We start from the raw sequence: 57,309 nt of genomic DNA, 5'->3' as shown, positions 1-57,309 counted from the left end.
GCCAGCGGGTTCTCGTAGTCATGGGCAATGTGCTTGTAGAACTCCTGGTATTCCTCGTCCTTCACTTCAGTACGAGGACGGGTCCACAGGGCGCTGGCGCGGTTAACGGTTTCCCATTCCAGCGCCGGGGCCTCTTCGCCTTCAGCCACGGTCTGCTCTTTAGGCAGCTCGATCGGCAAGGCGATATGGTCGGAGTACTTCTTGATGATATTGCGCAGGCGCCAGCCGTCAGCGAATTCGGATTCGCCTGACTTGAGATGCAAAACGATCTTGGTGCCGCGATCGGCTTTCTCGACGGTGGCAACCTCAAACTCGCCCTCGCCCTTGGAAGACCAGTGCACGCCTTCGCTTGCCGGAGTGCCGGCGCGGCGGCTATACACGTCGACCTTGTCGGCCACGATAAAGGCCGAGTAGAAGCCCACACCGAACTGACCGATCAAGTGCGAGTCTTTTTTCTGGTCGCCGGTGAGGTTTTTCATAAAGTCGGCAGTGCCGGACTTGGCGATCGTACCCAGGTGGGTGATCACGTCATCACGGTTCATGCCGATGCCGTTGTCTTCGAGGGTGACAGTATTGGCGTCCTTGTCGAAGCTCACACGGATTTTAAGCTCGGCACCGCCCTCCAGCAGATCTGGCTTGGACAGCGCTTCAAAACGTAATTTGTCGACAGCATCAGAGGCGTTCGAGATCAGTTCGCGAAGGAAAATTTCCTTGTTGGAGTACAGCGAATGGATCATGAGGTGCAGCAGTTGCTTGACCTCGGTCTGGAAGCCCAGGGTTTCTTTTTGAGTTTCCACGCTCATTGTTATCAAACTCCGATTGGATGGCAGTGGCCACGCCCGTGAGGGTTGGCGGCGGGATGTGTTGAAAGTTGGGGCCAGTGGTGCAAATTTCAAGGCCTGATGGAGAAGCTCAACTTTTTACCAATAGTTTCGGCTTGTGCTGCTTTACTTATATATGTGTTCGAGCATGGAACTTAAGCGATCAGCCAATGCTCAAACGCCCCGTAGATCTACTCATAAGGAGAAACACCCAATGCGTAATACTTTTGCTGTTGCCTTGATGCTGGCTGCTTCGCTTGGCCTGGCTGCCTGCGATAAAAAATCCGAAGAAAAAGCTCAGGACGCTGCTCAGCATAGCGAGCAAGCTCAAGAGAAAATGAGCGAAGCCCAGGACAAAGTAAACGAAGCTGCAAAAGAGAACGCTGAGGCCGCTAAAGCCCAGGCCGAGTCGAACGTTGAAGCCGCTAAAGAAGCAGCTCCTGCGGCTACTCCAGAAAGCAAGTAATACGGCGTTCTGTGATGTAAAACAAAGCCCGCCAAGTGCGGGCTTTGTTATGTCCGGGGGTTAGCGGTTGTTGATTTAATGACAAACTGGCGCCCATTAAAAAGCCCTGCATCCATTAAGATGCAGGGCTTTTCAATTCACTCAGTAACGCTTTTGGCGAACCGGGTAATTACGCCATTGCCTCAACACGCTTGCCCAGCAGACGGTCGCAGATAACTGCGCCAACCAGGGTCACAAGGCATGGCACCAGCCAGGCCAACCCTTGGTTGCTAAATGGCATATTGGCCAGCTGAGCCGGAATCCAGCCACCCAGCCCCGCACCCTTGATCGCATCGATCGAACCAAAGAAGAACGATACCAGCATCACCGGACCGACGATCCGCGCCTGCGCATGCCACAGGCCTTTGCAGAAGCTCAAGGCCACCAGCACGATGCACGGCGGGTAGATTGCCGTCAGCAGCGGGATGGAGAACGCGATCAACTGGGTCAAACCAAGGTTCGACACGGCCAACGAGAACAGCGCCAGGATCACAACCAGGGTCTTGTAAGACAGTGGCAGTACCGTGCTGAAATATTCAGCGCAGGCGCAGGTCAGGCCAACGGCCGTTACCAGGCAAGCCAGTGCGATCAGTACCGCAAGGAAACCGCTGCCCAGTGAACCGAAGGTGTGCTGAACATAGGCGTGCAGTACTGCTGCGCCATTGGTTGCGCCTGCGGCCACTTCATGGCTGCCAGCACCCAGACGGAACAGGCTGATATACACCAGCGCCAGGCCGACACCGGCGATCAGGCCGGCGATGATGGCGTAGCGGGTGATCAACTTGGGCGATTCAACACCACGGGAACGAATGGCGTTCACGATCACGATGCCAAAAACCAGTGCGCCCAGGGTATCCATGGTCAGGTAGCCATTGATAAAGCCCTGGGAGAACGGTGCAGCGACGTATTCAGGGGTCGCAACGCCGATATCACCTGCAGGCAGGGCGACGGCAGCAATACCGAGGATGGCCAGCGCAATGATTTTCAGCGGAGCGAGGAAGCGCCCTACCGTGTCCAGCAAACGGCCGGGATACAGCGAAACGAAGAACACGATGAGGAAGTACACCGAGCTGTACAGAAACAGCGCCAGCGGGCTTTCACCGGTCAAGGGTGCCAGGCCGACCTCAAAGGATACGGTCGCGGTGCGCGGGGTTGCGAACAGCGGGCCAACCGCCAGATAGGCCACGGCTGCGAGCAGGCCACCCGCAATTTTACCGATCGGGCTGCTCAGGGCATCCATACCGCCACCGACCTTGGCCAGGGCAATAACAGTGACTACCGGCAAACCTACTGCGGTGATCAGGAAGCCCAATGCGGCCATCCAGACGTTAGGTCCGGCTTGCAGGCCAACGATTGGCGGGAAAATGATGTTGCCAGCCCCAACGAACAAGGCAAAGGTCATAAACCCAAGTGCCAGGATGTCCTGGCCTTTCAATACTTTCATTACGGAAATACCACACTACTGAATCGGAATTTAGAGGGGAATTTCCCGTGCGGATGTGGGAAATGCTGTCGATCCGTATAAGACCAACCCGTCTAGCGCGCGGCTTCCTTTTGGGATGCACACGCAGAACTGCGGAATGGCGGCAAGATTACCGATTTTTTTCCAACAGCGCACTGTTAGAGGGCGGACTGTCCGATGAACGAACGCAGTTGTCGCCTGGATGACATCGAAAAAAGGTTTGGTGTGGTTTTAACTACCCCATTGCAATCTGGATGTGGGATCCCACGGCAGATTTGTTGTACGCCAGAATGCACAAAGGCCACCCGAAGGTGGCCTTTGCCTGGTGTAACAATCAGTTAAGCGCGAGGCTTACTTCATTGCCCAGCCAGTCAGCTCGGACAGAGCCTTGCCGATGTCTGCCAGCGAACGCACGGTTTTAACGCCTGCGTCTTCCAAGGCAGCAAACTTCTCGTCTGCAGTACCCTTGCCGCCAGAGATGATTGCGCCAGCATGGCCCATGCGCTTGCCTGCAGGGGCAGTCACACCAGCGATGTAGGAAACAACTGGCTTGGTCACGTGTGCCTTGATGTAGGCAGCCGCTTCTTCTTCAGCCGAACCGCCGATCTCACCGATCATGACGATCGCTTCGGTCTTCGGGTCTTCCTGGAACAACTTCAGGATATCGATGAAGTTGGAACCAGGGATCGGGTCACCACCGATGCCTACGCAAGTCGACTGACCGAAACCGGCGTCAGTAGTCTGCTTCACAGCTTCGTAAGTCAGGGTGCCGGAACGCGACACGATGCCTACTTTGCCTGGCAAGTGAATGTGACCTGGCATGATGCCGATCTTGCATTCGCCTGGAGTGATAACGCCTGGGCAGTTAGGGCCGATCAGGGTAACACCCAGTTCGTCGCACTTAACTTTAGCGTCCAGCATGTCCAGGGTAGGAATGCCTTCAGTGATGCAAACGATCAGCTTGATGCCGCCGAACGCTGCTTCAAGGATGGAGTCCTTGCAGAAAGGAGCCGGTACGTAGATAACGCTGGCGGTTGCGCCAGTGGCAGCTACGGCTTCTTTCACGGTGTTGAAAACAGGCAGGTCCAGGTGAGTGGTGCCGCCTTTGCCCGGAGTAACGCCACCCACCATCTGGGTGCCGTATTCGATGGCTTGCTGGGTGTGGAAGCTGCCCTGCGAACCGGTGATGCCCTGGCAGATAACTTTGGTGTCTTTATTGATCAGGACGCTCATTACTTGCCCTCCGCAGCTTTAACAACTTGTTGAGCAGCGTCGGTCAAGCTGGTAGCAGCGATGATGTTCAAACCGCTTTCTGCCAGTACTTTAGCGCCCAAATCAGCGTTGTTGCCTTCAAGGCGCACAACTACCGGGATTTTCACGCCGACTTCTTTCACTGCACCGATGATGCCTTCGGCAATCATGTCGCAACGAACGATGCCGCCGAAGATGTTAACCAGCACTGCTGCGACATTGCTGTCGGACAGGATGATTTTGAACGCTTCGGTAACGCGTTCTTTGGTAGCACCGCCGCCAACGTCGAGGAAGTTGGCTGGCTTGCCGCCATGCAGGTTAACGATGTCCATGGTGCCCATGGCCAGACCAGCGCCGTTAACCATGCAGCCGATGTTGCCTTCCAGCGCTACGTAGTTCAGTTCGAACTTGGCAGCGTGCGCTTCGCGCGGATCGTCTTGCGACGGATCGTGGAAAGTTTTCAGCTTAGGCTGACGGTACATGGCGTTAGCGTCGATGTTGATTTTAGCATCGAGGCAGTGCAGGTCGCCGTCAGTCTTGATAACCAGCGGGTTCACTTCCAGCAGGGCCAGATCGTGATCCTTGAACAGCTTGGCCAGACCTACGAAGATCTTGGCGAACTGAGCAACTTGCTTGCCTTCCAGACCCAGCTGGAAAGCCAACTCGCGACCCTGGAATGGCTGTGCGCCAACCAGTGGATCGATCGTTGCTTTGAGAATTTTTTCTGGAGTGTCGTGAGCGATTTTCTCGATGTCCACGCCACCTTCGGTGGAAGCCATGAACACGATACGGCGGCTCGAACGGTCAACGACAGCGCCCAGGTACAGCTCTTTAGCGATATCAGTGCACGACTCAACCAGGATCTTGGTGACCGGCTGACCATTGGCATCAGTCTGGTAAGTCACCAGACGCTTGCCCAACCACTGTTGTGCGAATGCTTTAGCGTCTTCTTTGCTGCGAACCAGCTTAACGCCGCCCGCTTTACCGCGACCACCTGCGTGAACCTGGGCTTTTACAACCCATTCGGTCCCGCCGATTTTGTCGCAAGCTTCTGCGGCTGCTTCCGGGGTGTCTACTGCATAACCCTTGGATACTGGCAGGCCGTATTCAGCGAACAGCTGTTTACCCTGATACTCGTGAAGATTCATGCTTTTTACCGTCTTCGTTAGGTACTGCGCATTCGGCGCTGCACTATTATTAGTGCCGCACCACCTGTGACTGCTGCTTGTGCTGTTTCAACAAACCCGACACCCGCGTGAGCGGAGCCGGGCCCGGTTAAAACAAGACAAGACTGCGTCCGGCGGAAGTTCCGCGGTGAGGCTTGCTAGCAAGGCTCACGACGGGCAAACCGCCGTGGTTTCTTATTGTCTGGTCTTAACGTTTCTTACGGTTGGCAATGTGGATGGCGCCGCCATTCACTGCCAGCGCTGCTTCGTGCAACGCTTCGGACAGGGTTGGATGGGAGAAAACCATCATGCCCAGATCCTCGGCACTGGTGCCGAATTCCATACCGATCGCGCCCTGCTGTACCAGCTCTGCAGCGCTCGGGCCAATCACGTGGACGCCCAGTACGCGGTCAGTTTTGGCATCAGCAATGACTTTGACAAAGCCACCGGTGTCGTTTGCTGCCATGGCACGGCCACTGGCTGCGAACGGGAAGGTGCCGACGTTAACCTCAACGCCTTCAGCTTTCAAGGCCTGCTCGGTTTTACCGACCCACGCGATCTCCGGGTGAGTGTAAATAACCGATGGAATCAGGTCGTAGTTCATCTCGGTCTTGTGACCTTTGATGCGCTCGACAACCATGATGCCTTCTTCCGAAGCCTTGTGTGCCAGCATCATGCCGCGAACCACGTCACCGATGGCGAATACGCCCGGTACGCTGGTTGCGCAATGATCGTCAACAAACACGAAACCGCGCTCGTCGATGGTCACGCCGCTGTCAGCCGCCAGCAGCTCGGTAGTCACCGGACGGCGACCCACGGCTACGATCAGCTTGTCGAAGGTGATGGTCTGTTCGCCGTTGGCGTCGGTGTAGGTCACAACGACTTCTTCGCCGTTAACCTTGGAACCGGTCACGCGAGCGCCCAGCTTGATGTCCAGACCTTGTTTGGTCAGGGTTTTGTAGGCTTCTTTGGAAACGGCAGCGTCAGCAGCCATCAGGAACGTGTCCAGAGCTTCCAGGACAGTCACTTCAGCGCCCAGACGGGACCATACCGAGCCCAGTTCCAGACCGATAACGCCAGCGCCGATAACGCCCAGACGTTTAGGTACGGACTGGAATTCCAGTGCGCCGGTCGAATCAACGATCACGTTGTTATCAACTGGAGCCGGTGGAATGTCGATCGGACGCGAACCCGAAGCCAGAATCACGTTCTCGGCTTCGATGATTTCAACGCTGCCGTCAGGCTTGGTCAGTTCAACACGCTTGCCAGCCAGCAGTTTGCCGTGGCCTTGCAGGGAAGTAACGCCGTTAGCCTTGAACAGGGTAGCAACGCCGGAAGTCAGACCTTTTACGATGTTGGCTTTACGGCCAACCATCGCAGCGACGTCCATCTTCACTTCACCGGTGGTGATGCCGTGGATGGCGAATGCATCCTTGGCTTCGTGATACTTCCAGGAGCTGTCCAGCAGCGCCTTGGATGGAATGCAGCCAACGTTCAGGCAAGTACCGCCCAGCGCCAGTTTGCCTTCCTTGTCGGTGTATTTTTCGATGCAAGCAGTCGAAAGGCCCAGTTGCGCGGCCTTGATGGCTGCAACATAGCCGCCAGGGCCCGCACCAATCACTACAACGTCAAATTTCTGAGACATGAAAATAGATCCTCTATTAGCTACAAGCTGTCAGCAGCAAGCTGCAAGCCAAAGACAAGCTGCTTTTCTCGCAGCTTGTCACCTGAAGCTTGCAGCTGCTTCTATTAGATATCCAGCAGCAGACGAGCCGGGTCTTCCAGCAGGTTTTTGATTGCTACCAGGAAACTTACAGCTTCTTTGCCGTCGATCAAGCGGTGATCGTAAGACAGAGCCAAATACATCATCGGGCGGATAACTACCTGACCGTTGACTGCCATTGGACGCTGAAGGATGTTGTGCATGCCCAGGATCGCGGCTTGCGGCGGGTTAACGATCGGGGTCGACATCATCGAACCGAAAGTACCACCGTTGGTGATCGTGAAGGTACCGCCGGTCATTTCGTCGATCGACAGTTTGCCGTCACGGGCTTTTTTACCGTAAGCAGCGATGCCGCCTTCGATTTCAGCCAGGCTCATCAGCTCGGCGTTACGCAGAACCGGAACCACCAGACCACGGTCGCTGGAAACAGCTACACCGATGTCAGCGAAGCCGTGATAAACGATGTCGGAACCGTCGATCGAGGCGTTAACGGCCGGGAAGCGTTTCAGCGCTTCGGTAGCTGCTTTCACGAAGAACGACATGAAGCCCAGGCGTACGCCGTTGTGGGACTTCTCGAACAGGTCCTTGTACTTCGAACGCAGTGCCATGATTTCAGTCATGTCCACTTCGTTGAAAGTAGTCAGCATCGCCATGTTCGACTGAGCTTCAACCAGACGCTTGGCCACAGTGGCACGAACGCGGGTCATCGGAACGCGTTTTTCTACGCGGTCGCCAGCAGCGAATACCGGCGCAGCAGCGGCAGGAGCAGCGGCCTTGGCAGGCGCAGCAGCTGGAGCAGCCTTTTTGGCAGCAACAGCGGCAACTACGTCTTCCTTGGTCACACGACCGCCTTTGCCAGTACCGGCAACGGAAGCGATGTTGATGCCGTTTTCTTCAGCGATCTTGCGAGCGGCCGGAGCAGCAACTGGATCGTCTTCGCCATCAGCAGCCGGGGCAGCCGCCTGAGCAGCAGGTGCAGCGGCAGCAGGAGCGGCAGCAGGAGCGGCAGCAGCGCCGCCTTCAACGATGGAGCCCAGTACTTCGTCGGACAGAACAGTGTCGCCTTCGTTCTTGACGATAGCGCCCAGCACGCCGTCAGCAGTGGCCAGTACTTCCAGCACTACCTTGTCGGTTTCGATGTCGACAATCAGGTCGTCGCGCTTTACAGCGTCGCCTGGTTGCTTGTGCCAGGTGGCAACGGTGCCATCGGCAACCGATTCCGGAAATGTTGGGGCTTTGATCTCGATAGCCATGTTCTTTGGTTCCTTAAATTCGGTTTCAGTGCGCGAAGGCGTTAAACAGTGAACGCGTCTTGCAACAGTTTTGCCTGTTGCTCAGCGTGCATCGATGCGTAACCACAAGCAGGTGCAGCAGAAGCGTCACGGCCCGCGTACTCAAGTACGAGAGATTTGTCGTGACCGCTGATGATGCGGCGCATGTGGTGCTGGCTGCAGTACCAGGCACCCTGGTTCATCGGCTCTTCCTGACACCAGACAATATGCTTGGCGTTTTTGTACGGAGCCAGGACTTCAATCAAGTCGTCCTCAGGGAACGGGTACAGCTGCTCAAGACGCACGATGGCGATGTCATCACGACCTTCGGCACGGCGTTTTTCCAGCAGGTCGTAGTAGACCTTGCCGCTACACAGCACGATGCGACCGACGTTCGCCGGATCTTGTGCATCGATCTCTGGAATAACGGTCTGGAACGAACCTTCGGCCAGATCTTCCAGGGTCGAGATTGCCAGTTTGTGACGCAGCAACGACTTCGGTGTCAGGACGATCAGCGGCTTGCGCAGCGGACGGATGACCTGACGGCGCAGCAGGTGGTAGATCTGCGCTGGAGTGGTTGGTACGCACACCTGAATGTTGTGCTCGGCACACAATTGCAGGTAACGCTCAAGACGTGCAGAGGAGTGCTCCGGGCCCTGACCTTCATAACCGTGTGGCAACAGCATGGTCAGACCGCACAGACGGCCCCACTTGTGCTCGCCGCTGGTGATGAACTGGTCGATGACAACCTGGGCGCCGTTGGCGAAGTCGCCGAACTGGGCTTCCCAGATCACCAGCGCGTTTGGCGTGGTGGTCGAGTAGCCGTATTCGAACGCCAATACCGCTTCTTCCGACAGCAACGAGTCGTACAGGTCAAAACGTGGCTGACCTTCGTACAGGTGCTTCAGAGGAATGTAGGTGCCAGCATCTTTCTGGTTGTGCAACACGGCGTGACGGTGCGAGAACGTACCGCGGCCAATGTCCTGACCGGTCATGCGGATCGGGTGACCTTCGAACTGCAAGGTTGCGTATGCCATTGTTTCGGCATAACCCCAGTTGATCGGCAGGCCGCCGGCTTGCATTTTTTGACGGTCTTCGTAGATCTTCGCAACCTGACGCTGAACCACGAAGCCTTCCGGAATTTCCAGCAGCTTGGCAGACAGCTCTTGCAGGGTTTTCAGATCGAAACGCGTGTCATGGCGAGCAGTCCAGGCGTGACCCAGGTATGGGCGCCAGTCTACGAACAGCTCTTTGTTCGGCTCTTTGACCAGACTTTTCACAACATGCAGACCGTTGTCCAGCGCGTTGCGGTATTCGTCGATCTTGGCCTGAACGCGTTCTGCGTCTACCACTTTTTCTTGCGTCAGACGCTCGGCATACAGTTCACGGGTAGTGCGCTGTTTGGCGATCTGCTGATACATCAGCGGCTGGGTACCGTTTGGCTCGTCGGCCTCGTTGTGACCGCGACGGCGGTAGCAGAACAGGTCGATCACGACGTCACGCTTGAACTGCATGCGGTAGTCGATGGCCAGCTGGGTCACGAACAATACGGCTTCCGGATCATCACCATTTACATGGAGGATCGGCGCCTGGATCATTTTCGCAACGTCAGTGCAGTACTCGGTAGAACGGGAGTCTTCCGGGTTGCTGATGGTGAAGCCAACCTGGTTGTTGATCACCAGATGAACCGTACCGCCAGTCTTGAAGCCGCGGGTCTGCGACATCTGGAAGGTTTCCATGACCACACCCTGACCTGCGAAGGCAGCATCACCGTGGATGGAAATTGGCAGTACCTTTTCGCCGGTGCTGTCGTTACGACGGTCCTGGCGAGCACGTACCGACCCTTCAACCACAGGAGATACGATCTCCAGGTGGGACGGGTTAAACGCCATTGCCAGGTGAACTTCGCCACCGGCAGTCATGACGTTGGAGGAGAAGCCCTGGTGGTATTTAACGTCACCGGAACCCAACTCGATCTTTTTCTTGCCTTCGAACTCGTCGAACAACTCGCGCGGGTTTTTGCCGAAGGTGTTCACCAATACGTTCAGGCGACCACGGTGGGCCATGCCGATAACGATTTCCTTGGTGCCGTAGTTGCCCGAACGCTGGATCAGCTCATCCAGCAAAGGAATCAGGCTCTCGCCACCTTCCAGGCCGAAACGCTTGGTGCCCGGGTATTTGGTACCCAGGTACTTTTCCAGACCTTCAGCAGCTGTGACGCGCTCAAGCAGATGGCCTTTGACTTCAGCCGAATACGATGGGCGGCCGCGTACGCTTTCGAGGCGCTGTTCAAACCAGTGGCGCTGCTCGGAATCGACGATGTGCGTGAACTCTGCGCCAATGGTGCGGCAATATGTCTGCTGCAACGCTTCGAGAATTTCGCGTAGGCTCGCTTCCTCTTTGCCGATATACAGGTCGCCGGCACGGAAGGTCGTATCAAGATCGGCATTGGTCAAGCCGTAATGATTGATCGACAGGTCTGCAGGTGCAGGACGCTGCCACAGCCCCAGCGGATCTAGCTGGGCTGCCTGGTGGCCGCGCATCCGATAGGCCTGGATCAATCGCAGCACTTCAACCTGCTTCTTCTCGTGCTCACTGCTCACGCTCCCGGCGGAAACCGGTTGGGCGCGGCGCTGGTTCTTTGCCAGCAGCACGAAATGATCGCGGATTGTGGAGTGCGAAACATCGTTGGCAGAGTTGCCCTCAGCAGGCAACGTCTGAAATTTGGTGCGCCATTCTTCTGGCACAGCGTTAGGGTCGTGCAGGTAGAGCTCATAGAGCTCTTCCACATAGGCAGCGTTACCACCTGAAAGATAGCCGCTGTTCCACATGCGCTGCATCACGCTTTCTTGCATGCTTGGTCACCCTCGGTTAGGGGACACCATCGACGAGAACACCAGAGCACGCTTGAGAAAGTCCGAATACAGCGACTAAAACAAGCCACTTAGGATCACGCTGATAGTCCGGGTACCAGCCCGGATGCCCCTGCTGGTCTCATTTCTTCAAAATAAGAGCCGCAGCTTTTTGAGCTGTTGCTCAGGTTAAAACTACGGCGCCGGTTGAAGCCTGCGCCGCAGCATTTACGGTTACTACGGTCTACGGTACAGCTTGGATCAGATGCCGCTTTGCAGCAGCATGCTACGCACGTGACCGATGGCCTTAGTCGGGTTCAGGCCCTTCGGACACACGTTGACGCAGTTCATGATCCCGCGGCAGCGGAATACGCTGAACGGGTCATCCAGTGAAGCCAGACGCTCGGTGGTCCGGGTGTCACGGCTGTCAGCCAGGAAACGATAGGCTTGCAGCAGTGCAGCAGGGCCCAGGAACTTGTCCGGGTTCCACCAGAAGGACGGGCACGAAGTCGAGCAGCAAGCGCACAGGATGCACTCGTACAGACCGTCGAGCTTTTCACGCTCTTCTGGCGATTGCAGACGCTCAATGGCCGGAGCCGGAGTGTCGTTCTGCAGGAACGGCTTAACTTTCTCGTATTGCTTGTAGAAGATGCTCATATCGACGACCAGGTCACGGATAACCGGCAAACCTGGCAGAGGACGAACGATCAGCTTGTTGCCTTTAACGACAGCGGACAGCGGCGTTACGCACGCCAGGCCGTTTTTGCCGTTGATGTTCATGCCGTCGGAGCCGCAAACGCCCTCACGGCAAGAGCGACGATAGGAGAACCCTTCGTCCTGCTCTTTGATCAGGGCCAGTACGTCCAGCACCATCAGGTCTTTACCGTTGGTATTGACCTCGAATTCCTGCATGAACGGAGCGGCGTCCTGATCAGGGTTGTAACGATAAACACTGACTTTCAACATATCGGCCACCCTTAGTAAGTCCGAACCATAGGCTCGAAGGTCGGAACGGTTTTCGGCGAGAAGTTCACCGCACGCTTGGCTACGCGCTTGTCACCCGGGAAGTACAGGGTGTGGCACAGCCAGTTAACGTCGTCACGATCTTCGAAGTCTTCACGGGCGTGAGCACCGCGCGATTCTTTACGCACTTCAGCAGCGATTGCAGTCGCTTCAGCCACTTCGAGCAGGTTTTGCAGCTCAAGGGCTTCGATACGAGCGGTGTTGAACGCCTGGCTCTTATCGTTGATTTTCACGTTGGCGATGCGCTTGCGCAGATCAGCCAGCTGGGCAATACCCTTCTGCATGTATTCGCCGGTACGGAATACACCGAAGTAGTTCTGCATGCAGCTTTGCAGTTCTTTACGCAGGGTTGCCACGTCTTCGCCGTCAGTACGCGAGTTCAGGCCGTCCAGACGTGCCAGGGCAGCGTCGATGTCGGACTGGCGTGGACGAGCGTAATCAACGCCTTCTTTCAGGGTCTGCTCAAGGAACAGGCCGGCAGCACGACCGAATACCACCAGGTCGAGCAGCGAGTTGCCGCCCAGACGGTTGGCACCGTGTACCGATACACATGCCACTTCACCCACTGCGAACAGGCCAGGGATGATCTGGTCAACGCCGTCAGCGTCCTGAGTGATCGCCTGGCCATGAATGTTGGTGGCAACGCCGCCCATCATATAGTGGCAAGTCGGAACCACTGGAACTGGAGCCAGCACCGGGTCAACATGGGCGAAAGTCTTGGACAGTTCGCAGATACCAGGCAGACGGCTATGCAGAACTTCTTCACCCAGGTGATCGAGTTTCAGCATTACGTGGTCGCCATCCGGACCGCAACCGTTGCCCGCGATGATTTCTTTAACCATCGAGCGAGCTACTACGTCACGACCGGCAAGGTCTTTGGCGTTCGGAGCATAACGCTCCATGAAACGCTCGCCGTGCTTGTTGATCAGGTATCCACCTTCACCACGGCAACCTTCAGTAACCAGTACACCGGCGCCGGCGATGCCGGTCGGGTGGAACTGCCACATTTCGATGTCTTGTACCGGAACGCCTGCACGCAGTGCCATGCCAATACCGTCACCGGTGTTGATCAGGGCGTTGGTGGTGGACGAGTAGATACGGCCTGCACCGCCAGTCGCCAATACGGTGGCGTTGGCACGAACGTACGAGGTTTCGCCGGTTTCGATGCAGATAACGATCATGCCGACGAAATCGCCAGCTTCGTTCTTCACCAGGTCGACACCATAGTATTCGTTGAGGAATACAGTGCCGGCCTTGAGGTTGGCCTGGTACAGGGTGTGCAGCAGCGCGTGACCGGTACGGTCGGCTGCAGCGCAAGTACGGGCAGCCTGGCCGCCTTTACCGAAGTCCTTGGACTGACCACCGAAAGGACGCTGGTAGATACGGCCCTGCTCGGTACGGGAGAACGGCATGCCCATGTGTTCAAGTTCGTATACGGCTTCCGGGCCTACGGAACACATGTATTCGATAGCGTCCTGGTCACCGATATAGTCGGAACCCTTGACGGTATCGTACATGTGCCAGCGCCAGTCATCGTTTGGATCTGCAGACGCGATCGCGCAGGTAATGCCACCCTGGGCCGATACGGTGTGCGAACGAGTCGGGAAAACCTTGGTGATTACGGCAGTCTTGTGACCACCTTGTGCCAGCTGCAGAGCAGCGCGCATGCCAGCACCGCCGCCGCCAATGATGATGGCGTCGAACGAAAGTGTATTAACTGTGTTAGCCATGAATCAGATACCCCAAAGAATCTGCACACCCCAGACGAAGTAAGCGAACATTGCAACGCCGCAGACTGCCTGGAAGAGGAAACGTACTGCTGTCGCGGACTTGCCCAGCGCCATTGGCGTCAGGTAGTCGGTCGCGATGGTCCACATGCCTACCCAGGCGTGTGCGCCCAGAGCAACAAGGGCCAGCAGGCTGAAGATACGCATCCAGTTGCTTGCAAACAGTTCATGCCATTGGGCGTAGCCAATGCCAGGATTGGCTACTACGTATCCGATCAGGAAGATGAAATAAGCCGCGAGAACAACCGCAGACACGCGCTGTGCCATCCAGTCATAGAGGCCCGAACGCGACATGTTCGTAACGCTGGTTACCATATCCAAACTCCTGCCAGTACAATCATCACCACGGAAATGGCGATAACGATTTTCGAGCCCAGCTTGCCGCCTTCCAGCGTCTCACCGATGCCCATGTCCATGATCAAGTGGCGCACACCGGCAACCAAGTGATACAGCAAGGCGGACAGGATGCCCCAAATCACTAGCTTGGCTAGTGGACTGGTCAGACACGCCTTCACTTGACCGAAGCCTTCTTCCGAACCCAGCGACTTGTCCAATGCGTAAAGCATGATGGCCAGGCTGACGAAAAGAATGACACCGGAGATTCGGTGAAGAATCGACGTGTATGCAGTGACTGGGAGTTTGATGGTCCTTAGGTCTAGGTTTACAGGTCGTTGGCTATTCACGGCTTTTTTCACACTGAAGAGCCCCTAACAATCAGGGCAAGTTTGTTGGGATGCGCACTGGTCAGGTACCCACCACCCGGGAGTGACGACCCCCATCTAAACAGGCCCAAAAGCCTCTGGCGGTCGGCTGCCGAGTATAGACAGTTAGGTTACTAATGACAACGCAAACACCCACCCCCTAAAAGCGCATTGCGCTCGGGCCATAAAAGGCGTAAACGGCAGGGATATTCGCGAAAAAAGGCTCCTCAAAGCCTTGTACAGCAAGACTTTAGGCAAATTGACATTCAAATTTATCTCACTATAGTGGTGCGGGCCCTGCGTGGGGGGTCTGTCTGATGATTTCAAGCATAAATAGGAGGCCACATGGCTGACAAAAAAGCGCAGTTGATCATCGAGGGCGCAGCCCCCGTCGAGCTGCCCATTTTAACTGGCACCGTGGGTCCCGATGTAATCGATGTGCGAGGCCTGACGGCCACGGGCCGATTCACATTTGACCCGGGCTTCATGTCGACCGCATCTTGCGAGTCGAAGATCACCTATATTGATGGTGACAACGGTATCCTGCTGCACCGCGGCTACCCGATCGAACAACTGGCTGAACACTCTGACTATCTAGAGACCGCTTATCTGCTGCTGAACGGCGAACTGCCGACCGCAGAGCAGAAGGCTCAATTTGTCAGCACCGTGAAGAACCACACCATGGTTCACGAGCAGTTGAAGACCTTCTTCAACGGCTTCCGTCGTGACGCCCACCCGATGGCGGTCATGTGCGGTGTAGTTGGCGCCCTTTCGGCCTTCTACCACGACTCCCTGGACATCAATAACCCGCAGCATCGCGAAATTTCCGCGATCCGTCTGGTTGCCAAGATGCCAACCCTGGCAGCGATGGTTTACAAGTACTCCATGGGTCAACCTATGATGTACCCGCGTAACGACCTGACCTACGCCGAAAACTTCCTGCACATGATGTTCAACACGCCGTGCGAGATCAAACCGATCAGCCCGGTACTGGCCAAGGCAATGGATAAGATCTTTATCCTGCACGCGGACCACGAACAGAATGCTTCGACCTCCACCGTGCGTCTGGCGGGCTCTTCGGGTGCCAACCCGTTCGCCTGTATTGCTGCCGGTATCGCTGCACTGTGGGGCCCTGCCCACGGCGGCGCCAACGAAGCCGTGCTGACCATGCTCGATGAAATTGGCGATGTTTCCAACATCGACAAATTCATCGCCAAGGCCAAGGACAAGAACGATCCGTTCAAACTGATGGGCTTCGGTCACCGGGTTTACAAAAACCGCGACCCACGCGCCACAGTCATGAAGAAGACCTGCGACGAAGTGCTCAAAGAGCTGGGCATTCAGAACGATCCGCAACTCGAACTGGCCATGCGCCTGGAAGAGATCGCCCTGACCGACCCGTACTTCATCGAACGCTCGCTGTACCCGAACGTCGACTTCTACTCGGGGATCATCCTCAAGGCGATCGGCATTCCGACCAGCATGTTCACCGTGATTTTCGCCCTGTCGCGTACAGTGGGCTGGATCTCGCACTGGAAAGAAATGCTCTCCAGCCCGTACAAGATTGGCCGTCCGCGCCAGCTGTACACCGGTTACGAGCAGCGTGACCTGACCAACCTGGAAGACCGCAAGTAAGGCCTGTCCCGCGATAGCGTCTTGCTTCAGAGAATACGGCCTCTGCCTTTTATATAAAGAGCAGAGGCCGTATTTTTTTGTGTGTCGGTTCACTCGACCTCCCATACACCTCATCCACCTGTGAGAGCGGGCTTGCTCGCGATGGCAGCGACGCGGCACATCTGAAAAACCGCAGTGATACCATCGCGAGCAAGCCCGCTCCCACAGAGGATCTGCGGCGCGCACAAAAAATCCCCCTGCCTTGCGGCAGGAGGATTCGGTTAAACATACTGTCTATTGCGGATTAATGATCCACCGCCCCGCTCGCCCCCAAGCCAGTCTGCGAACGCACAAACTGCGGGAAGAACAGCGCACGCTCTTTCTCTGCTGCCTTGGACTTGTCCGTAATGGAGAAGAACCAGATACCCGCAAACGCAATGATCATGGAGAACAGTGCCGGGTACTCATAAGGGAAGATGGCTTTTTCATGATGCAGGATCTGCACCCAGATGGTCGGGCCCAGGATCATCAGGCCAACCGCACTCACCAGGCCCAGCCAGCCGCCAATCATGGCGCCACGGGTAGTCAGGTTTTTCCAGTACATGGAAAGCAGCAGGACCGGGAAGTTGCAGCTCGCTGCGATGGAGAACGCCAGGCCCACCATAAACGCGATGTTCTGGCTTTCAAACAGGATACCCAGGCCAATCGCCAGTACCGCCAGGGCGATGGTGGTGATCTTCGAAACCCGAATCTCATCCTTGTCGTTGGCTTTGCCCTTTTTGATCACGCTGGCATACAGGTCATGGGACACCGCAGAAGCGCCCGCCAGGGTCAGCCCGGCAACCACCGCCAGGATGGTGGCAAATGCTACTGCCGAGATAAAGCCCAGGAACATGCTGCCGCCAACTGCGTCAGCCAGATGCACCGCCGCCATGTTGTTACCACCCAGCAAGGCGCCAGCAGCGTCCTTGAATGCAGGGTTGGTGCTGACCAGAATGATTGCGCCAAAACCGATGATAAAGGTCAGGATATAGAAGTAGCCAATAAAGCCAGTTGCGTAGAACACGCTCTTGCGCGCTTCTTTCGCATCGCTCACGGTGAAGAAGCGCATCAGGATATGTGGCAGGCCAGCAGTACCGAACATCAGGGCCAGGCCCAGGGAGAACGCGGAGATCGGATCTTTCACCAGCCCGCCCGGGCTCATGATCGCTTCACCTTTAGGGTGAATCTTCACCGCTTCTGCAAACAGCGCGTTGAAGTCAAAGTTGACATGTTTCATGACCATCACGGCCATAAACGTCGCGCCTGACAGCAACATGACTGCCTTGATGATCTGTACCCAGGTTGTTGCCAGCATGCCGCCGAACAACACATACATACACATCAGGATGCCTACCAGGATCACCGCAACGTGATAATCCAGGCCAAACAGCAACTGGATCAGCTTGCCTGCGCCGACCATTTGCGCGATCAGGTAGAACGCTACCACCACCAGCGAACCACACGCCGACAACGAACGAATCTGGGTTTGCCCCAGACGGTACGAGGCCACGTCGGCAAAGGTGTATTTGCCCAGGTTACGCAGACGTTCTGCAATCAGGAACAGGATGATGGGCCAACCCACCAGAAAGCCGATCGAATAGATCAGGCCGTCATAGCCAGAGGTGTATACCAGCGCGGAAATACCCAGGAAGGAGGCTGCCGACATATAGTCGCCCGCAATCGCCAGACCATTCTGAAACCCGGTAATCTTGCCGCCAGCTGCATAGTAGTCGGCTGCCGACTTGTTACGCTTGGATGCCCAGTAAGTAATGCACAGGGTCGCGCCAACAAATACGACGAACATGATGATCGCCGAGATATTGAGCGGTTGTTTTTGCACTTCACCCGTCAGAGCCTCCCCCGCCCAGACCGATGGAGCAAGGGCTGCAGCGCCCACTGTTGCCAATAAGCGCCCGATCATTGCCCAGCCTCCTTGAGAATTGCATTGTTCAGCTCGTCAAACTCGCCATTGGCCCGGCGTACATAGATACCGGTCAGGATAAAGGCCGAAACAATCAGCCCCACGCCAATCGGGATCCCCCAGGTAATGGACGAATCGGGACTCAACTTGGTCCCCATGATGTGCGACCCATATGCAATTAACAGGATAAAAGCGGCATATAACCCGAGCATGATTGCCGAAAGAAGCCAGGCAAAACGCTCTCTCTTTTTAACCAGCTCCTTGAAGCGCGGGCTGTTTTGAATCGAGATATAAATGCTGTCGTTCATTATTTTTGTCCTCGCAGCACAGATGAGATGGAACGTTTTCACTATTAGGGCGGCGCAATTTCAATTCCAGACGACTTTAGTAGTAGAGCCTCTGACTCCCTGCAGCCCCCGGTTTCTCTAGGCTGCAAGGAAAATCGCCGCTAGCACGAAACCCCATAAATGCAAAAACCGCTTGGCGGAAACGCCAAACGGTCTTGTGTACTGCGAGCTAGACACTTCGCGATTATTTAGCGATCCACTGGGCAACACGCTCCGGGTGTTTGGCAACCCACTCTTTGGCCGCCGCATCAGGTTTTGCACCCTCTTGAATGGCCAGCATCACTTCACCAATTTCGTCTTTTGAATTCCAGGAAAACTTCTCCAGAAACGCTGCAACTTCCGGAGCTTTGTTGTTCAGCTCCTTGCTGCCGATACTGTTAACCGTTTCGGCTGCACCATAAACGGCCTTTGGATCATCGAGAAAACGCAGTTTCCACTTGGCAAACATCCAGTGCGGCACCCAACCGGTCACGGCAATAGGCTCATTCTTGGCATAGGCACGCCCCAATTCCGAGGTCATCGCAGCGCCGGAACTGGCTTGTAACTTATAGCCCTTGAGGTCGTAGTCCTTGATTGCCTCGTCGGTCTTGAGCATCACGCCCGAGCCGGCATCAATACCGACGATTTTATTCTTGAATTCATCACTGCCTTTCAAATCAGCGATCGACTGTGCCTTTACATACTCAGGCACGATCAGACCAATTTTGGCGTCTTTGAAATTCGGCCCGTAATCGACCACTTTGTCTTTGTTCTTGGCCCAGTACTCGCCATGGGTCACCGGCAACCAGGCAGACAGCATGGCATCGAGCTTACCCGTGGCCACGCCCTGCCACATGATCCCGGTGGCTACCGGCATCAACTTCACGTCATAACCCAGCTTCTGCTTGATCACCTCGGCCGCGACATGGGTGGTTGCCACGCTGTCGGACCAGCCATCAACATAACCAATATTCAGGGTCGGCTTGTTCTGCGCACTTACCAAACCCGCACTCATCGCCAGCACCAAGACTGCTCCTGCGCTCAAAATTCGTCGCATCTTCATCTTTGATTCCCCACCGTGCCGGGCCCGACGAGTGCCGGGCCGCATCAAGATTCCTACAGGGCTTACACACCCCTGTGTCATCTGTATTTGATAATCAACTTCGACAGACTGGCGTCCTGCTCTGACGACGACCCCCATGCAACCAGCAGCGACATTGCCCGACATCCAGGCAGATAGCCGCCTGGATTGTCCAGATGAGCCTTCGAACTTTGCATGTCAAAATTATACGAAGGCGCTGAGCCAACTCAATTGCAGGTAAGATGCGCGGCTTTGCTCCCATACGGCCTGACCATGTCTGCGACTGCCCGCTTCCCCGTGCTGCCTTATCTTCTTGCCTGCCTGTTGGGTGTGTTTGCCATTGCCGGTTTCTGGTACGGCCTTGGCCAACCGGTGATCCTGCCCGATGCAGCAACACCGACGCATAAGCTGCAATGCGCGTCTTACACCCCATTCGACAAGGACCAGTCGCCGTTCGACCAGCCTTTCGTACCCCGGGTTGAGCGCATGGACGCCGATCTGGCGTTGCTGGCCACGCGCTTTCAGTGCATCCGCACCTATTCCCAGACGGGCCTGGAAGCACTGCCGGAGCTGGCACGCAAGCATGGCCTGAAGTTGATGGCTGGTGCCTGGGTCAGCACTGACCCGGTTGCCACGGAACTTGAAGTTGATGCCCTGATTGCCTCGGCCAATGCCAATCCGGATGTGATCAGCGCAGTGATCGTCGGTAATGAGGCCTTGCTGCGCAAGGAAGTCACCGCCCCGCAACTGGTCAAGCTGATCGGCAAGGTTAAAAGCCGGATCAAGCAACCCGTGACCTATGCCGACGTCTGGGAATTCTGGTTGCAGCACCCGGAAATCGCTCCGGCCGTGGACTTTCTGACCATTCACCTGCTGCCGTATTGGGAAGATGACCCTGCAGGCATCGATCAGGCGGTTAACCATGTTGAGCAGATTCGCCAGGTATTCGGCAACAAGTTTGCGCCCAAGGACATCCTGATCGGCGAGACCGGCTGGCCCAGCGAAGGTCGCCAGCGTGAAACCGCCGTACCGAGCCGGGTCAACGAAGCGAAATTTATTCGTGGCTTTGTCACCATGGCCGAACAAAACGGCTGGAAATACAACCTGATCGAAGCCTTCGACCAACCCTGGAAGCGTGGCAGCGAAGGCGCTGTAGGCGGTTACTGGGGGTTGTTTGATGCCGACCGCCAGGACAAGGGCATCCTTGCAGGCCCGGTGTCCAACCTGCCGCACTGGCCGGTGTGGCTGGGTTTTGGCGCAGCGTTGTTTCTGGGTACGCTGCCGATTGGCGGGCGGGTTCGCACAAACCGCGCTGCTCTGCTGCTGCCGGCACTGGGTGCAGTGGCGGGCTGCAGCATCGTCGCCTGGGCGGAACTGGCGTCGGTGACCAGCCGGTTTGCCGGAGAGTGGCTATGGGCTGGCTTGCTGGTTGGCCTGAATCTGATCGTACTGAGCCATGGCGCCTTGGCCCTTGGCCAGAAAGACGGTTGGCGTGAACGCCTGTTCAATCTGCTGGAACGTCGTGCTGGCTGGTGGCTGGCTGCCGCCGGGTTTGCCGGGGCTGTGATGATGCTGGGGCTGGTGTTTGAGCCACGCTATCGCAGCTTCCCGACTGCGGCACTGATATTGCCTGCACTGGTATACCTGTTGCGCCCGGTACGCGGCCCGCGCCGCGAGTTCGGCCTGCTGGCATTGATCATTGGCGCAGGCATACCGGTGCAGCTGTACCGCGAAGGCCTGAGCAATGAACAGGCCTGGGGCTGGGCGCTGGTAAGCGTACTGATGGTCATGGCACTGTGGCGCAGCGTGCGCCAGAAGGCGTAACGCCCTTTGAGGACAACACCCAGTGGGAGCGAGCCTGCTCGCGAAAGGTGCAAACGATGCTCTTGAGACCTTCGCGAGCAGGCTCGCTCCCACAGCCGGGGAACTGATTAGTACAGACACTTACCTGGCAGCCCGCACCAGCCGCAACCCGGCGATTACCACGGCAAAGACCGCGAGGCTGGCGTTATACAACGCCAGCGCCGGCAAGCCGAACAACAAGGCCAGTACCGCCAGCGCAGTGCCGACGCGACCACGTACAAAAAAACCGACACCCGACAGCACCAGTGCCACCCAGCCCAACACCCGAAAATGAATCAACAACCCCAGGCTGGAACGCAACTGGCACTCCCAGCGCGCGGCCTCGGCAACACAGGTCCCCACCCACTGCGAGTCCTCCATCAAGCCGTAGCGCAGACCATAACTGGCGGCCAGCCATACAGGCAGGGCGATAAGCAGCAAGACCAACGACAAACGAGGTCGCATAAAAAACTCCGATAGGCAAAAGCGGCGCCCAGCTTAATCGCCATCTTCGGCTATGCAAGCCTTGCAATCAGATATCTGTTAACTAAAGTCATTCAGCGTGTATCGTTGGACAGCCTTTTGCCTGCCTGAGACTTGTTGGGGATTTATTTGGTGCCGTGAAATGGCACTTCAGTACCAACCCTGTGGTCATAGCCTGCGAATCTTCTCCGCACCTTTCTAGGGATAGTCTTCATGCTACGTCTTCTGCCCTTCGCTGCCTTACTGGGCGGCCTTATCTTGAGTGCGTCCGCACAGGCGGTCGATGTCGACCCCGCAACGTATGGCTACCCGATCACCAACCCATTTGAAGCCACGATTGCCACCACTCCGCCAGAAATGCGCCCGCTGCTGCCGGATGAGGACGACATCAATCAATCGGACTACACCCTCAGCCTGCGCCCCGAGCGCGAGTTCATTCTGCCTGCCAACTTTTGGGCGGTGAAAAAGCTGACCTATCGCATGGCCAAGCAGGATCACCCGGCACCACTGATGTTTCTGATTGCCGGCACTGGCGCGGCTTACGACAGCAGCCTCAACGAATACCTGAAAAAGCTCTTTTACCAAGAGGGCTATCACGTCGTTCAGCTGTCATCGCCAACCAGCTATGACTTTATGAGTGCCGCCTCGCGCCTGGCTACCCCGGGCATCAGCCAGTACGACGCCGAAGACCTGTACCACGTAATGCAGGCTGTACGTGCCCAACAAGCCAAAGTGCCGGTGACCGACTATTACCTGGCGGGCTATAGCCTTGGCGCACTGGATGCTGCTTTTGTCAGCCATCTGGACGAGACCCGCAAAAGCTTCAACTTCAAAAAAGTGTTGATGCTCAACCCTCCAGTCAACCTCTTCACTTCCATCAGCAACCTCGACAAGCTGGTGCAAACAGAGGTCAAGGGCATCAACAACAGCACCACCTTCTACGAACTGGTGCTGGGCAAGCTGACCCGTTACTTCCAGGACAAGGGCCGCGTGGACCTCAACGCTGCCCTGCTCTATGACCTGCAGAACTCCAAGGAACGCCTGACCAACGAGCAAATGGCCATGCTGATCGGCACGGTATTTCGTTTCTCGTCGGCCGATATCGTGTTTACCTCGGACCTGATCAACCGCCGCGGCCTGATCACGCCACCGAACTATCCGATCACCGAAGGCACCAGCCTGACACCGTTCCTCAAGCGCTCGTTGCAGTGTGATTTTGACTGCTACCTGACCGAGCAGGTGATCCCCATGTGGCGCGCCAAGACTGATGGCGGCAGCCTGTTGCAACTGATTGACCAAGTCAGCCTGTATGCGCTCCAGGACTACCTGAAAAACAGCCCGAAGATTGCCGTCATGCATAACGCCGACGACATCATCCTTGGCCCTGGTGACCTGGGCTTTCTGCGCAAAACCTTCGGTAATCGCCTGACGGTTTATCCGTACGGTGGCCATTGCGGCAATATCAATTATCGAGTCAACGCTGACGATATGCTGGAGTTCTTCCGTGGCTAAACAACTATTGCTTCTTGCCGCCCTGCTCGGCGCAGGCTTTGCTCAAGCAGACAACAGCAAGGCTCACACGGAGCTCACGCCAGATGTCGACGGTTTTACCCAACCGCTGAAACTGCTGAAGTTCAACCCGAGCCTGGATCAGCGTGAGTTCGAGCGCGCCACCATGAACGCGCTCAATGTGTATGACCCGCTGGAGCCGATCAACCGCCGGATCTATCACTTCAACTACCGTTTCGACCAGTGGGTCTTCCTGCCGGTGGTCAATGGCTATCGCTACGTTACGCCAAGTTTTCTGCGCACCGGGGTGAGCAACTTCTTCAATAACCTGGGGGATGTGCCCAATCTGTTTAACAGCTTGCTGCAGCTCAAGGGCCACCGCTCGCTGGAAACCACAGGGCGCTTGCTGTTGAACACGACCATCGGCGTCGGTGGCTTGTGGGACCCGGCCACGGCAATGGGGCTGCCCCGTCAAAGCGAAGATTTCGGTCAGACCCTGGGCTTTTACGGCGTGCCTGGCGGCGCTTACCTGATGCTGCCGATCCTTGGGCCGTCAAACTTGCGCGATACCACGGGGCTTGTGGTCGACTTTGGTGTCAACCAGGAAATCAACTTCCTCAACGTGCCGCATGAGAGCACTCGCCATCCGGAAATCTGGGTGCTGGGCGCGGTCGACAAACGCTACAAGACCAGCTTCCGCTATGGCCAGTTTGACTCACCGTTCGAGTACGACAAGCTGCGCTATATCTACACCGAAGCGCGCAAATTGCAGATTGCCGAGTAACACAACTGCAACACCTGAAATACCTGTAGTCGCTGCCGAAGGCTGCGATAAGGGTCTCAGGCCCTTTAAAAACAGATCGAATCAGCTTCTGGAAAACGGGTTGCTGCGCAACCCTTCGCAGCCTTCGGCAGCGACTACGCCCGCAAAAACCGGCCAAGCGCATCGCGCTTGGCCATCGCGTCACGCCGCCCCAGCTCAATCAATTCCCGGCAATACCCCGCCTCAAACAACAAATAACTCAGCACCCCTGCACCACTGGTCTTGGTCGCACCGGGGCCGCGCAAGAAGGTGCGTAACGCCACGGGCAACTCATGCCGATGGCGCGCTGCAATCTCGTCAATCGGCTGGCTTGGCGCAATCACCAGTACCTCCACCGGGGCCAGGCCCAGATTGTCGGTTTGTCGTGGCAGCAAGCGGCTGAAGTGATTCAGACGCTCAAGCAGTTCGATATCGCTCTCCAGGCTGTCGATAAACGTACTGTTGAGCATATGCCCGCCAATCTGCGCCAGGGTCGGCTGCTGAGCGTTGTAATAGCGCTGCTGGCCATCTTGCAGATCCGGCCCTCGCGGGTTGCCGCTCACCCCCACCACCAGCACGCGATTGGCCCCCAGGTGCAACGCCGGGCTGATCGGTGCCGACTGGCGCACCGCACCATCGCCGAAGTACTCTTCGCCAATCTTGACCGGGGCAAACAGCAATGGAATGGCTGAGCTGGCCAGTAAATGCTCGACCGTCAAGTCGGTGGGCATGCCGATACGCCGATGGCGCAACCAGCCCTCGATGGCGCCCGCACCTTGATAAAAGGTGACTGCCTGGCTGGACGAGTAACCAAACGCCGTGACCGCAACCGCCCGCAGGTGCTGCTCGGCAATCGCCTGGCCGATGCCGGAAAAATTGATTTTGTCGTGAAGCAGATCGCGCAAGGGCGAGCTGTCGAGCAGCGCCACCGGCACATGAGAACCCAGCCCGAGCAGGCTGTGGCCCAAAAAACGGGTGGCCTGATGCAGCACACCCGGCCAGTCGCTGCGCAATACGCGCTTGCTTTCAAAGCCTTGCCAGAAAGCGGTCAGGTGCTCGACCGCACGAGTGAAGTCCATCGCCCCGCTGGCCAGGCTGACTGCATTGATCGCCCCCGCCGAGGTGCCGACGATCACCGGGAACGGATTCGAAGCACCCGCAGGCAGCAATTCGGCAATCGCAGCCAGCACGCCGACCTGATAGGCCGCTCGCGCACCACCGCCAGACAGGATCAGGCCTGTAACCGGGGCGATCACCGTCACGGCCGACAGGCCTGGTCAGCGGCGCTTGTCGTACAGTTTGGGCTCGCCCGGCGGACGGGTCTTGAAACGCCTATGTGCCCACAGATATTGCTCGGGGCACTCACGCACCGCCCGCTCGACCCATTGATTGATGCGCAGGCAATCAACCTCATCGCTTTCTCCGGGGAAATCACTCAGGGGAGGATGAATGACCAACTTGTAACCACTGCCGTCGGCCAGTCTTTGTTGAGTAAAGGGTACAACCTGAGCTTTGCCCAGCTTGGCAAACTTGCTGGTGGCGGTAACAGTGGCTGCCTGAATACCGAATAACGGCACAAAGATACTTTGCTTGGCGCCGTAGTCCTGGTCGGGTGCATACCAGATCGCCCGCCCGGAACGCAGCAACTTGAGCATGCCGCGTACGTCATCACGCTCAACCGCCAGCGAATCAACGTTGTGGCGCTCGCGGCCGCGCCGCTGGATAAAGTCGAACAGCGGGTTTTTATGTTCGCGGTACATGCCGTCGATGGTGTGCTGCTGACCGAGCAAGGCAGCGCCAATTTCCAGGGTGGTGAAGTGGAACGCCATCAGGATCACGCCCTTGCCTTCCAGCTGGGCCTGCTTGAGATGCTCCAGCCCTTCGACATGGGCCAGTTTGGCCAGACGCGACTTCGACCACCACCAACTCATGGCCATTTCGAAAAACGCGATACCGGTCGAGGCGAAGTTGGCCTTGAGCAACTGCTTGCGCTCGGCGGCGGTTTTTTCCGGGAAACACAATTCAAGGTTGCGCGTGGCAATCCGTCGACGGTCACCGGCCACCCGGTACATCAGCGCACCCAGGGCCCGGCCGATACACAGCTGTACTTTATAAGGCAGTTGAACAACCAACCACAGCACGCCCAGGCCCAGCCATAGCAGCCAGAAGCGCGGATGAAAAAAAGCAGCACGAAAACGCGGGCGATCCATTAATGATTCCGGACAGACACAAGGGTCGGCCATTCTACATCGTTCGACCCGGCTTGCGGCCCGCGGGCGTTCTCGTTATAAGTCTCAGCACTTTAAGTGACAAGTCGCGTTAAGCAACCATGAGCCAAACCGAATCGCTAGACCAAGCCCCCGTGTTCCAGCTAAAGGGCAGTATGCTCGCCATCACGGTGCTGGAACTTGCGCACAACAACCTTGAAGCCCTGGACCGCCAACTGGCTGCCAAAGTGGCTCAGGCACCGAATTTTTTCAGCAATACCCCACTGGTACTGGCACTGGACAAGCTGCCTGCCAGTGAAGGCGCCATCGATTTGCCCGGCCTGATGCGTGTATGCCGCCAGCATGGCCTGCGTACCCTGGCCATTCGCGCCAACCGCATCGAAGATATCGCCGCCGCCATCGCCATCGACCTGCCCGTGCTGCCACCCTCAGGTGCGCGCGAGCGACCGATTGATCCGGTTGAAGTCGTGGTCGAGCCAAAAAAACCGGAAAAACCGCCCGAGCCGACCATCAAGCCGACCAAAATCATCACCAGCCCGGTACGCGGCGGACAGACGGTCTATGCCGAAGGCTGTGATCTGGTGGTGATTGCCTCCGTCAGCCCCGGTGCGGAACTTATGGCCGATGGCAACATCCATGTTTACGGGCCAATGCGTGGCCGCGCACTGGCAGGTCACAAGGGCAATACCAAGGCACGGATTTTTTGCCAGCAACTGAGCGCCGAGCTAGTGTCAATTGCGGGCAAGTACAAAGTATCTGAAGACCTGCGTCGGGATCCGTTGTGGGGAACAGGTGTTCAGATCAGTCTGTCAAGTGACATATTGAACATCACCCGGCTTTAACGGATACTCTCGCCATTTTCCAAGCATCTCAAAATCGTAGTGAAAACAGACTTTTCCTTGTAGGGACAAGCAATCAGGCAGCATTTACACAGCGTAAACGCGACTTGAACAATGACCCGCCAAGGCTGTTCACCTGCAGTCGTTCGTAGAGATGTTATTCAGGGGCTAAAAAGTCCTTTTTCCTTAGGGGTGAAACACCTTGGCCAAGATTCTAGTGGTTACATCCGGCAAGGGTGGTGTGGGTAAGACCACCACCAGCGCCGCTATCGGTACCGGCCTCGCTCTGCGCGGCCACAAAACAGTGATCGTCGACTTCGACGTTGGCTTGCGTAACCTCGACCTGATCATGGGTTGCGAGCGCCGCGTGGTGTATGACTTCGTCAACGTGGTCAACGGTGAAGCCAACCTGCAGCAGGCACTGATCAAAGACAAGCGCCTGGAAAACCTCTACGTGCTGGCCGCCAGCCAGACCCGTGACAAGGATGCACTGACCAAGGAAGGCGTCGAAAAAGTTCTGATGGAACTTAAAGAAACCTTCGAATTCGTGGTCTGTGACTCCCCGGCAGGTATCGAAACCGGTGCCCACCTGGCCATGTACTTCGCTGATGAAGCGATTGTCGTGACCAACCCGGAAGTGTCTTCGGTACGTGACTCGGACCGCATGCTGGGCCTGCTGGCCAGCAAATCGCGCCGCGCCGAGAAGGGTGAAGACCCGATCAAGGAGCACTTGCTGCTGACCCGCTACAACCCGGACCGCGTCTCCAAGGGCGAAATGCTCGGCGTTGAAGACGTCAAAGAGATTCTGGCAGTGGCCCTGCTGGGCGTGATTCCGGAATCCCAGGCCGTACTGAAGGCTTCCAACCAGGGCGTGCCCGTGATCCTTGATGATCAGAGCGACGCCGGGCAGGCCTACAGCGATGCGGTTGATCGCCTGCTGGGCAAAACCGTGGAGCACCGGTTCCTTGATGTACAGAAGAAGGGATTCTTCGAGCGCCTGTTTGGAGGCAACTAAACAATGAACATTTTTGACTTCTTTCGTACTCGCAAAACGCCAACGACCGCGTCGGTTGCGAAAGAGCGTCTACAGATCATCGTGGCGCACGAACGCGGCCAACGCAGCACCCCGGACTACCTGCCTGCCCTGCAAAAGGAGCTGGTCGAGGTAATCCGCAAATACGTGAATATCGGGGATGATTCTGTACAGATCGCCCTCGAAAACGAGGGTAGCTGCTCGATTCTGGAACTCAACATCACACTGCCTGACCGTTAATCGATCCGGCTGACACCACGGCGACTTGGGCGCCTTCCCTGCGGGGGAGGTTCCCTCGTCGCCGTTGGCGTTTGTTAAGAGGCTGTTTTAATGCCGTTGTCCAATATTCACATCATCCATGAGGACGCTGGCGTTCTGGTGGTCAACAAGCCGACGCTGCTGCTCTCGGTACCAGGCCGGGCCGATGACAACAAGGATTGCCTGATTACCCGCCTGCAAGAAAACGGCTATCCCGAAGCGCGTATTGTCCATCGACTGGACTGGGAAACCTCCGGGATCATTCTGTTGGCACGGGACGCAGACACCCATCGCGAACTGTCGCGTCAGTTTCATGACCGCGAAACCGAAAAGGCCTACACCGCACTGGCCTGGGGGCAACCCGAGCTGGACAGCGGCAGCATCGACCTGCCCCTGCGTTACGATCCGCCGACCAAGCCACGGCATGTGGTTGACCACGAATTTGGCAAAAACGCCCTGACCTTCTGGAAAGTGCTGGAACGTTGCGGTGATTACTGCCGGGTTGAACTGACCCCAATTACCGGCCGTTCGCACCAGCTGCGGGTGCATATGTTGTCCATCGGTCACCCGCTACTGGGCGATGGCCTGTATGCACACCCGCAAGCCCTGGCTGCCTGGCCGCGCCTGTGCCTGCACGCCAGCATGCTGAGCTTCACTCACCCGCAGACCGGCGAGCGCCTGCGCTTCGAGTGCCCGGCTCCGTTTTGACTGCAAAAACAACAATAACCGTAGTCGCTGCCGAGGAACGAAGGCTGCGAGCTTTTAACCATCAGGAGCTCGCAGCCTTCGTTCCTCGGCAGCGACTACGTGATTGACGTTCAATTGGGGTCAATTCTTGCGATCAATGCGCTAAACTCGCGGCCTTGCTGTCTGGAGTAACTTATGCGCGAAGAGTTGAACCAAGGCCTGATCGACTTTCTGAAGGCCTCCCCTACCCCCTTTCATGCCACTGCCAGTCTTGTTCAGCGCCTGGAGGCTGCCGGTTACCAGCGCCTCGACGAGCGTGAAACCTGGTTCACCGAAGCCAATGGTCGCTATTACGTCACCCGTAATGACTCCTCCATTGTTGCCTTCAAGCTGGGTCGTCACTCCGCGCTACAAGGCGGCATCCGCATGGTCGGCGCTCACACAGACAGCCCGTGCCTGCGCGTCAAGCCACAGCCTGAGCTGCAACGCCAGGGCTTTTGGCAACTGGGCGTGGAAGTCTATGGCGGTGCCTTGCTGGCCCCCTGGTTCGACCGCGACCTGTCCCTGGCCGGGCGTGTCACCTTCCGCCGCGATGGCCAGGTCGAAAGCCAGCTGATCGATTTCAAGGCGCCGATTGCGACCATCCCCAACCTGGCGATCCATCTCAATCGCACCGCCAACGAAGGCTGGGCCATCAACCCGCAAACCGAGCTGCCGCCCATCCTGGCCCAGGTGGCGGGCGACGAACGTGTGGATTTCCGTGCCCTGCTCGCCGACCAGCTGGCCCGCGAGCACGGCCTCAATGCCGACGTGGTGCTGGATTACGAACTGAGCTTCTACGACACCCAAAGTGCTGCGGTCATCGGCCTGAACGGTGATTTCATCGCTGGTGCGCGCCTGGACAACTTGCTGTCGTGCTATGCCGGACTGCAAGCCCTGCTTACCACCGAAACCGAAGAGACCTGCCTGTTTGTGGCCAACGACCACGAAGAAGTCGGTTCCTGCTCGGCCTGCGGCGCCGATGGCCCGATGCTGGAGCAGATCCTGCAACGTGTGCTGCCCGAAGGTGACGAGTACGTACGTACGATTCAGAAGTCACTGCTGGTTTCGGCCGATAACGCCCACGGCGTTCACCCCAACTACGCCGACAAGCACGATGCCAATCACGGGCCCAAGCTTAATGCCGGGCCGGTGATCAAGGTCAACAGCAATCAGCGCTATGCCACCAACAGTGAAACGGCCGGGTTCTTCCGTCACCTGTGCATGGCCGTAGAAGTGCCGGTGCAAAGCTTTGTGGTGCGCAGCGACATGGGTTGCGGCTCGACCATTGGCCCGATCACCGCCAGCCACCTGGGTGTGCGCACCGTGGATATCGGCCTGCCGACATTCGCCATGCACTCGATCCGCGAACTGGCCGGCAGCCATGACCTGGCACATCTGGTCAAGGTACTGAGCGCGTTTTACGCCAGCAACCAACTGCCCTGATGTATTTGTAGTCGCTGCCGCAGGCTGCGAAGGGGGGCGCGAAGCCCCCCGTTTTCTTGAATACCCCGCAACTCCCTTCGCAGCCTTCGGCAGCGACTACAGTGGTTATGTGCTTGGCTAATTCATTTTTGATACACATCACCACACATCCGCGTAATCCGACCTAGACTTGGGGCATTCATTTGCACAGGTCCGATAACCATGTTCGAAACAGCTGCGTTCCACTCCATGATGATTCCCATTGTTTGCGGCATGTTGCTGCTGACCATTGGCTTCAACTTTCGCGAACGCACTAGCGGAGTCGGTGTGCTGATGATCTGGGCAGGTATGCTGCTGATCTTCGGCACCATCATTTTCAAGATCCTCGCCAAGCTCAACGAATAGCCAAACTGGTTCCTCGCCCCGGGCTCGCAATCATTTATTTAAATGTGACAAAAAATGAATGATCAGCAGCCCTAGCGTACACTCGGCCAATTTGCACCCTCGAGGTTGATCGCCCAGTGTTTCTCCGTCTTTTCGCCTTGCCTTATTTGCTGCTGGTTTGCCTGCTGACGCTGTTGCCCATGACTTCGGCGCAGGCCGTAGGTTTGCCGGGCATACTCGGCAGCTCGGACAAAAGCCAGGCGCAACCCACCGAGCCACTGGGAAAATCGCTGGACGAGGTGATCAAAAACCTCGAAAACGATCAGCAGCGCAGCAAACTGCTGGCCGACCTGAAAAAACTGCGCGACGCTTCCAAAAAAGCCCAGCCTGAAGCCGAGATCGGCGTTCTGGGCCTGATCGGCAGCACCCTGGCCGATCTTGAAAAGCAGTTTTCCGGGGATGACAGCCCGACCTCTCGCTGGACCAAGGAAATATCCCAGGCCAGGGAAGAGTTTTCGGCATTGATGCTGCCAGCCAATGAATGGCTACCGATCATTTTTGGCTTTGCTCTGGTCATCATGATCTGGAGCCTTTTGGCCGCCCTGCTGATTTGGGTCAGCCACCGGGTACGGTTGCGTTTTGGCCTGAGCGAAGAATTACCGCAACACCCCAAGGCCGTCGACATGCTGCGCTTTGCCCTGCGCAAGCTTGGGCCGTGGATGGTCGCACTGATGATCACGGTGTATATGAGCTACTCGCTGCCCTCGTCGCTGGGAAAAGACCTGGCGATGGTGCTGGCTTACGCACTGGTGATCGGCACCTGTTTCTCGGCTATCTGCGTCATCCTCTTCTCGCTGCTCGATGGACCGCACCGCCACCGCGCCCTGCATATCCTGCGCCACCAGGCATTTCGCCCGCTGTGGTGGATCGGCAGTTTCGCAGCCTTTGGCGAAGCCCTGAGCGACCCACGACTGGTGGCCACCCTCGGTGTGCATCTGGCGCATACCGCAGCGACCTTTGCCAATGTGATGGCCGCGCTGTCCACCGGGCTGTTTATCATCCGCTTCCGCCGCCCCATTGCTCACCTGATCCGCAACCAGCCACTGTCACGGCGTCTCACGCGCCGCGCCCTGAGCGACAGCATCGACCTCCTGGGCACTTACTGGTATATCGCCGCGCTGATTCTGGTGGGTATTTCGCTGGTGGCGACCTTTGTCTCGGCAGGTGACACCAGCACCGCGCTGCGCCAGTCGCTGATCTGCACCGTGCTGGTGGTGTTGTGCATGGTGATTAACGGGCTGGTGCGCCGTCATGCGCAAAAACCGCAACGGGGCCATAAGCGCCATGCGCTGTATTCCGAACGTTTGAAAAGCTTTGTCTACACCCTGGCCCACCTGATTGTGTGGCTGGTGTTTATCGAGCTGGGCCTGCGGGTGTGGGGCCTGTCGCTGATCGGTTTTACCGAGGGCGAAGGGCATGAAATCAGCGTCAAGCTGTTTGGCCTTGCTGGCACGCTGCTGTTTGCCTGGCTGATCTGGATTCTCTCCGACACCGCCATCCACCATGCCCTCACCCGCTCGCGCAAAGGCCTGGCCAATGCCCGTGCGCAAACCATGATGCCGTTGATTCGCAACATCCTGTTTGCGGCAATTTTTATCATTGCGCTGATCGTCGCCCTGGCCAATATGGGCATGAACGTCACCCCCCTGCTGGCCGGTGCCGGTGTGATCGGCCTGGCCATCGGCTTTGGTGCCCAGTCTCTGGTAGCCGACCTGATTACAGGCTTGTTCATCATTATTGAAGACTCCCTGGCCATCGACGACTACGTCGATGTCGGCGGGCACCTGGGTACGGTTGAAGGGCTGACCATTCGTACGGTTCGCCTGCGTGATATCGACGGCATCGTACACACCATCCCTTTCAGCGAAATCAAAAGTATCAAGAACTACTCCCGGGAATTTGGCTACGCCATCTTTCGTGTCGCGATCCCCTACAACATGGAAATTGATGACGCGATCAAACTGATGCGTGAAGTCGGGCAGAAGATGCGTACCGACCCTCTACAGCGGCGCAATATATGGTCACCGCTGGAGATCCAGGGGGTTGAAAGTTTTGAGTCCGGCAGCGCGATTTTGCGGGCCCGCTTCAAGACGGCACCGATCAAACAATGGGAAGTGTCGCGGGCATTCAACCTGTCGCTTAAGCGCCATCTGGATGAAGCTGGCCTGGACCTGGCGACCCCGCGCCTGAGCGTGCAGGTAGTGACGGCGGGCAGCGGGATATTGAATAAGGATTGATTAAACCCTGTGGGAGCCGGGCTTGCCCGCGATGGCATCGGTGCAAGTGGACAGGTGAACCGCGTCGTCTGCATCGCCGGCAAGCCGGCTCCCACACAAACACAGTTGCCGCCACGAAAGCAGACGCCTTCAACGCTCCAGCACATCCACCCCGACATGAATCGCATCATGTCGCCAATATTCAAGATCGCAATCGATCAGCCGTTCGTGCTGATCGTAATTGACCCGGGCAATGCGCAACCCCGGGCTGCCCGCTGATACCTTGAGCGTGGCCGCCGCTTCTGTCGGCAGCGCCGTGGGTACGATCTCGAAACGCACCCGACCATAATGCAAGTCGTAATGCCGGACATACAGCTCAGTGATCGACTGCGTCAGATCACGTTCAAGAATCTGCGGAAAATACTGCGGGTTCAGGTAGTGCTCGACATACAACACAAGTCGCCCGTCAATCCGCCGGCCGCGGCAAATCTGAATCACACTGCTCAACGCCGGCAATTGCAGGCGCTCACATACTGCCGCCGTAGCCGGTTGCAAACGCGCCGAAATCACTTCGGTGGTGGGCACCCGCCCCTGCGCCGTGACCATGGCATGGAAGTGGCTGCGCTGCATCAGGTTGTAGGCCAGCCGTGGCGGCGAAACAAACCAGCCGCGCCGCTCCTCGCGATACACCAACCCTTGGGATTCCAGCTGCAACAACGCCTCGCGCAACGTAACCCGGGTAGTGGCAAACAACTCACTGAGTTTGCGCTCGGCCGGCAACTGGCTGCCGTACGCCAACAAGCCGTGCTCAATCTGCTCTTGCAGCGTGCGGCTGATCGCTGTTACCGCCTTGGGTGCACCTTCTCGCATCAACGTTACCTGTCTGGACTAGTCCAGCACCAAATGTGGGCAGGCATGACCGCAAAACGATCACTTCTTGAGCCTGCCAGCCTATGCAGAACATATGACTGTTCCATGACAAGGGCCGCGCCAGCCCTTCCCTGAAAACCGTCAAATGCCTTGCCAGCCGGGGCGTTAACGATGGTCTACGCTTGTCAGTAACCCACACGCTGGCCCATATCACCCCCTGCATAAGTAATGCCGACATTAAAGTGTCATCTGCCGGGCTTAAATTGGCTCAGGTATTGCTGACCTAGACCAACCCACCGCAAAAGAGCAATAAAACCCAGCGTTGAAAACGCCCAAGGAGCTTCGGATGAAACAGTTTTTCCTGGCAACACTGTTAGGTTCAAGCATCGCCCTGTGCACATCGGCCATGGCCGCCGATGTCGATTTAAAAGCCCTTGAAGCCGCAGCAAAGGCTGAAGGTACGGTCAACAGCGTCGGCATGCCCGATGACTGGGCCAACTGGAAAGGCACTTGGGCCGACCTGAACAAGCTCTACGGCCTCAAACACATCGATACCGACATGAGTTCGGCGCAGGAAGTCGCCAAATTTGCTGCGGAAAAAGACAACGCCAGCGCCGATATCGGCGACGTAGGCGCAGCTTTCGGCCCGATCGCCGTGGCCAAGGGCGTGACCCAGCCGTACAAGCCGACCACCTGGGAGCAGATCCCGGACTGGGCCAAGGACAAGGACGGCAACTGGGCACTGGCCTATACCGGCACCATCGCCTTTATCGTCAACAAGAAACTGCTGCACGGCTCTGAAGTGCCGACCAAATGGGCTGATTTGAAGTCTGGCAAATACAAGGTGTCCATCGGCGACGTGAGTACTGCGGCACAGGCCACCAATGGCGTGCTGGCGGCAGCGATTGCCAATGGCGGCAATGAAAAGAATATCCAGCCTGCCCTGCTGATGTTTGCCGATATTGCCAAGCAAGGTCGCCTGTCACTGGCCAACCCGACCATCGCCACCATGGAAAAAGGCGAAGTGGAAGTCGGCGTGGTCTGGGACTTCAACGGCCTGAGCTACAAAGCCAAAATGGCCAACCCGGATGACTACGTAGTGCTGATCCCGTCCGATGGCTCGGTGATCTCGGGCTACACCACCATCATCAACAAATACGCCAAGCACCCGAACGCAGCCAAGCTGACCCGCGAATATATCTTCAGCGATGCGGGCCAAACCAATCTGGCACGCGGCAATGCGCGGCCGATTCGTGCCGAGCACCTGAAGCTGCCTGCTGACGTGCAAGCCAAGCTGCTCTCCAACGATCAGTACATGAATGTAACGCCGATCAAAGACGCAGATGCCTGGGAAAAAACTTCCAAGGCCTTGCCGCAGCTGTGGCAGGAAGAAGTCATTATCAATATGCAGTAACCCGCATCGTTCCTGGTCCCTGTGGGAGCGGACTTGCTCGCGATGCAGGCAACGCGGTTTGTCTGATCCACCGCGTTGATATCATCGCGAGCAAGCCCGCTCCCACAATCCATGCGCTGTGCAAGCGGAGTCGCCATACATGAAACACAACGTTATTTTGGTAGTGCTCGACGGCTTGAATTACGAGGTCGCACGCCAGGCAATGGGCCATCTTCAGGCTTATGTAGGGGCCGGGCGCTGCGCACTGTACAAGCTCACTTGCGAATTGCCTGCCCTGTCGCGCCCCCTGTATGAGTGCATTCTCACCGGTGTGCCGCCGATTGAAAGCGGCATCGTGCACAACAATGTGTCACGCCTGTCCAACCAGCGCAGCGTGTTCCATTACGCCCGCGACGGCGGGTTGAGCACGGCGGCTGCGGCCTATCATTGGGTCAGCGAACTGTATAACCGTTCACCCTTCGTAGTGGCCCGGGACCGCCATACGGTTGCAGTCGACTTGCCGATTCAGCACGGGCATTTCTACTGGAGCGATCATTACCCCGACTCCCATCTGTTCGCCGACGCAGAAAGCCTGCGTGTGGCGCACAAGCCAAATTTTTTACTGGTCCACCCCATGAATATCGATGATGCCGGGCACAAGCACGGCCTCGACACCCCGCAGTATCGCAACAGCGCGCGCTCGGCCGACATCATCCTGGCCGACTACCTGCAAGGCTGGCTGCAAGCCGGTTATCAAGTGCTGGTAACGGCCGACCATGGCATGAACAACGACCGCTCACACAACGGCTTGCTACCCGAAGAGCGTGAAGTGCCTCTGTTTGTGCTGGGTGACGCGTTCAGCCTCAACCCTGATATTGCACCAAAACAGACTGAACTGTGCGGCACCATCTGCGAGCTGCTCGGCGTGGCCCACGACAAACCGCTGTGCCGGGAACTGTTGAGGCCCGCACCATGAGCCGTGGTAAATGGCTTGCGTTGCTGTGCCTGGTGCCCTTCGCAGTATTTTTTATCGTGTTTCAGATCGCGCCGTTGGTATGGGTGCTGATCCACAGCGTGCAATCGGAAGAAGGCGGTTGGGGCCTGGCCAACTTCATCAAGATCTTCAACTCGAAATTCTATTTGCAAGCGATCCAGCACAGCCTGGAAATCAGCTTCTGGTCCAGCCTGTTCGGTATCGTCATCGCCATACTGGGCAGTTACTCGCTGCGCAAGGTGGATTCGCGGCTGCGTAACTTCGTCAACGCCTTCGCCAATATGACCAGCAACTTCTCCGGCGTGCCGCTGGCTTTCGCCTTCATCATTTTGCTGGGCTTTAACGGCAGTATCACGATCATGCTTAAACAGGCGGGGATCATCGAGGACTTCAACCTCTACTCGAAAACCGGCCTGATCATCCTGTACACCTACTTCCAGATTCCCCTCGGCGTGCTGCTGCTTTATCCGGCCTTTGATGCACTGCGCGAAGACTGGCGCGAGTCGGCCTCCCTGCTGGGTGCCAGCAGCTGGCAGTTCTGGCGCCATATCGGCCTGCCGGTACTGACCCCGGCATTGCTTGGCACCTTCGTGATTCTGCTGGCCAACGCCCTGGGTGCCTACGCCACGGTGTATGCCTTGACCACCGGCAACTTCAACGTACTGCCAATCCGGATTGCTGCGATGGTTTCGGGCGATATCAGCCTGGATCCGAACATGGCCAGCGCCCTGGCGGTGATTCTGGTCGGGCTGATGACCCTGGTGACCCTGGTGCATCAGTGGCTGTTAAAGAGGAGCTACCATGTCGCGCGCTGAAACCGGCTCTGCCAGCGTTTACCACCGCAGTGTGGTCTGGCTGCTGTTCCTGATTTTATTGCTGCCGCTGCTGGGCACACTGGTTTACTCGATTGCTTCAAGCTGGTCGGCAACCATCCTGCCCAGTGGTTTTACCTTCAAGTGGTATATCCAGTTGTGGAGCGACCCGCGTTTTCTCGCCGCCTTCGGCCAGTCGTTGCTGGTGTGTGTTGCGGCGCTGGTGCTGTCGGTGGTTTTGATTTTGCCACTGCTGTTTGTGGTGCATTACCACTTCCCCAGGCTCGACGCGCTGATGAATATCCTGATCCTGCTGCCATTCGCCGTACCGCCGGTGGTGTCATCGGTAGGCCTGTTGCAACTCTATGGCTCGGGCCCGCTGCGCATGGTCGGCACGCCGTGGATTTTGATCGGCTGCTATTTCACCGTCGCCCTGCCGTTTATGTACCGGGCCATCACCAACAACCTGCAAGCGATCAACCTGCGCGACCTGATGGACGCCGCCCAACTGCTCGGCGCCAGCACCTGGCAGGCGGCGTTTCTGGTGGTGCTGCCGAATTTGCGCAAAGGCTTGATGGTTGCCCTGCTGCTGTCGTTCTCGTTCCTGTTCGGCGAGTTTGTATTCGCCAATATCCTGGTGGGCACCCGCTACGAAACCTTGCAGGTGTTCCTCAATAATATGCGTAACAGCAGCGGCCACTTCACCAGCGCGCTGGTTATCTCCTATTTCCTCTTTGTACTGGTGCTGACCTGGGTTGCCACCTTCCTGAACAAGGACAAAAGCCAATGAGCTTCGTCAGCGTTGAACACCTGCAAAAATCCTATTCCGGCACCCCGGTTTTCAGCGATATCAACTGCAGCATCGCCAAGGGCGAATTCGTCACCCTGCTCGGCCCGTCCGGTTGCGGCAAGTCCACGCTGCTGCGTTGCATCGCCGGGCTGACGCCGGTGGATGGCGGCAAGATCCTCCTCGATGGCCAGGATATCGTGCCCTTGAGCCCGCAAAAACGCGGCATTGGCATGGTGTTTCAAAGCTATGCGCTGTTCCCCAATATGACCGTCGAGCAAAACGTCGCTTTCGGCCTGCGCATGCAAAAGGTCAACAGCGATGACAGCCACAAGCGCGTGGCCGAAGTGCTGCATCTGGTGGAGCTGAATGACTTTGCCAAGCGCTACCCTCACCAGCTCTCGGGCGGCCAGTGCCAGCGTGTGGCGCTGGCCCGTTCACTGGTAACCCGCCCGCGCCTGTTGCTGCTGGATGAACCGCTGTCGGCCCTGGATGCGCGGATTCGCAAGCACTTGCGCGAGCAGATCCGCACCATCCAGCGCGAGCTTGGGCTGACCACTATTTTCGTCACCCACGACCAGGAAGAAGCGCTGGTCATGAGTGACCGTATTTTTCTGATGAACAAGGGGCATATTGTCCAGAGCGGCAACGCGCAAACTCTTTATGCAGCTCCGGCGGATGCTTTCGCCGCAGGATTTATCGGCAACTACAACCTGCTGGACGCCGAAACCGCCAGCCGCCTGTTGCAGCGCCCGGTCAGCAGCCGCATCGCGATTCGCCCGGAAACCCTGGGCCTGAGCCTGCAGGGCGAGCCGGATGGCGTTATCCTCAGCCACAGCCTGCTGGGCAACGTGATCCGCTATCGGGTCGAGGTGCGGGGCGTGCAAGTGATTGTCGACGTCCTCAACCGAGCACCGGGGGATCTGTACCCGGATGGCCAGCGCGTGGCGTTGTCCATCGATTCGAGCACCCTTTGTGAGGTAGCCTGATGTTCTTGAATTTTATGAAGAGAGAGTTGCGCTGATGGCCCTGGCAATTTTTGATCTGGACGAAACCCTGATTCACGGCGACTGCGCCACCCTCTGGAGCGAGCAGATGGGCCGCCTGGGCTGGGTCGACGCCAAGTCGTTCATGCAGCGCAACAACGAACTGATGGACGCCTACAGCCGCGGCGAGCTGGCGATGGAGGACTACATGGCCTTCAGCCTGGAGCCCTTGGTCGGTCGCACGCCTGAGGAAGTCGAGCATTTGGTCGGCCCCTGGGTTGAGGACTTTATCGAGCCGATCATCTTCAGTGATGCGACCAAAACCATCGCCGCACACCGCAAGGCAGGCGACCGGATCCTGGTGATTTCGGCCTCGGGCACCCATCTGGTCAAACCCATTGCCGAGCGCCTGGGGATCGATGAAGTGCTGGGGATCGAGCTTGAAGTTGACCACGGTTTTTACACTGGCAAGACTGTGGGTACATTGACTTACCGCGAAGGCAAGATCACCCGTCTGCTGGAATGGCTCGACGAGCAGGAGGAGAATCTCGAAGGTGCGAGCTTTTACTCCGACTCACGCAACGATTTGCCGCTGCTGCGCAAGGTTGATCACCCGCACGTGGTCAATCCGGACCCGGTTTTGCGTGAAGAGGCTGAAAAGGCCGGGTGGCCGGTTCATCACTGGAAATAACCCGGATCGAGACGCCTTACTTCTGGGAGCAGGCTTGCTCGCGATGGGATCGGCGCAATGTTGCTGATGTACCGCGGCGCCTGAATCGCGAGCAAGCCCGTTCCCACAGAGTCAGACCAGGCTGCTATCAACCACCAGCACCAGCTTGCCCGACACCTGATTGCTGGCCAGTTCGGCAAACGCCGCCTGGGCCTGTTCAATCGGGAAGGTCTTGGCCAGTTGCGGACTCAAGCGGCCTTCAGTAAACAACGGCCACACCTGCTGCCCCAGATCACTGAGCAGGTCAGCCTTGAACTGATCGCTGCGGCTGCGCAGAGTCGAGCCCAGCAACTGGATACGCTTGCCCAGCACCAGCGCCAGATCCAGTTCCGCCTTGCGCCCACCCATCAAACCGATCAACACCCAGCGGCCATCCTGCGCCAGCAACTTGAGGTTGGACTCGGCGTAGTTGGCACCCACCGGGTCCAGCACGACATCGAACGGGCCCATGGCCTTGAGACTGTCCAGACCCTCGGTACGTACCACACCACCCTGCGCACCCAACTCCTGGCAATAAGCCAGACGCTCGGCCGAACCCACGGTTACCCAGCACGGGCTGCCAAAGGCCTTGCATAGCTGAATGGCCGCTGAACCAACGCCACTTGCCCCGGCGTGCAACAACACCTTCTCACCAGGCTTGAGCGCTGCCAACTGAAACAGGTTCAGCCAGGCCGTGCTGTACACCTCAGGCAAGGCTGCCGCCTCAAGCAGCGACAAGCCTTCAGGCACCGGCAGGGCATGACGGCCATCCACCACCACCTCCTGGGCCATGCCACCGCCCGCCAACAGCGCGCAAACCCGGTCGCCAACCTGCCAGGAGGAACCCGGGCCCACTTCGCTGACCACACCGGAGCACTCCAGGCCCAATACCTGGCTGGCGCCGGGCGGTGGCGGATACAACCCGGCGCTTTGTAACAAATCAGCCCGATTGAGCCCCGCAGCCGCCACTTGAATTCGAATTTGCCCTACATCACAGGTAGGGCTTGGCTCTTCAACCCACGTCACTTGACCTTCAACGCCTTGCAATGCTTTCACAGTGCCTCCATAGTAAGTCTGGACTGAGCCCGGAGCTGTTGCGCCGGGCTTTTTGCATTATGCGACCGGTCCTTGATGGAACCGGCGACTTCAAAGACGGCCTAATATGCGTTATCAATTGCCCCCGCGTCGAATCAGCATGAAGCATTTATTCCCTAGCACCGCACTTGCCCTATTCATTGGCCTAGGCGTTTTGCCGTTTTCGGCCAATTCGTTCGCCGCTAACAGTTGGGATAACCTTCAGCCCGATCGTGATGAGGTAATTGCCAGTCTTAACGTAGTTGAGCTGCTCAAGCGCCATCATTACAGCAAGCCGCCACTGAATGATGCGCGCTCCGCGATCATCTATGACAGCTATCTGAAGCTGCTCGACCCTTCGCGCAGTTACTTCCTGGCCAGCGATGTAGCCGAATTCGACAAGTGGAAGTACCAGTTTGACGACTTCCTCAAAAGCGGTGACCTCAACGCCGGGTTCATCATCTACAAGCGCTATCTGGACCGGGTCAAATCGCGTCTGGACTTTGCCCTTGCCGAGCTGAACAAGGGCGTTGACTCGCTGGACTTCAATGCCAAGGAAACCCTGGAGATCGACCGCAAGGACGCTCCATGGCTCAAGACCGAGGCCGAGCTCAATGACCTGTGGCGCAAACGCATCAAGGACGAAGTCCTGCGCCTGAAGATCGCCGGCAAAGAGCCAGCGAAAATTCAGGAACTGCTGACCAAGCGCTACAAGAATCAATTGTCGCGCCTTGACCAGACCCGCAGCGAAGATATCTTCCAGGCGTATATCAACACCTTCGCCATGTCTTATGACCCGCACACCAACTATCTGTCGCCAGATAATGCGGAAAACTTCGACATCAACATGAGCCTGTCCCTCGAGGGCATCGGCGCCGTGTTGCAGAGCGATAACGACCAGGTAAAAATCGTCCGTCTGGTGCCCGCTGGCCCTGCCGACAAGACCAAGCAGGTCGCTCCGGCCGACAAGATCATCGGGGTCGCCCAGGGCGATAAAGAGATGGTCGACGTGATCGGCTGGCGCCTGGACGAAGTGGTCAAGCTGATTCGCGGCCCTAAAGGCTCTGTGGTGCGCCTGGAAATAATTCCGGCAAGCAACGCGCCGAACGACCAGACCAGCAAGGTTGTGTCCATAACCCGCGAAGCCGTGAAGCTTGAAGAACAGGCTGCGAAAAAGTCGATCCTTAATCTGAAACAGGACGGCAAGAACTACAAGCTCGGCGTGATTGAGATCCCGGCGTTCTACCTGGACTTCAAGGCGTTCCGCGCTGGCGACCCGAATTACAAGAGCACCACCCGCGACGTCAAAAAACTGCTGACCGAGTTGCAGAAGGAAAAAGTCGATGGCGTGATTATCGACCTGCGCAACAACGGCGGCGGCTCGTTGCAGGAAGCCACCGAACTGACCAGCCTGTTTATCGACAAGGGCCCGACCGTGCTGGTGCGTAACGCCGACGGCAAGGTCGATGTGCTTGAAGACGAAAACCCGGGCGCGTTCTACAAAGGTCCGATGGCGTTGCTGGTCAACCGCCTGTCGGCTTCGGCATCGGAGATTTTTGCCGGTGCCATGCAGGATTACCACCGCGCGCTGATTATCGGCGGCCAGACGTTCGGCAAAGGCACGGTGCAAACCATCCAGCCGCTGAACCACGGCGAGCTGAAACTGACACTGGCCAAGTTCTACCGGGTTTCCGGGCAGAGCACCCAGCATCAGGGCGTACTGCCTGACGTGGCCTTCCCGTCGATTATCGACACCAAGGAAATCGGCGAAAGCGCACTGCCTGAAGCCATGCCGTGGGACACCATTCGCCCTGCGATCAAGCCGGCGTCGGACCCGTTCAAGCCTTATATCGACAAGCTCAAGGCCGAGCACGATGCACGGGTGGCCAAGGATGCCGAGTTCATCTTTATCCGCGACAAGCTGGCCCTGGCCGAGAAGCTGATGGCCGAGAAGACCGTGAGCCTGAACGAAGCCGAGCGCCGCGCACAGCACGCCGACATCGATGCCAAGCAGCTGGTGATGGAAAACGCCCGCCGTCAGGCCAAAGGCGAAGCACCGCTCAAGGAAATGAAGAAAGAAGACGAAGATGCACTGCCGGTTGAACCTGAAAAGACCAAACCGGAAGATGATGCCTACCTGAGTGAAACCGGGCGGATTCTGCTGGACTACCTCAAGCTCAGCTCGCAAGTAGCCAAAAAGTAATTCAAACGTGTAAAAAAGGGCGGGCCGTGTAATGCGGCCCGCCCTTTTTGTTGGCTATTGGTAAAGCCTGGCCAACTCAGGATCAGCCACCAGTCCCGGGCCACCCTGCTGGTACAAGTTCGCCAGTTTGTGCGATGCCAACGGGTGCCCGGCCTTGACCGCCATCGTCCACCAGCGTGCCGCCTCGGCTGCATCCGGTGATTTGCCGAGCGAACCGGCCAGGCTGAAAACACCCACCTGATAAGCCGCTTTGCCATCGCCGCTCAACGCTGCCAGACGCAGCAATCGTAGGCCCTCCTCCTTGGCACCCAGCCCTTGTCCACGAAAGGCCAGGATATGCCCATAGAAGCTCTGGGCAGGGGTATCGCCAAGGTTGGCCATGCGCGCAAACTGCCCCTCCATCCAGTGCCAGATGCGCGGCTGGCGAACACACCAGGGCCAGTGAAACAACTTGCGCGCCAGGCCGTAGCCCAAACGCGCCTTAAGCCGCCTGGGCACTCAGGCTTCCTCATGCTCATAGGCATGCTCAAATACCCGTACCACCTCGGAGGCGTGCCAGGAGGCAGCGGCAATCCCATCCGGCGGGCCGGGGAAGCGTCCGAGGCGCTCCACGCACTCGAAAAAACCGGTCCGTGGCAAGCGGCTTGCACCCTGACTAATCACCAGAGAGCTGCGCAATGGCTGATCGGCCTTGGCATCCATCGCTGCCAGATGTTCAAGGGCTGCGGTCAGAGTCAGCATCGCCGGGCTCGGCAGTTGCAAACGTTCCAGTAATGCGCGGTAGGTCAGCAAGTGACGCTGTCGACGCGCCTGATCCAGCTCAGCCAGCAACCCATCCCAGTGTTGACGACTGATGCGAACGCTCATGATGCTTCCCTCCAGCCTGCGATTCCCAGCTCCCAGGCCAAACTGCGACGGATAGCGAGGTCGGGAAGACGCTCACCGGTTTCGATCATTCCCAGATACGACGGGCTAATGCCTACCGTGCGAGCCAGCGCCTCAAGGGCCAGGCCCTTGTCCTCGCGCAGGCTGCGCAGCTGATCAAGCCCGTGACGTAACGGCTCGGATGCAGATGGCTGTGGCTCCGGTGCCGCAGTTGCGGCTTGCTCCTTGATCCCTGCTGCCTTGAGCAGCGCCTGATAACTCTCCCAAGAAAGAACGGCGTATTCAGGCTCACCATTGCGCTTGATGATTTGAAGATCCATTTACTTAACCCCGTAAGACTTTTTCAAGAATCGAGTAAGAAGTTTCACCTTGCAGCTTAATCCTATCAGCCGCGAAGGTCTTCGGGGTTTTCGATCTGAAGTGAAATTTTTGTGAAAAGATTCGAAAGCGCGGCTTTGAAACTGAAATGTTATCCACACAAATTGTGGATAACCTTGTGAACAGAGCTGTTTTTTAGCGCTGAAAGGCCCGTCCCATAAGGGCCACAGTCAGATCGGGCGTTTTTTACACACATAAAAAAACCCATAAATTCATTGACTTGGCAGTCAGCAACCACTAGCCAAGGGAACTTATGGGTCATTTAAAGCCTTGTAGGGCAAAACCTACAGTAAAAAAATCCGGACTACAGAAACGACAACGCCCCGTCGAGACGGGGCGTTACGCGTACACAATGCTGCTTATTGGGCAGGCGCTTGTTCTGCTTTTGCTGGATCTTTGATGCCCAGCAGCTCCAGGTCGAATACCAGCACCGAGTTGGCCGGGATCGACGGGCTTGGGCTTTGTGCGCCGTAGGCCAGCTCGCTAGGGATATACAGCTTGTACTTCTCACCAACGTGCATCAGTTGCAGGCCTTCAACCCAACCCGGAATCACGCCGCTCACCGGCAGATCAATCGGGCTACCACGTTCAACCGAGCTGTCGAACACCTTGCCATCGATCAACTTGCCTTCGTAGTGAACAGTTACTACGTCGGTCGCTTTAGGCTGAGGGCCATCGGCTTTCTTGATGACTTCGTACTGCAAGCCAGAAGCGGTAGTGACAACACCGGCTTTCTTGCCATTTTCTTCGAGGAATTTTTTGCCTGCAGCAGAGGCTTCTTCGCTCATTTTGGTCAGACGTTCTTCAGCACGCTTTTGCAGGGCTGCGAACGCTTCGACCAGTTCGTCATCCTTGAGTTTTTGCTCTTTCTTGCCGACGGCATCTTCGATGCCCTGGGCTACGGCCTTGGAATCCAGATCATCCATGCCTTCTTGAGCCAGGCTTTTGCCCATGTTCAGGCCAATGCCGTACGAGGCTTTTTGGGCCGGAGTTTTCAGCTCTACGCTGGTCTGCGAATCACAACCCGCCAGTACCAGGCTTACCAGGGCCACAGCTGCCGCCAACCGATGCTGTTTCATGCTATTTCCTTGTTCATGCGCCAAATGGGCAATCGAATAAAGCCGCGAGCTTATCAGGCGGCCGCGACCAATGGCTACCGGCATAAGAGGGGCAATGGGTGGATAAGTTCATGGATTATTAACAATTCATTTTAGCTGCAACTTTTGTTAACACATCTATAAACGCTGCAATGCACAACCCTGCTTACTTGATGCTAGACCCGACCTGAGGCATAAGGCTGTAAATATTTTTACAAGGAGCGTTACTGTGCGTCTGTTTTACCGTGTTCTGCTGGGGTTGCTGGTGGCTGTAGCCCTGGGCCTAGGCCTGGTGCTCTATTTCGTCGCCAATCCAAAACTGCCTGCTTACCAGCCCCCGCAACAACTGCACTACCTGGATCAGTGGAGCCCTGCTGATCGCCAGACCTATTACTACACCCCCCAGGGCACCCAGGTTAAAGGCCTGCATTACGACTGGTTCAGCGCCCTTGAGCTGCCTTTTTCCAAACAACCTTTTGCCGCCCCCGAATACCTGGCGCGCTTCGGCTTTCTGGTAGACCCCAAGCAGCAAGCCAGTGCCGCCAACCCGGGCAACCTGCCAGTGGGCTTTACCCGCCACCAGAACCCCGGCAGCAACGTGGAATATCTGGATATCACCTGCGCCGCCTGCCACACCGGCGAACTGCGCTTCAAAGGCCAGGCTGTGCGGGTTGACGGCGCCCCGGCCCAACACGTACTGCCATCGAGCGTGCCGACCCTGCGCGGCGGCAGCTTTGGCCAGGCGCTGGTAGCCAGCCTCGCCGCGACCTACTACAACCCGTGGAAATTCGAGCGCTTCGCCCGTACCGTGCTGGGCGATCAATATGAAGCGCAGCACCAGCAACTGCGCAAGGACTTCAAAGCGTCGCTGGACACTTTCCTGGGTGTGGCCTGGAACGATACCCACCGCGGCCTCTATCCAACCCTGGAAGGCCCGGGCCGTACCGATGCTTTTGGGCGCATCGCCAATGCCAGCTTCGGCGATGCGATTTCCCCCGACAACTACCGCGTGGCCAATGCACCGGTGGATTACCCGCACCTGTGGGACATGTGGACATTCGACTGGGTACAGTGGAACGCATCGGCCAAGCAACCCATGGCGCGCAATATCGGCGAGGCTCTGGGGGTTGGCGCTACCCTGAACTTTTTCGACCAGCATGGCCAGCCACTCCAAGGTGATGCCCGCTACCCGTCAAGCGTTCGCGTCAACGACCTGCACCTGATCGAGGAAACCCTGCAAAAACTCAAGCCTCCGGTCTGGCCAGAAGCGCTGTTCGGCAAGATTGACCGGCCGCTGGCGGCCAAGGGTCGCGCGCTGTTTGCCGAAAACTGCGCAGGGTGTCACGTACCCCCTGAAGTCGAAGAAAACGGGCGGATGGTCAAGCAACTCAAATTGTTGCCTGTCGACGTGATCGGTACCGACCCCAATACCGCCAACAATATTGCCGACAACCGCTACGACCTCAGCGCGCTGCAATGGGACCCGGCCGAACTGGCCAAAATGAACGTCGACCTGTACCCCAAGACCGACGAGCCGCTGGACATGAGCAAGCTGTCAGTGGCCAAGGGCCTGGCCTATGTCACAGCCTTTGTTGAAAAGCGTGCTTATCACGATGCCAATATCGGCCCCGAAGAACAGGATCGCCTCAACGGCTTTGGCTTGCCGATCGGCGTACTGGAAGTGCGTGCCTACAAAGCGCGACCGCTCGACGGGATCTGGGCCACCGCGCCCTTCCTGCACAACGGCTCGGTACCTACGGTGTATCAACTGCTTTCGCCGCAGGCCGAGCGTGATGCCACTTTCTATCGCGGCAGCTTTGAGTACGACCCGCGCCATCTGGGCTACCGCACAGAGGCCTTTGACGGCGGCTTTATGCTCGACACGCGTATCAGCGGCAACCACAACAGCGGTCATGAGTTCCGCGCCGGCCCTCGCGGCAACGGCGTGATCGGGCGCCAGCTGCAACCGCAAGAGCGCTGGGCGTTGCTGGAGTACCTCAAAGTACTTGGCGGCCCGCTTGAACAAGAGTTGCCCACACAATGACACGCCTTCGTCATACAGAAGAATTCGCTAAAAGGATGTTTGCATGCTGACCACTTTCTGGCTTCGACTCGGCAAATGCCTGGGCAAGTTGCTATTGGCCCTGATTGCCTTGGGATTGCTCGGCTGGGCACTGGCCACGGGCTGGTACGCCTGGCAGCATCGCGGGCCGGTCTCGGCCCAGGAGCAAATCCCTGCGGGTGAAGCCGCCATGACCCGGGACACCATCCAGACGGCGATCAAGATCGTCGACCAGCACCGCGAAAACACCCGCTATTTGCGCGACGCTCACGCCAAGGCCCACGGCTGCGTCAAGGCGCAAGTGCAGGTACTGGATGATCTCGATCCGGCTTTGCGCGAAGGGGTATTCGCTACCCCGGGCAAAACCTGGCAAGCAGTGATGCGCCTGTCCAACGGCAATGCCTACCCGCAATTTGACAGCATCCGTGATGCCCGCGGCATGGCCATCAAGTTGCTGGACGTGCCGGGCACTCAACTGCTGCCAAGCCAGCAGGGACGTGCCGAGCAGGACTTTGTGATGTTCAACCATCCCAATTTCTTTGTCAGCGATGTCGCAGAATACCGTCAGAACATCGCCGCCCAGGCGGATGGTAAAAAGGTGTTGGCATTTTTCCCGTCATGGGACCCGCGCAGCTGGCAGATCCGCCATTTGTTTATCGCCCTGGCAACCCTGTCGCCAGCGCCGAGCAGCCCGACGCAAACCACGTACTTTTCGGTATCGCCCTACAAGTTCGGCACTGCCAATGCCAAGTACCGTGTAGCACCAGACCCGGAAAGTTGCCCGGCATATACCTTGGCGAAGCAAAACGAAGCACTGCCCAATTTCCTGCGCAATGCCTTGAACCAGCAGTTGTCCACGGATCGGGTGCCGGCCTGTTTTGTGCTGCAGATTCAACGCCAGGACGCCAACCGCTTTATGCCGATCGAAGACACCAGCATTGAATGGAAAGAATCTGACGCACCTTTCGAGACGGTCGCCCGGGTCAAGGTTGCACCACAGGACTTCGACACGCCCAGCGAAAACCTGGCCTGTGACAACCTGTCGTTCAGCCCCTGGCATGGTATTGAAGAACATCGGCCGATTGGCGGGATCAACCGCCTGCGCAAGGCGGTGTATGACGCAGTGAGCGAGTATCGGCATGCCCGTAACGCCGAGCAGTAACCGGTATTAATGCAGGCAAGACCGCATTGCCTGCATCGCGAGCAAGCCCGCTCCCACACTTGCCCTGCAAGCAACAGATTTTGTGTACGACACAAAATCTGTGGGAGCTGGTTTGCTCGCGATACGGTATGACCGAATCAATGCACCGGCAGTTCAACACCCTCAAACAGCTCTTCAAGCTCTTGCTTGTTGTGGCAGGCAATAGCCTTGGCCATCACTTCACGGGTGAGGTGCGGGGCAAACTTTTCGATAAAGTCGCACATAAACCCGCGCAGGAAGGTGCCCCGGCGGAAACCGATCTTGGTGATGCTGGATTCAAACAGTTCGCTGGCATCCAGTACCACCAGGTCTTTATCCAGATTGGTGTCCACGGCCATCTTGGCCACGATGCCAACACCCAGGCCCAGACGTACATAGGTTTTGATCACGTCGGCGTCGGCTGCGGTAAACACCACTTTAGGCGTCAGGCCGCGATGACTGAAGGCTTCGTCGAGCTTGGAACGGCCGGTAAAACCGAACACGTAAGTCACGATCGGGTATTCAGCCAGCGCTTCGAGGGTCAGCTTCGGCAATTTGGTCAGCGGGTGACCTTGCGGCACTACCACACAGCGATTCCAGCGATAGCACGGCATCATCACCAGATCGCCAAACAGCTCAAGGGCCTCAGTGGCAATGGCGAAATCGACGGTGCCATCAGCAGCCATCTCGGCGATCTGCATCGGCGAACCCTGGTGCATATGCAGCGCGACATCCGGGTACTGCTTGATGAAATTGCTGATCACCGGTGGCAGAGCGTAACGCGCCTGGGTGTGAGTGGTGGCAATCGACAGGGTGCCTTTTTTCTCGTTGGAGAATTCCTGGGCGATCTGCTTGATGCTTTCGACCTTGCGCAGGATCTCGCCAGCCGTGGTAATGATGCGCTCGCCAGCTGGCGTCACTCGGGTCAGGTGCTTGCCGCTACGGGCAAACACCTCGACGCCAAGCTCGTCTTCAAGCAGGCGGATCTGTTTGCTGATACCCGGTTGTGAGGTGTAAAGGCTTTGTGCCGTGGCTGAAACGTTGAGGTCGTGGTGCGCCACTTCCCAGATGTAGCGCAATTGTTGAAGCTTCATATGCATCCCTCAAAGCTGATAGACGCCAAGGGTATCGGCGGCGGTATATAACTATATGGAAGGTTGGAATAAGAAATCTAGAACTTTTTATCGTTTTTATCGATTCATCAGCCTTACACATCAGCGCTGCGCCGACGCTGCATCAGCGGTACCAGATACACCGGGACCTTTGCCAGTTCGATAACCCGGGCTGCCGTGCGCCCCAAATGCGATTCGCCCCCCGTGGGCTGGGCATGGCTGCCCAAAATCAGCAGGTCAACTGAGAGCTTGTGCGACTGTTCCAGAATGACTTGTGAAGGCTCCCCCTGAATGACCTTGACCGAACGGATCAAGGCCAGCTCCTGTTCCCAACCTGCCAACTCTTCGCGAAGACTCTCCAGTACCCGCAACTCTATATTGGACAGCATGGTGCTCATGCCCTGCTGGTGCAGCTCGCTCAACGCCCGCTCATCCAGGTAGCTCTGCAATACCGACTCGGCAAACAGCCCCATGGGCTCGACCACATGCACCACAAACAAATCTGCGCTGAAGCTGCGGGCCATACCCAGCGCGTGCTGCATCACAACAGGCGCGTAAATGCCAAGGTCAGTGGCGTAAAGAATTGAGCGGATCATGCGACCTTCCCGACAGCTTTTATGGACGAGGTAAGTTGAGCTTAGCAGCGCCCGGGAAAGTCAGATGGCCCGCTCGGCAACTTGCGAACAGTACTCACTCAGCCATTGAGTCACGGGTTTCATTACTGATGCCGTGGGGTACATGACCGGTTGCCACAACCTGGCGCGCCCTTTCGCAATGACCGGCCTGATCATCAAAAAACACATCGGCAGCAAAGGCTTCCAGGAACGCCGACTTGTCCAGCCCACCCAGGAACAGCGATTCGTCCAGACGGATATCCCAATCGCGCAAAGTACGGATAACTCGCTCATGTGCCGGCGCCGAACGCGCAGTCACCAGCGCGGTACGAATCGGGCAAGCGTCATCAGGAAATTCGCGCTGCAACAGGTTCAACGCCTCCAGAAAACCCTTGAACGGCCCGCCACGCAGTGGGTTGCGTGCGGATTCGCGCTCGAGGGACTGAAAGGCCTCCAGGCCTCCGGACTGGAAAACCCGCTCCGACTCATCGGAGAACAGCACCGCATCGCCGTCAAAGGCAATCCGCAGCTCATTGCTTTCGGCCCGCAGCGCACCGCCCGAGAGAATAGTCGCTGCCGCAAAACCTGCATCCAGGGCACTGCGCACGTCGTCGGCATGGGTCGACAAAAACAAGTCGCAACCAAAGGCATTGAGATAGGGATGGGGGTTACGCCCGCCCGAGAATGCGGCACGGGAAATATTCAGGCCGTAATGCTGAATCGAATTAAACACCCGCAACCCGGTGTCGGCACTGTTACGGGATACCAGCACCACCTCGACCCGCTCACGGCCAAGGCTGGCATTAAAGCTGAGGAGCTTTTTGACCAGCGCAAAGGCATCTCCAGGCGCCAGTACTTCATCTTCATGTTCGATCTGATACTGCCGGTACGCCTCGATACCCTGGGTCAGGTACACCTGATGGCTATCGCTCAAATCGAACAGGGCCCGAGAAGAAATGGCCAGCACCAGCTTGCCCTTTAAGCCTTTGCTCATATCGCCTCCACAGCATTAAAGCGGATTCAAACGTTGCTTCACGGTAGCTCGTCAGGCTCAAGCATCAAGGCCAGGCGAATATGGTGGGCCAGTTCGCCCTCACTCAGACGCGATTTCAACTCACCGTAAAACGCCCCGTCGCGCACTACAAACAGGGTGGGCAAATGAAAAATTTCGTAACGTTCGACCAAGCCACCGTTATTGCCGGCATCAATCCAGCACAACCGCTCCACGGGCAACTGCATGTCCGGGAGCATGCGTCGGGCCACCCGGCACGCCGAGCAGCCCGCGCTGGTGAAGATCACCAGTGAGGTGCCGGGCAGCACCAGCAGTTGCTGATCAGCATCAAAGTCGGTCAGTTCCATTGCAGTCACTATACTCATAAGACAATACTAATTTAATGGCACTTGGAGTCAGCTTTCATGGGTCGTTTTTTACCTCACCCAGACGATGTTCCCGTTGAGATAACGCCACGCAACCAACCCTCACTTTCACGCCACAAGTTGCACTCTATCAGCCTCGGAGGCGTTTCGTGCAACAGCGACAGAGGTTGGCGGCGGGGCACCGCAGTTGATATGTGCATGCCATCCCTGGGGGAAAACGCACGCTATCCGGGCTATATCGCCTGGTGCGAAAAGCATCTTGACGGTTACCGGATCGGGGTTGCCCTGATCGACGAACAAACCCTGTTTGGGGCACGTATGGGCGAGCAAGTGTGCCAGATCGAGCACTATTCACGCCTGCAGCAGCAACAGGGCCCATGCCCGCTGGACCTGCAAGCGCTGGCTCTGGAATGGATCATTCATCACTCCGCAGAGTTCTCCCAGGCCACCATGGATCACGCGATGAAGCAGGCAGTGCCGGATTAAAGCTGGCCTGCCCATTGTCGAATTACCGGATAACGCGTTAAGGTTCGGCTCCCCGATGCGCTCAATCAAGCTGTGCTCCGCCGCACGGGGATCGCTGGCGGCCGGCACCCGTGACCTGACGAGTAACACGATGGCTGATTTACCGATCGACGACCTAAACGTTGCCTCCAACGAAACCCTGATCACCCCTGAACAGCTCAAGCGCGAGATTCCTCTCAGCGAAACAGCGCTGCAGACCGTGACCAAAGGGCGCGAGGTGATTCGCAACATCCTGGATGGCACTGACCATCGACTCTTCGTTGTCATCGGGCCTTGCTCGATTCACGATCTCAAGGCTGCCCATGAATACGCCGAGCGCCTTAAGGTGCTTGCGGCTGAAGTCAGCGACACGCTGTATCTGGTCATGCGGGTTTACTTCGAAAAGCCCCGTACTACAGTGGGCTGGAAAGGCCTGATCAACGACCCGTACCTGGACGACTCGTTCAAGATTCAGGACGGTCTGCATATCGGTCGCAAGCTGCTGCTGGACCTGGCCGAAATGGGCCTGCCCACCGCAACTGAAGCCCTTGATCCGATTTCCCCGCAGTACCTGCAGGACCTGATCAGCTGGTCGGCCATCGGCGCGCGTACCACTGAGTCGCAGACTCACCGTGAAATGGCGTCCGGCCTGTCTTCGGCCGTGGGTTTCAAGAACGGCACCGATGGCGGCCTGACGGTAGCGATCAATGCTCTGCAGTCGGTATCCAGCCCGCATCGTTTCCTGGGTATCAACCAGGAAGGCGGCGTGTCGATCGTTACGACCAAAGGCAACGCCTATGGTCACGTGGTATTGCGTGGCGGCAACGGCAAGCCGAACTATGACTCCGTCAGCGTTGCGCTCTGCGAGCAGGCACTGACCAAGGCCAAGATCACCCCGAACATCATGGTCGATTGCAGCCACGCCAACTCCAACAAGGACCCGGCCCTGCAACCGCTGGTCATGGAAAACGTGGCCAACCAGATCGTCGAGGGCAATCAGTCGATTATCGGCCTGATGGTTGAGAGTCACTTGAACTGGGGCTGCCAGGCCATTCCTAAAAACCTTGAAGACTTGCAGTACGGTGTGTCGATCACTGATGCCTGCATCGACTGGTCGGCTACCGAGACCACCTTGCGCAGCATGCATGCCAAGCTCAAGGATGTGTTGCCCAAGCGCGCCCGCGGTTAACATAGCCCTTGTATATGGGAGCGGGCTTGCTCGCGATGGCATCACCTCGGTGTTCAAGATTTACCGAGTGGCCTGCATCGCGAGCAAGCCCGCTCCCACAGGTGTCCAGGGTTTATCACCCAGCCACCAGCAACCGCTGGCTAGCCACCATCTGCTCCCGCCCCCGCGCCACCATCCAGCGATGAAAATCGCGGCAGTGCTCCTTGTCAAATGCACCCTTGGCGCTCACCAGAAAATACGCCGATGGCAATGCCAGGCCCTGGGCAAACGGCATGATCAATCGCCCCTGCGCCAGCGCATCCGCCACCATCGAATACTGCGCCAGCACCACGCCCTGCCCCGCCTGTGCGGCTTGGATTGCCATGGCCGACAGCGAATACACCCGATAACCGTCACGCAACCCCTCGCAGTCCTCCTGCCGGGCCTTGAACCAGTCGCGCCAGGACGGTGGCGAAGCAAACTTGGGTAACCAGTCAATCGACAGCAAGGGATAGGCCAGCAAGTCCTTGGGGCTCTGCAATGGCGCATCGGCGCGCAGCAACTGCGGGCTCAGCACTGGCACGACGCAATCGCGGTACAGCTCGATGGCATTTTCGCTGCCCACGTAATCACCGTAGGTAAAGCGAAAATCGATGTCATAGCCCTCGGGCGACGGCTCGGCATGGCTGCCATCGAGAAACACATTGAGCTGCGGATGCTGCCCCTGCCAGACGTAGATATGCGGCGCCAGCCATTCCGAGAGCAGCGACGGCAAGGCGCTGATGCGCAGGTTGCTGGCGTTTTTTGAGCGTTCGACTTCGGTCTGGGCAATGCGCAGGCTCTCAAACGCCGCCGCGCAACTCTCGTGATAACGCTGACCGGCAACAGTCAGGCGGATGCGCTTGCCGACTTTATGGGTCAGGCTCAGACCCAGAGTGTCTTCGAGCAACTTCATCTGCTGGCTCACCGCCCCGGCCGAAATCCCCAGGCGCCGGGCTGCCTCGACAATTCCGCCAAAACGGCCAACAGCTTCAAAAACCTGCAATGCACGCAGGGAAGGCAAGCTAGTCATACACATCTCCAGACGGTCCGATACTTTAGCTCAGCTATAGGAAGCTACAGCTTTTACCCTCTTTTAGAAAATTGAAAGCCTCGTATTCTGAGGAAGGCGTCTCGCAACCCAACGAGGAAAATTCCCACATAAATGTAACTCTACGTAACGCAACACTTGGCTGAATGACACCGCCTGCGCATGACTGGACCTCACCCACCCAGTTAACTGCTCTGGCCCGCCATTCAGTCGACTTGGCCTGCAAATTGCTCATCATGTATATACAGGTACGGTCATTAGCCTTCATCTGTGTAGAGCGGTCATAACGCTGAATTCGTCTGACAAAGGAAAATAACAATGAAAAAACTTGTCCTCGCAACCGTCCTGGCACTGGCATCCACCGGCATTCTGGCCAAGGACCTGAGTGAGATTCGCTTTGGCGTTGACCCGACTTTCGCGCCCTTTGAATCGAAAAACGAAAAAGGTGAGTTAATCGGCTTTGATATCGACCTGGGCAATGCCATTTGCGCCGAGCTCAAGGTCAAGTGCAAATGGGTCGAGACCCCGTTTGACAGCGCCATTCCAGCCCTGCGTGCGAAGAAGTTCGATGCCGTGTTATCAGCCATGACCGTGAACGAACAGCGTAAAAAGAACGTCGCCTTCTCCGACCGCCTCTACAACTCCCCCAACCGCCTGATCGCGAAAAAGGACAGCGGCCTGCTGCCCACCCCCGAATCCCTCAAAGGCAAGCGCGTCGGCGTCGCCCAGGGCACTACCCAAGAGGCCTACGTCAAAGCCATCTGGGCACCGCAAGGGGTAATCATGGTCACCTACCCCAACCAGGACCTGCTGTACCCGGACCTCGTCAGCGGCCGCATCGATGCCAGCCTGACCGACGCCGCCGTGGCCGATATCGGCTTTTTGCAGACCAGCAAAAACACTGGGTTTTCCTTCGCCGGGGACGCGGTGGTCAACGACGAGATTCTCGGCGAAGGCATCGCCATCGGCCTGCGTAAGGACGACCCGGTTCTGCTCGAAGCCATCAATCGGGCACTGGCCGCCATGCACAAGGACGGTACCTACGACAGCATCCAGAAAAAGTACTTCACCTTCGATATCTATAACTAAAGCCCGCCTCTGACCGGCGCCGGATGACCTGCCTGCGGGATGTCCGGCCTTGCACTGCACTTTCGCGCACCCGGCCTGCGGGCCGTGGCTGCCTATGGAGCGACAGAACATGCTTTTACAGGGCTATGGCTCACTGATTGTCGAAGGGACACTGGCGACCATCCAGTTGGCGCTGCTGTCGATGCTGCTGGCCGTCACACTGGGTCTGATCGGCGCTTCGGCCAAGCTGTCGAAACAACCGGCCTTGCGCCATGTTGCGGCGGGCTACACCACCCTGATCCGCAGCGTGCCGGATCTGGTGATCATGCTGCTGCTGTTTTTCAGCCTGCAGATCTGGCTGAACAACCTCACCGAGTGGTTGGGCATCGAGCAGATCGATATCAATCCGTTCGCCGCCGGAGTGCTGACCCTGGGCTTTATCTACGGGGCGTACTTCACCGAAACCTTTCGCGGCGCTTTTCAGGCCGTGCCCGCAGGCCAGCTGGAAGCGGCCGTGGCTTACGGCATGAACCGGCGCCAGGTATTTATGCGCGTGCTGTTCCCGCAAATGATGCGCTTTGCCTTGCCCGGTATCGGCAACAACTGGCAGGTGCTGATCAAGGCCACGGCGCTGGTGTCGATCATCGGTTTGATCGATATCGTCAAAGTCACCCAGGATGCCGGGAAAAATTCGATGGACCTGTTCTATTTCAGTGTGATCGGCGGATTGATCTACCTGGCCCTGACCACTGTCTCCAACGGTGTATTGATGTGGCTTGAACGCCGCTATTCGGTTGGCGTCAGAGGTGCCCAGCTATGAACGAGATCATCCAGGAATACTGGAAATCCTACCTGTGGTTTGATGGTTATCAGCTCTCGGGGGTGGCTATGACCCTGTGGCTGCTGGTCGCCTCGATTGCCATCGGCGGCACCCTGGCCGTACCGCTGGCAGTGGCGCGGGTGTCGCGCAACCCGTTGCTGCGCATTCCGGTGTGGTTCTACACCTACGTGTTTCGCGGCACCCCCCTGTATATCCAGTTGCTGATTCTCTACACCGGGATCTACAGCCTGCAGGTGGTGCGTGACCAACCGACGCTGGATGCGTTTTTTCGCGAAGGTATCAACTGTACGCTGCTGGCGTTTGCCCTCAACACCTGTGCCTACACCACGGAGATATTCGCCGGAGCCATCCGCTCCACACCCTATGGCGAGATCGAAGCCGGGCGCGCCTACGGCATGTCCGAGTTCACTCTGTACCGACGCATCATCCTGCCGTCGGCGCTGCGCCGTTCACTGCCGTTCTACAGTAACGAAGTGATCCTGATGCTGCATTCCACCACCCTGGCGTTCACGGCTACGGTGCCGGATCTGCTCAAGGTCGCCCGGGATGTGAATTCGGCCACCTACTCCTCGTTTGAAGCCTTTGGCCTGGCCGCCGTGTTGTATGCGGTGATGGTCTTTACCCTGGTCTGGCTGTTTCGCCGCTGCGAGAACCGCTGGCTGGCCTTCTTGCAACCACAGGGCCATTGAACCCGCGCCATTTGGAGAGTATCGAGCATGTACAAACTCAATATCGAGGGGCTGCACAAGAAGTA

The 57,309-nt window shown here is 57.4% G+C and carries 55 protein-coding genes (2 of these 55 cut by a window edge); 27 read left to right on the top strand and 28 right to left on the bottom strand.

Annotated features, from left to right (window positions below; genetic code table 11):
• Nucleotides 1-803: the 5' portion of a molecular chaperone HtpG gene (gene htpG, locus ACZRMH_RS02745; RefSeq protein ID WP_464012044.1), read on the bottom strand. The gene continues 1,102 nt to the left of window position 1, outside the view; the window shows 803 of its 1,905 coding nt (coding positions 1-803); the start codon lies at nt 801-803; the stop codon falls past the left edge of the window.
• A gap of 232 nt (nt 804-1,035) precedes the next feature.
• Here htpG and ACZRMH_RS02740 point away from each other — a divergent pair, with 232 nt between their 5' ends.
• Nucleotides 1,036-1,287: a hypothetical protein gene (locus tag ACZRMH_RS02740; RefSeq protein ID WP_464012184.1), complete on the top strand. Its 252-nt coding sequence runs from the start codon at nt 1,036-1,038 to the stop codon at nt 1,285-1,287.
• 169 nt (nt 1,288-1,456) lie between these two features.
• Here the strand turns inward: ACZRMH_RS02740 and brnQ are convergent, their stop codons facing one another.
• From brnQ to sdhC, 10 genes are all read right to left on the bottom strand, one after another.
• Nucleotides 1,457-2,770 carry a branched-chain amino acid transport system II carrier protein gene (gene brnQ, locus ACZRMH_RS02735; protein WP_464012043.1) on the bottom strand — a complete coding sequence of 438 codons (1,314 nt, stop codon included), beginning with the start codon at nt 2,768-2,770 and terminating at the stop codon, nt 1,457-1,459.
• Nucleotides 2,771-3,139: 369 nt separating this feature from the next.
• Nucleotides 3,140-4,021 (bottom strand): succinate--CoA ligase subunit alpha, encoded by an 882-nt coding sequence (sucD, locus tag ACZRMH_RS02730; protein WP_464012042.1) that lies wholly within the window; start codon nt 4,019-4,021, stop codon nt 3,140-3,142.
• Nucleotides 4,021-5,187 (bottom strand): ADP-forming succinate--CoA ligase subunit beta, encoded by a 1,167-nt coding sequence (sucC, locus tag ACZRMH_RS02725; protein WP_016780173.1) that lies wholly within the window; start codon nt 5,185-5,187, stop codon nt 4,021-4,023. The genes sucD and sucC overlap by 1 nt, the downstream gene beginning before the upstream one ends.
• Nucleotides 5,188-5,413: 226 nt before the next feature.
• Nucleotides 5,414-6,850 (bottom strand): dihydrolipoyl dehydrogenase, encoded by a 1,437-nt coding sequence (gene lpdA, locus ACZRMH_RS02720; protein ID WP_016780172.1) that lies wholly within the window; start codon nt 6,848-6,850, stop codon nt 5,414-5,416.
• A 104-nt stretch (nt 6,851-6,954) separates the two neighbouring features.
• A complete protein-coding gene (odhB, locus tag ACZRMH_RS02715) occupies nt 6,955-8,181 on the bottom strand; it encodes a 2-oxoglutarate dehydrogenase complex dihydrolipoyllysine-residue succinyltransferase (protein ID WP_464012041.1) in 1,227 nt (408 codons plus the stop codon).
• 41 nt (nt 8,182-8,222) lie between these two features.
• Complete coding sequence (locus ACZRMH_RS02710) at nt 8,223-11,054, bottom strand: 2-oxoglutarate dehydrogenase E1 component (RefSeq protein ID WP_464012040.1); 2,832 nt, start codon at nt 11,052-11,054, stop codon at nt 8,223-8,225.
• A 258-nt stretch (nt 11,055-11,312) separates the two neighbouring features.
• A complete protein-coding gene (locus ACZRMH_RS02705; RefSeq protein WP_048382454.1) occupies nt 11,313-12,017 on the bottom strand; it encodes a succinate dehydrogenase iron-sulfur subunit in 705 nt (234 codons plus the stop codon).
• An 11-nt stretch (nt 12,018-12,028) separates the two neighbouring features.
• Nucleotides 12,029-13,804: a succinate dehydrogenase flavoprotein subunit gene (sdhA, locus tag ACZRMH_RS02700; RefSeq protein ID WP_464012039.1), complete on the bottom strand. Its 1,776-nt coding sequence runs from the start codon at nt 13,802-13,804 to the stop codon at nt 12,029-12,031.
• 3 nt (nt 13,805-13,807) lie between these two features.
• Nucleotides 13,808-14,176 carry a succinate dehydrogenase, hydrophobic membrane anchor protein gene (sdhD, locus tag ACZRMH_RS02695; protein ID WP_464012038.1) on the bottom strand — a complete coding sequence of 123 codons (369 nt, stop codon included), beginning with the start codon at nt 14,174-14,176 and terminating at the stop codon, nt 13,808-13,810.
• On the bottom strand, nt 14,170-14,556 hold the full coding sequence (sdhC, locus tag ACZRMH_RS02690) for a succinate dehydrogenase, cytochrome b556 subunit (protein ID WP_464012037.1): 387 nt from the start codon (nt 14,554-14,556) through the stop codon (nt 14,170-14,172). Before sdhC ends, sdhD begins: the two co-directional genes overlap by 7 nt.
• A 351-nt stretch (nt 14,557-14,907) precedes the next feature.
• Here sdhC and gltA point away from each other — a divergent pair, with 351 nt between their 5' ends.
• The gene (gltA, locus tag ACZRMH_RS02685) at nt 14,908-16,197 is read left to right on the top strand and encodes a citrate synthase (protein WP_059764219.1); all 1,290 of its coding nucleotides are present in this window, start codon (nt 14,908-14,910) and stop codon (nt 16,195-16,197) included.
• 283 nt (nt 16,198-16,480) lie between these two features.
• On the opposite strand, the gene ACZRMH_RS02680 is transcribed toward gltA, so the two are convergent.
• From ACZRMH_RS02680 to ACZRMH_RS02670, 3 genes are all read right to left on the bottom strand, one after another.
• Nucleotides 16,481-18,139, bottom strand: coding sequence for a cation acetate symporter (locus tag ACZRMH_RS02680; protein ID WP_464012036.1), 1,659 nt, complete (start codon nt 18,137-18,139; stop codon nt 16,481-16,483).
• Nucleotides 18,136-18,447, bottom strand: a complete 312-nt coding sequence (locus ACZRMH_RS02675) for a DUF485 domain-containing protein (protein WP_095002117.1) — start codon at nt 18,445-18,447, stop codon at nt 18,136-18,138. Before ACZRMH_RS02675 ends, ACZRMH_RS02680 begins: the two co-directional genes overlap by 4 nt.
• A gap of 223 nt (nt 18,448-18,670) precedes the next feature.
• Nucleotides 18,671-19,528 (bottom strand): glycine betaine ABC transporter substrate-binding protein, encoded by an 858-nt coding sequence (locus tag ACZRMH_RS02670; protein WP_464012035.1) that lies wholly within the window; start codon nt 19,526-19,528, stop codon nt 18,671-18,673.
• Between the two features lie 291 nt (nt 19,529-19,819).
• On the opposite strand from ACZRMH_RS02670, the gene ACZRMH_RS02665 reads away from it, so the two are divergent.
• Nucleotides 19,820-21,370, top strand: a complete 1,551-nt coding sequence (locus tag ACZRMH_RS02665) for a glycoside hydrolase family 17 protein (protein ID WP_464012034.1) — start codon at nt 19,820-19,822, stop codon at nt 21,368-21,370.
• A gap of 120 nt (nt 21,371-21,490) precedes the next feature.
• Here ACZRMH_RS02665 and ACZRMH_RS02660 read toward each other — a convergent pair whose 3' ends face one another.
• On the bottom strand, nt 21,491-21,853 hold the full coding sequence (locus tag ACZRMH_RS02660; protein WP_464012033.1) for a hypothetical protein: 363 nt from the start codon (nt 21,851-21,853) through the stop codon (nt 21,491-21,493).
• Between the two features lie 231 nt (nt 21,854-22,084).
• On the opposite strand from ACZRMH_RS02660, the gene ACZRMH_RS02655 reads away from it, so the two are divergent.
• Together ACZRMH_RS02655 and ACZRMH_RS02650 are read left to right on the top strand one after the other, a co-directional pair.
• Entirely contained in the window at nt 22,085-23,383 is a 1,299-nt protein-coding gene (locus ACZRMH_RS02655; RefSeq protein ID WP_464012032.1) for a serine/threonine protein kinase, read from the top strand.
• Complete coding sequence (locus tag ACZRMH_RS02650; RefSeq protein WP_464012031.1) at nt 23,376-24,164, top strand: MlaA family lipoprotein; 789 nt, start codon at nt 23,376-23,378, stop codon at nt 24,162-24,164. Before ACZRMH_RS02655 ends, ACZRMH_RS02650 begins: the two co-directional genes overlap by 8 nt.
• 134 nt (nt 24,165-24,298) lie before the next feature.
• Here the strand turns inward: ACZRMH_RS02650 and ACZRMH_RS02645 are convergent, their stop codons facing one another.
• Nucleotides 24,299-25,444 carry a patatin-like phospholipase family protein gene (locus ACZRMH_RS02645; protein ID WP_464012030.1) on the bottom strand — a complete coding sequence of 382 codons (1,146 nt, stop codon included), beginning with the start codon at nt 25,442-25,444 and terminating at the stop codon, nt 24,299-24,301.
• Between the two features lie 15 nt (nt 25,445-25,459).
• Nucleotides 25,460-26,392 carry a lipid A biosynthesis lauroyl acyltransferase gene (locus tag ACZRMH_RS02640; RefSeq protein WP_464012029.1) on the bottom strand — a complete coding sequence of 311 codons (933 nt, stop codon included), beginning with the start codon at nt 26,390-26,392 and terminating at the stop codon, nt 25,460-25,462.
• Nucleotides 26,393-26,511: 119 nt separating this feature from the next.
• On the opposite strand from ACZRMH_RS02640, the gene minC reads away from it, so the two are divergent.
• From minC to ACZRMH_RS02605, 7 genes are all read left to right on the top strand, one after another.
• On the top strand, nt 26,512-27,252 hold the full coding sequence (gene minC, locus ACZRMH_RS02635; RefSeq protein ID WP_464012028.1) for a septum site-determining protein MinC: 741 nt from the start codon (nt 26,512-26,514) through the stop codon (nt 27,250-27,252).
• Between the two features lie 199 nt (nt 27,253-27,451).
• Complete coding sequence (gene minD, locus ACZRMH_RS02630; RefSeq protein WP_048358615.1) at nt 27,452-28,264, top strand: septum site-determining protein MinD; 813 nt, start codon at nt 27,452-27,454, stop codon at nt 28,262-28,264.
• Nucleotides 28,265-28,267: 3 nt separating this feature from the next.
• Nucleotides 28,268-28,522 carry a cell division topological specificity factor MinE gene (gene minE, locus ACZRMH_RS02625; RefSeq protein WP_016780154.1) on the top strand — a complete coding sequence of 85 codons (255 nt, stop codon included), beginning with the start codon at nt 28,268-28,270 and terminating at the stop codon, nt 28,520-28,522.
• 90 nt (nt 28,523-28,612) lie between these two features.
• Complete coding sequence (locus ACZRMH_RS02620) at nt 28,613-29,248, top strand: RluA family pseudouridine synthase (RefSeq protein ID WP_016780153.1); 636 nt, start codon at nt 28,613-28,615, stop codon at nt 29,246-29,248.
• A gap of 174 nt (nt 29,249-29,422) precedes the next feature.
• Complete coding sequence (locus ACZRMH_RS02615) at nt 29,423-30,712, top strand: M18 family aminopeptidase (protein WP_464012027.1); 1,290 nt, start codon at nt 29,423-29,425, stop codon at nt 30,710-30,712.
• A gap of 201 nt (nt 30,713-30,913) precedes the next feature.
• Nucleotides 30,914-31,096: a hypothetical protein gene (locus ACZRMH_RS02610; protein WP_464012026.1), complete on the top strand. Its 183-nt coding sequence runs from the start codon at nt 30,914-30,916 to the stop codon at nt 31,094-31,096.
• A gap of 116 nt (nt 31,097-31,212) precedes the next feature.
• On the top strand, nt 31,213-33,372 hold the full coding sequence (locus tag ACZRMH_RS02605) for a mechanosensitive ion channel domain-containing protein (protein WP_464012025.1): 2,160 nt from the start codon (nt 31,213-31,215) through the stop codon (nt 33,370-33,372).
• A 129-nt stretch (nt 33,373-33,501) separates the two neighbouring features.
• Here ACZRMH_RS02605 and ACZRMH_RS02600 read toward each other — a convergent pair whose 3' ends face one another.
• The gene (locus ACZRMH_RS02600; RefSeq protein ID WP_464012024.1) at nt 33,502-34,221 is read right to left on the bottom strand and encodes a UTRA domain-containing protein; all 720 of its coding nucleotides are present in this window, start codon (nt 34,219-34,221) and stop codon (nt 33,502-33,504) included.
• Nucleotides 34,222-34,567: 346 nt separating this feature from the next.
• Between ACZRMH_RS02600 and ACZRMH_RS02595 the strand changes: the two genes are divergently transcribed.
• From ACZRMH_RS02595 to ACZRMH_RS02570, 6 genes are all read left to right on the top strand, one after another.
• Complete coding sequence (locus ACZRMH_RS02595; protein ID WP_464012023.1) at nt 34,568-35,635, top strand: ABC transporter substrate-binding protein; 1,068 nt, start codon at nt 34,568-34,570, stop codon at nt 35,633-35,635.
• 139 nt (nt 35,636-35,774) lie between these two features.
• A complete protein-coding gene (locus ACZRMH_RS02590; RefSeq protein ID WP_464012022.1) occupies nt 35,775-36,590 on the top strand; it encodes an alkaline phosphatase family protein in 816 nt (271 codons plus the stop codon).
• Nucleotides 36,587-37,423, top strand: coding sequence for an ABC transporter permease (locus ACZRMH_RS02585; RefSeq protein WP_464012021.1), 837 nt, complete (start codon nt 36,587-36,589; stop codon nt 37,421-37,423). The genes ACZRMH_RS02590 and ACZRMH_RS02585 overlap by 4 nt, the downstream gene beginning before the upstream one ends.
• Complete coding sequence (locus ACZRMH_RS02580; protein ID WP_464012020.1) at nt 37,410-38,210, top strand: ABC transporter permease; 801 nt, start codon at nt 37,410-37,412, stop codon at nt 38,208-38,210. The genes ACZRMH_RS02585 and ACZRMH_RS02580 overlap by 14 nt, the downstream gene beginning before the upstream one ends.
• On the top strand, nt 38,207-39,196 hold the full coding sequence (locus tag ACZRMH_RS02575) for an ABC transporter ATP-binding protein (protein WP_464012019.1): 990 nt from the start codon (nt 38,207-38,209) through the stop codon (nt 39,194-39,196). Before ACZRMH_RS02580 ends, ACZRMH_RS02575 begins: the two co-directional genes overlap by 4 nt.
• Before the next feature lie 34 nt (nt 39,197-39,230).
• On the top strand, nt 39,231-39,884 hold the full coding sequence (locus ACZRMH_RS02570; RefSeq protein WP_464012018.1) for an HAD family hydrolase: 654 nt from the start codon (nt 39,231-39,233) through the stop codon (nt 39,882-39,884).
• Nucleotides 39,885-39,995: 111 nt separating this feature from the next.
• On the opposite strand, the gene ACZRMH_RS02565 is transcribed toward ACZRMH_RS02570, so the two are convergent.
• Nucleotides 39,996-40,958: an NAD(P)H-quinone oxidoreductase gene (locus ACZRMH_RS02565; protein WP_464012017.1), complete on the bottom strand. Its 963-nt coding sequence runs from the start codon at nt 40,956-40,958 to the stop codon at nt 39,996-39,998.
• Nucleotides 40,959-41,097: 139 nt separating this feature from the next.
• On the opposite strand from ACZRMH_RS02565, the gene ACZRMH_RS02560 reads away from it, so the two are divergent.
• Nucleotides 41,098-43,179: a carboxy terminal-processing peptidase gene (locus tag ACZRMH_RS02560; RefSeq protein WP_464012016.1), complete on the top strand. Its 2,082-nt coding sequence runs from the start codon at nt 41,098-41,100 to the stop codon at nt 43,177-43,179.
• Nucleotides 43,180-43,233: 54 nt separating this feature from the next.
• Here the strand turns inward: ACZRMH_RS02560 and ACZRMH_RS02555 are convergent, their stop codons facing one another.
• The 4 genes from ACZRMH_RS02555 to ACZRMH_RS02540 form a co-directional block, all read right to left on the bottom strand.
• A complete protein-coding gene (locus ACZRMH_RS02555) occupies nt 43,234-43,677 on the bottom strand; it encodes an SEL1-like repeat protein (RefSeq protein WP_464012015.1) in 444 nt (147 codons plus the stop codon).
• Complete coding sequence (locus ACZRMH_RS02550; RefSeq protein WP_016780139.1) at nt 43,678-44,046, bottom strand: hypothetical protein; 369 nt, start codon at nt 44,044-44,046, stop codon at nt 43,678-43,680. It lies immediately after the preceding gene.
• Entirely contained in the window at nt 44,043-44,384 is a 342-nt protein-coding gene (locus ACZRMH_RS02545; protein WP_464012014.1) for a helix-turn-helix domain-containing protein, read from the bottom strand. Before ACZRMH_RS02545 ends, ACZRMH_RS02550 begins: the two co-directional genes overlap by 4 nt.
• Nucleotides 44,385-44,801: 417 nt before the next feature.
• A complete protein-coding gene (locus tag ACZRMH_RS02540) occupies nt 44,802-45,521 on the bottom strand; it encodes an FKBP-type peptidyl-prolyl cis-trans isomerase (protein WP_464012013.1) in 720 nt (239 codons plus the stop codon).
• 247 nt (nt 45,522-45,768) lie between these two features.
• On the opposite strand from ACZRMH_RS02540, the gene ACZRMH_RS02535 reads away from it, so the two are divergent.
• Entirely contained in the window at nt 45,769-47,583 is a 1,815-nt protein-coding gene (locus ACZRMH_RS02535; RefSeq protein WP_464012012.1) for a di-heme-cytochrome C peroxidase, read from the top strand.
• Between the two features lie 43 nt (nt 47,584-47,626).
• On the top strand, nt 47,627-48,763 hold the full coding sequence (locus ACZRMH_RS02530; RefSeq protein WP_464012011.1) for a catalase family protein: 1,137 nt from the start codon (nt 47,627-47,629) through the stop codon (nt 48,761-48,763).
• Between the two features lie 137 nt (nt 48,764-48,900).
• Here ACZRMH_RS02530 and cysB read toward each other — a convergent pair whose 3' ends face one another.
• From cysB to ACZRMH_RS02510, 4 genes are all read right to left on the bottom strand, one after another.
• On the bottom strand, nt 48,901-49,875 hold the full coding sequence (cysB, locus tag ACZRMH_RS02525; protein WP_016780131.1) for an HTH-type transcriptional regulator CysB: 975 nt from the start codon (nt 49,873-49,875) through the stop codon (nt 48,901-48,903).
• A 113-nt stretch (nt 49,876-49,988) separates the two neighbouring features.
• Entirely contained in the window at nt 49,989-50,489 is a 501-nt protein-coding gene (locus ACZRMH_RS02520; protein ID WP_464012010.1) for a universal stress protein, read from the bottom strand.
• Nucleotides 50,490-50,583: 94 nt separating this feature from the next.
• Entirely contained in the window at nt 50,584-51,501 is a 918-nt protein-coding gene (locus ACZRMH_RS02515) for a 5'-nucleotidase (RefSeq protein ID WP_464012009.1), read from the bottom strand.
• Nucleotides 51,502-51,539: 38 nt separating this feature from the next.
• On the bottom strand, nt 51,540-51,866 hold the full coding sequence (locus ACZRMH_RS02510) for a thioredoxin family protein (protein WP_464012183.1): 327 nt from the start codon (nt 51,864-51,866) through the stop codon (nt 51,540-51,542).
• A 57-nt stretch (nt 51,867-51,923) separates the two neighbouring features.
• On the opposite strand from ACZRMH_RS02510, the gene ACZRMH_RS02505 reads away from it, so the two are divergent.
• Nucleotides 51,924-52,370 (top strand): PilZ domain-containing protein, encoded by a 447-nt coding sequence (locus ACZRMH_RS02505; RefSeq protein ID WP_464012008.1) that lies wholly within the window; start codon nt 51,924-51,926, stop codon nt 52,368-52,370.
• A gap of 130 nt (nt 52,371-52,500) precedes the next feature.
• A complete protein-coding gene (locus tag ACZRMH_RS02500; RefSeq protein ID WP_464012007.1) occupies nt 52,501-53,577 on the top strand; it encodes a 3-deoxy-7-phosphoheptulonate synthase in 1,077 nt (358 codons plus the stop codon).
• A gap of 115 nt (nt 53,578-53,692) precedes the next feature.
• On the opposite strand, the gene ACZRMH_RS02495 is transcribed toward ACZRMH_RS02500, so the two are convergent.
• The gene (locus ACZRMH_RS02495) at nt 53,693-54,628 is read right to left on the bottom strand and encodes a LysR substrate-binding domain-containing protein (protein WP_464012006.1); all 936 of its coding nucleotides are present in this window, start codon (nt 54,626-54,628) and stop codon (nt 53,693-53,695) included.
• Between the two features lie 336 nt (nt 54,629-54,964).
• Between ACZRMH_RS02495 and ACZRMH_RS02490 the strand changes: the two genes are divergently transcribed.
• From ACZRMH_RS02490 to ACZRMH_RS02475, 4 genes are all read left to right on the top strand, one after another.
• Nucleotides 54,965-55,735 (top strand): ABC transporter substrate-binding protein, encoded by a 771-nt coding sequence (locus ACZRMH_RS02490; RefSeq protein ID WP_464012005.1) that lies wholly within the window; start codon nt 54,965-54,967, stop codon nt 55,733-55,735.
• Nucleotides 55,736-55,844: 109 nt separating this feature from the next.
• Nucleotides 55,845-56,534 carry an ABC transporter permease gene (locus ACZRMH_RS02485; protein ID WP_464012004.1) on the top strand — a complete coding sequence of 230 codons (690 nt, stop codon included), beginning with the start codon at nt 55,845-55,847 and terminating at the stop codon, nt 56,532-56,534.
• Nucleotides 56,531-57,244, top strand: a complete 714-nt coding sequence (locus ACZRMH_RS02480) for an ABC transporter permease (protein ID WP_464012003.1) — start codon at nt 56,531-56,533, stop codon at nt 57,242-57,244. Before ACZRMH_RS02485 ends, ACZRMH_RS02480 begins: the two co-directional genes overlap by 4 nt.
• A gap of 27 nt (nt 57,245-57,271) precedes the next feature.
• A protein-coding gene (locus tag ACZRMH_RS02475) for an ABC transporter ATP-binding protein (protein ID WP_464012002.1) crosses the window boundary here: on the top strand, nt 57,272-57,309 show its 5' portion. The gene runs 730 nt beyond the window's last position; 38 of the gene's 768 nt are visible here — the first part of the coding sequence; it begins with the start codon at nt 57,272-57,274; the stop codon falls past the right edge of the window.

This window comes from Pseudomonas sp. B414, assembly GCF_055408445.1.
This window is presented reverse-complemented; position numbering and strand designations above follow the sequence as displayed.

Bases quoted from the DNA above. Each gene is read 5' to 3' on its own strand.
- ACZRMH_RS02675 (WP_095002117.1), bottom strand. From the start codon at position 18,447: ATGAACGACAGCATTTATATCTCGATTCAAAACAGCCCGCGCTTCAAG.
- ACZRMH_RS02665 (WP_464012034.1), top strand. From the start codon at position 19,820: ATGTCTGCGACTGCCCGCTTCCCCGTGCTGCCTTATCTTCTTGCCTGC.
- ACZRMH_RS02505 (WP_464012008.1), top strand. From the start codon at position 51,924: ATGGGTCGTTTTTTACCTCACCCAGACGATGTTCCCGTTGAGATAACG.
- ACZRMH_RS02495 (WP_464012006.1), bottom strand. From the start codon at position 54,628: ATGACTAGCTTGCCTTCCCTGCGTGCATTGCAGGTTTTTGAAGCTGTT.
- ACZRMH_RS02575 (WP_464012019.1), top strand. From the start codon at position 38,207: ATGAGCTTCGTCAGCGTTGAACACCTGCAAAAATCCTATTCCGGCACC.
- brnQ (WP_464012043.1), bottom strand. From the start codon at position 2,770: ATGAAAGTATTGAAAGGCCAGGACATCCTGGCACTTGGGTTTATGACC.
- ACZRMH_RS02570 (WP_464012018.1), top strand. From the start codon at position 39,231: ATGGCCCTGGCAATTTTTGATCTGGACGAAACCCTGATTCACGGCGAC.
- ACZRMH_RS02620 (WP_016780153.1), top strand. From the start codon at position 28,613: ATGCCGTTGTCCAATATTCACATCATCCATGAGGACGCTGGCGTTCTG.
- gltA (WP_059764219.1), top strand. From the start codon at position 14,908: ATGGCTGACAAAAAAGCGCAGTTGATCATCGAGGGCGCAGCCCCCGTC.
- ACZRMH_RS02740 (WP_464012184.1), top strand. From the start codon at position 1,036: ATGCGTAATACTTTTGCTGTTGCCTTGATGCTGGCTGCTTCGCTTGGC.
- ACZRMH_RS02550 (WP_016780139.1), bottom strand. From the start codon at position 44,046: ATGAGCGTTCGCATCAGTCGTCAACACTGGGATGGGTTGCTGGCTGAG.
- sucD (WP_464012042.1), bottom strand. From the start codon at position 4,021: ATGAGCGTCCTGATCAATAAAGACACCAAAGTTATCTGCCAGGGCATC.
- ACZRMH_RS02510 (WP_464012183.1), bottom strand. From the start codon at position 51,866: ATGGAACTGACCGACTTTGATGCTGATCAGCAACTGCTGGTGCTGCCC.
- ACZRMH_RS02500 (WP_464012007.1), top strand. From the start codon at position 52,501: ATGGCTGATTTACCGATCGACGACCTAAACGTTGCCTCCAACGAAACC.
- ACZRMH_RS02585 (WP_464012021.1), top strand. From the start codon at position 36,587: ATGAGCCGTGGTAAATGGCTTGCGTTGCTGTGCCTGGTGCCCTTCGCA.
- ACZRMH_RS02710 (WP_464012040.1), bottom strand. From the start codon at position 11,054: ATGCAAGAAAGCGTGATGCAGCGCATGTGGAACAGCGGCTATCTTTCA.
- ACZRMH_RS02615 (WP_464012027.1), top strand. From the start codon at position 29,423: ATGCGCGAAGAGTTGAACCAAGGCCTGATCGACTTTCTGAAGGCCTCC.
- ACZRMH_RS02640 (WP_464012029.1), bottom strand. From the start codon at position 26,392: ATGGATCGCCCGCGTTTTCGTGCTGCTTTTTTTCATCCGCGCTTCTGG.
- cysB (WP_016780131.1), bottom strand. From the start codon at position 49,875: ATGAAGCTTCAACAATTGCGCTACATCTGGGAAGTGGCGCACCACGAC.
- minE (WP_016780154.1), top strand. From the start codon at position 28,268: ATGAACATTTTTGACTTCTTTCGTACTCGCAAAACGCCAACGACCGCG.
- ACZRMH_RS02560 (WP_464012016.1), top strand. From the start codon at position 41,098: ATGAAGCATTTATTCCCTAGCACCGCACTTGCCCTATTCATTGGCCTA.
- ACZRMH_RS02600 (WP_464012024.1), bottom strand. From the start codon at position 34,221: ATGCGAGAAGGTGCACCCAAGGCGGTAACAGCGATCAGCCGCACGCTG.
- ACZRMH_RS02530 (WP_464012011.1), top strand. From the start codon at position 47,627: ATGCTGACCACTTTCTGGCTTCGACTCGGCAAATGCCTGGGCAAGTTG.
- ACZRMH_RS02540 (WP_464012013.1), bottom strand. From the start codon at position 45,521: ATGAAACAGCATCGGTTGGCGGCAGCTGTGGCCCTGGTAAGCCTGGTA.
- lpdA (WP_016780172.1), bottom strand. From the start codon at position 6,850: ATGTCTCAGAAATTTGACGTTGTAGTGATTGGTGCGGGCCCTGGCGGC.
- ACZRMH_RS02485 (WP_464012004.1), top strand. From the start codon at position 55,845: ATGCTTTTACAGGGCTATGGCTCACTGATTGTCGAAGGGACACTGGCG.
- ACZRMH_RS02595 (WP_464012023.1), top strand. From the start codon at position 34,568: ATGAAACAGTTTTTCCTGGCAACACTGTTAGGTTCAAGCATCGCCCTG.
- sucC (WP_016780173.1), bottom strand. From the start codon at position 5,187: ATGAATCTTCACGAGTATCAGGGTAAACAGCTGTTCGCTGAATACGGC.
- ACZRMH_RS02610 (WP_464012026.1), top strand. From the start codon at position 30,914: ATGTTCGAAACAGCTGCGTTCCACTCCATGATGATTCCCATTGTTTGC.
- minC (WP_464012028.1), top strand. From the start codon at position 26,512: ATGAGCCAAACCGAATCGCTAGACCAAGCCCCCGTGTTCCAGCTAAAG.
- ACZRMH_RS02590 (WP_464012022.1), top strand. From the start codon at position 35,775: ATGAAACACAACGTTATTTTGGTAGTGCTCGACGGCTTGAATTACGAG.
- sdhD (WP_464012038.1), bottom strand. From the start codon at position 14,176: ATGGTAACCAGCGTTACGAACATGTCGCGTTCGGGCCTCTATGACTGG.
- ACZRMH_RS02670 (WP_464012035.1), bottom strand. From the start codon at position 19,528: ATGAAGATGCGACGAATTTTGAGCGCAGGAGCAGTCTTGGTGCTGGCG.
- odhB (WP_464012041.1), bottom strand. From the start codon at position 8,181: ATGGCTATCGAGATCAAAGCCCCAACATTTCCGGAATCGGTTGCCGAT.
- ACZRMH_RS02660 (WP_464012033.1), bottom strand. From the start codon at position 21,853: ATGCGACCTCGTTTGTCGTTGGTCTTGCTGCTTATCGCCCTGCCTGTA.
- ACZRMH_RS02520 (WP_464012010.1), bottom strand. From the start codon at position 50,489: ATGATCCGCTCAATTCTTTACGCCACTGACCTTGGCATTTACGCGCCT.
- ACZRMH_RS02680 (WP_464012036.1), bottom strand. From the start codon at position 18,139: ATGATCGGGCGCTTATTGGCAACAGTGGGCGCTGCAGCCCTTGCTCCA.
- ACZRMH_RS02515 (WP_464012009.1), bottom strand. From the start codon at position 51,501: ATGAGCAAAGGCTTAAAGGGCAAGCTGGTGCTGGCCATTTCTTCTCGG.
- ACZRMH_RS02490 (WP_464012005.1), top strand. From the start codon at position 54,965: ATGAAAAAACTTGTCCTCGCAACCGTCCTGGCACTGGCATCCACCGGC.
- ACZRMH_RS02705 (WP_048382454.1), bottom strand. From the start codon at position 12,017: ATGTTGAAAGTCAGTGTTTATCGTTACAACCCTGATCAGGACGCCGCT.
- ACZRMH_RS02480 (WP_464012003.1), top strand. From the start codon at position 56,531: ATGAACGAGATCATCCAGGAATACTGGAAATCCTACCTGTGGTTTGAT.
- ACZRMH_RS02580 (WP_464012020.1), top strand. From the start codon at position 37,410: ATGTCGCGCGCTGAAACCGGCTCTGCCAGCGTTTACCACCGCAGTGTG.
- ACZRMH_RS02655 (WP_464012032.1), top strand. From the start codon at position 22,085: ATGCTACGTCTTCTGCCCTTCGCTGCCTTACTGGGCGGCCTTATCTTG.
- sdhA (WP_464012039.1), bottom strand. From the start codon at position 13,804: ATGGCTAACACAGTTAATACACTTTCGTTCGACGCCATCATCATTGGC.
- ACZRMH_RS02545 (WP_464012014.1), bottom strand. From the start codon at position 44,384: ATGGATCTTCAAATCATCAAGCGCAATGGTGAGCCTGAATACGCCGTT.